This window comes from Fulvivirga ligni (assembly GCF_021389935.1).
Taxonomy (GTDB): domain Bacteria; phylum Bacteroidota; class Bacteroidia; order Cytophagales; family Cyclobacteriaceae; genus Fulvivirga; species Fulvivirga ligni.
Genome location: NZ_CP089979.1, coordinates 1,568,430 through 1,624,576 on the forward strand (window position 1 = coordinate 1,568,430; position 56,147 = coordinate 1,624,576).

66 protein-coding genes (2 of these 66 cut by a window edge) are annotated in these 56,147 nt (G+C 38.0%); 54 read left to right on the forward strand and 12 right to left on the reverse strand.

Features of this window, described 5'->3' with window-relative positions; translation table 11 throughout:
* From LVD16_RS06965 to LVD16_RS07145, 37 genes are all read left to right on the forward strand, one after another.
* Positions 1–2,340: the 3' portion of a 1-acyl-sn-glycerol-3-phosphate acyltransferase gene (locus tag LVD16_RS06965; protein WP_233773202.1), read on the forward strand. It extends 1,512 nt beyond the left edge of the window; the window shows 2,340 of its 3,852 coding nt (coding positions 1,513–3,852); the start codon falls outside the window, past its left edge; the stop codon is at positions 2,338–2,340.
* 3 nt (positions 2,341–2,343) lie between these two features.
* Positions 2,344–3,864, forward strand: a complete 1,521-nt coding sequence (locus LVD16_RS06970) for a phytoene desaturase family protein (protein ID WP_233773203.1) — start codon at positions 2,344–2,346, stop codon at positions 3,862–3,864.
* Positions 3,865–3,870: 6 nt separating this feature from the next.
* Positions 3,871–4,551 (forward strand): YdcF family protein, encoded by a 681-nt coding sequence (locus LVD16_RS06975; RefSeq protein ID WP_233773204.1) that lies wholly within the window; start codon positions 3,871–3,873, stop codon positions 4,549–4,551.
* A gap of 22 nt (positions 4,552–4,573) precedes the next feature.
* Entirely contained in the window at positions 4,574–6,250 is a 1,677-nt protein-coding gene (locus tag LVD16_RS06980; protein ID WP_233773205.1) for a C45 family autoproteolytic acyltransferase/hydrolase, read from the forward strand.
* A gap of 16 nt (positions 6,251–6,266) precedes the next feature.
* Positions 6,267–7,553, forward strand: coding sequence for a flexirubin biosynthesis putative acyl-CoA ligase FlxY (flxY, locus tag LVD16_RS06985; protein ID WP_233773206.1), 1,287 nt, complete (start codon positions 6,267–6,269; stop codon positions 7,551–7,553).
* Between the two features lie 174 nt (positions 7,554–7,727).
* Positions 7,728–8,360, forward strand: a complete 633-nt coding sequence (gene rplC / locus LVD16_RS06990; protein ID WP_233773207.1) for a 50S ribosomal protein L3 — start codon at positions 7,728–7,730, stop codon at positions 8,358–8,360.
* On the forward strand, positions 8,360–8,989 hold the full coding sequence (rplD, locus tag LVD16_RS06995) for a 50S ribosomal protein L4 (protein WP_233773208.1): 630 nt from the start codon (positions 8,360–8,362) through the stop codon (positions 8,987–8,989). The genes rplC and rplD overlap by 1 nt, the downstream gene beginning before the upstream one ends.
* A gap of 2 nt (positions 8,990–8,991) precedes the next feature.
* Positions 8,992–9,279, forward strand: a complete 288-nt coding sequence (gene rplW, locus LVD16_RS07000; RefSeq protein ID WP_233773209.1) for a 50S ribosomal protein L23 — start codon at positions 8,992–8,994, stop codon at positions 9,277–9,279.
* A gap of 13 nt (positions 9,280–9,292) precedes the next feature.
* Positions 9,293–10,126 (forward strand): 50S ribosomal protein L2, encoded by an 834-nt coding sequence (gene rplB, locus LVD16_RS07005; RefSeq protein ID WP_233773210.1) that lies wholly within the window; start codon positions 9,293–9,295, stop codon positions 10,124–10,126.
* Positions 10,126–10,404, forward strand: coding sequence for a 30S ribosomal protein S19 (gene rpsS / locus LVD16_RS07010; protein ID WP_202244617.1), 279 nt, complete (start codon positions 10,126–10,128; stop codon positions 10,402–10,404). Before rplB ends, rpsS begins: the two co-directional genes overlap by 1 nt.
* 2 nt (positions 10,405–10,406) lie before the next feature.
* A complete protein-coding gene (gene rplV / locus LVD16_RS07015) occupies positions 10,407–10,829 on the forward strand; it encodes a 50S ribosomal protein L22 (RefSeq protein ID WP_233773211.1) in 423 nt (140 codons plus the stop codon).
* Positions 10,829–11,563, forward strand: a complete 735-nt coding sequence (gene rpsC, locus LVD16_RS07020) for a 30S ribosomal protein S3 (protein ID WP_233773212.1) — start codon at positions 10,829–10,831, stop codon at positions 11,561–11,563. The genes rplV and rpsC overlap by 1 nt, the downstream gene beginning before the upstream one ends.
* A 52-nt stretch (positions 11,564–11,615) precedes the next feature.
* On the forward strand, positions 11,616–12,038 hold the full coding sequence (rplP, locus tag LVD16_RS07025; RefSeq protein WP_233773213.1) for a 50S ribosomal protein L16: 423 nt from the start codon (positions 11,616–11,618) through the stop codon (positions 12,036–12,038).
* 6 nt (positions 12,039–12,044) lie between these two features.
* On the forward strand, positions 12,045–12,239 hold the full coding sequence (gene rpmC, locus LVD16_RS07030; RefSeq protein WP_233773214.1) for a 50S ribosomal protein L29: 195 nt from the start codon (positions 12,045–12,047) through the stop codon (positions 12,237–12,239).
* Positions 12,240–12,246: 7 nt separating this feature from the next.
* On the forward strand, positions 12,247–12,504 hold the full coding sequence (rpsQ, locus tag LVD16_RS07035; protein ID WP_233773215.1) for a 30S ribosomal protein S17: 258 nt from the start codon (positions 12,247–12,249) through the stop codon (positions 12,502–12,504).
* 1 nt (position 12,505) lies between these two features.
* Complete coding sequence (rplN, locus tag LVD16_RS07040; protein ID WP_233773216.1) at positions 12,506–12,874, forward strand: 50S ribosomal protein L14; 369 nt, start codon at positions 12,506–12,508, stop codon at positions 12,872–12,874.
* 2 nt (positions 12,875–12,876) lie between these two features.
* Positions 12,877–13,218, forward strand: a complete 342-nt coding sequence (gene rplX / locus LVD16_RS07045; RefSeq protein ID WP_233773217.1) for a 50S ribosomal protein L24 — start codon at positions 12,877–12,879, stop codon at positions 13,216–13,218.
* The gene (gene rplE, locus LVD16_RS07050; RefSeq protein WP_233773218.1) at positions 13,218–13,769 is read left to right on the forward strand and encodes a 50S ribosomal protein L5; all 552 of its coding nucleotides are present in this window, start codon (positions 13,218–13,220) and stop codon (positions 13,767–13,769) included. Before rplX ends, rplE begins: the two co-directional genes overlap by 1 nt.
* A 6-nt stretch (positions 13,770–13,775) precedes the next feature.
* Positions 13,776–14,045 (forward strand): 30S ribosomal protein S14, encoded by a 270-nt coding sequence (gene rpsN / locus LVD16_RS07055; protein ID WP_233773219.1) that lies wholly within the window; start codon positions 13,776–13,778, stop codon positions 14,043–14,045.
* 94 nt (positions 14,046–14,139) lie between these two features.
* Entirely contained in the window at positions 14,140–14,538 is a 399-nt protein-coding gene (rpsH, locus tag LVD16_RS07060; protein WP_233773220.1) for a 30S ribosomal protein S8, read from the forward strand.
* A 13-nt stretch (positions 14,539–14,551) separates the two neighbouring features.
* A complete protein-coding gene (gene rplF / locus LVD16_RS07065) occupies positions 14,552–15,109 on the forward strand; it encodes a 50S ribosomal protein L6 (RefSeq protein WP_233773221.1) in 558 nt (185 codons plus the stop codon).
* A gap of 8 nt (positions 15,110–15,117) precedes the next feature.
* Positions 15,118–15,465 carry a 50S ribosomal protein L18 gene (rplR, locus tag LVD16_RS07070; RefSeq protein WP_233773222.1) on the forward strand — a complete coding sequence of 116 codons (348 nt, stop codon included), beginning with the start codon at positions 15,118–15,120 and terminating at the stop codon, positions 15,463–15,465.
* Positions 15,466–15,471: 6 nt separating this feature from the next.
* Positions 15,472–15,990: a 30S ribosomal protein S5 gene (gene rpsE, locus LVD16_RS07075; RefSeq protein WP_233773223.1), complete on the forward strand. Its 519-nt coding sequence runs from the start codon at positions 15,472–15,474 to the stop codon at positions 15,988–15,990.
* Between the two features lie 5 nt (positions 15,991–15,995).
* Positions 15,996–16,175 (forward strand): 50S ribosomal protein L30, encoded by a 180-nt coding sequence (rpmD, locus tag LVD16_RS07080; RefSeq protein ID WP_233773224.1) that lies wholly within the window; start codon positions 15,996–15,998, stop codon positions 16,173–16,175.
* 11 nt (positions 16,176–16,186) lie between these two features.
* The gene (rplO, locus tag LVD16_RS07085) at positions 16,187–16,633 is read left to right on the forward strand and encodes a 50S ribosomal protein L15 (protein WP_233773225.1); all 447 of its coding nucleotides are present in this window, start codon (positions 16,187–16,189) and stop codon (positions 16,631–16,633) included.
* Positions 16,634–16,635: 2 nt separating this feature from the next.
* Complete coding sequence (secY, locus tag LVD16_RS07090; protein WP_233773226.1) at positions 16,636–17,949, forward strand: preprotein translocase subunit SecY; 1,314 nt, start codon at positions 16,636–16,638, stop codon at positions 17,947–17,949.
* 8 nt (positions 17,950–17,957) lie between these two features.
* On the forward strand, positions 17,958–18,731 hold the full coding sequence (map, locus tag LVD16_RS07095) for a type I methionyl aminopeptidase (protein ID WP_233773227.1): 774 nt from the start codon (positions 17,958–17,960) through the stop codon (positions 18,729–18,731).
* A 1-nt stretch (position 18,732) separates the two neighbouring features.
* Positions 18,733–18,951 carry a translation initiation factor IF-1 gene (infA, locus tag LVD16_RS07100; RefSeq protein ID WP_202856030.1) on the forward strand — a complete coding sequence of 73 codons (219 nt, stop codon included), beginning with the start codon at positions 18,733–18,735 and terminating at the stop codon, positions 18,949–18,951.
* A 5-nt stretch (positions 18,952–18,956) separates the two neighbouring features.
* Positions 18,957–19,073 (forward strand): type B 50S ribosomal protein L36, encoded by a 117-nt coding sequence (ykgO, locus tag LVD16_RS07105; protein ID WP_002695078.1) that lies wholly within the window; start codon positions 18,957–18,959, stop codon positions 19,071–19,073.
* A gap of 3 nt (positions 19,074–19,076) precedes the next feature.
* Complete coding sequence (gene rpsM, locus LVD16_RS07110) at positions 19,077–19,454, forward strand: 30S ribosomal protein S13 (protein ID WP_233773228.1); 378 nt, start codon at positions 19,077–19,079, stop codon at positions 19,452–19,454.
* 44 nt (positions 19,455–19,498) lie between these two features.
* Positions 19,499–19,891 (forward strand): 30S ribosomal protein S11, encoded by a 393-nt coding sequence (rpsK, locus tag LVD16_RS07115; protein ID WP_233773229.1) that lies wholly within the window; start codon positions 19,499–19,501, stop codon positions 19,889–19,891.
* A gap of 24 nt (positions 19,892–19,915) precedes the next feature.
* Positions 19,916–20,521, forward strand: a complete 606-nt coding sequence (rpsD, locus tag LVD16_RS07120) for a 30S ribosomal protein S4 (RefSeq protein WP_233773230.1) — start codon at positions 19,916–19,918, stop codon at positions 20,519–20,521.
* Between the two features lie 71 nt (positions 20,522–20,592).
* Positions 20,593–21,582 carry a DNA-directed RNA polymerase subunit alpha gene (locus LVD16_RS07125; protein WP_233773231.1) on the forward strand — a complete coding sequence of 330 codons (990 nt, stop codon included), beginning with the start codon at positions 20,593–20,595 and terminating at the stop codon, positions 21,580–21,582.
* Positions 21,583–21,587: 5 nt separating this feature from the next.
* Entirely contained in the window at positions 21,588–22,142 is a 555-nt protein-coding gene (gene rplQ, locus LVD16_RS07130; protein WP_233773232.1) for a 50S ribosomal protein L17, read from the forward strand.
* Positions 22,143–22,239: 97 nt separating this feature from the next.
* Entirely contained in the window at positions 22,240–23,343 is a 1,104-nt protein-coding gene (gene carA, locus LVD16_RS07135) for a glutamine-hydrolyzing carbamoyl-phosphate synthase small subunit (protein WP_233773233.1), read from the forward strand.
* 27 nt (positions 23,344–23,370) lie between these two features.
* Entirely contained in the window at positions 23,371–24,654 is a 1,284-nt protein-coding gene (eno, locus tag LVD16_RS07140; RefSeq protein WP_233773234.1) for a phosphopyruvate hydratase, read from the forward strand.
* Positions 24,655–24,732: 78 nt separating this feature from the next.
* The gene (locus LVD16_RS07145) at positions 24,733–25,017 is read left to right on the forward strand and encodes an FtsB family cell division protein (RefSeq protein WP_233773235.1); all 285 of its coding nucleotides are present in this window, start codon (positions 24,733–24,735) and stop codon (positions 25,015–25,017) included.
* Positions 25,018–25,023: 6 nt separating this feature from the next.
* Here the strand turns inward: LVD16_RS07145 and LVD16_RS07150 are convergent, their stop codons facing one another.
* Both LVD16_RS07150 and LVD16_RS07155 read right to left on the reverse strand, forming a co-directional pair.
* Positions 25,024–26,103 (reverse strand): Ldh family oxidoreductase, encoded by a 1,080-nt coding sequence (locus LVD16_RS07150; RefSeq protein ID WP_233773236.1) that lies wholly within the window; start codon positions 26,101–26,103, stop codon positions 25,024–25,026.
* 57 nt (positions 26,104–26,160) lie between these two features.
* Positions 26,161–27,075 (reverse strand): Ppx/GppA phosphatase family protein, encoded by a 915-nt coding sequence (locus tag LVD16_RS07155; protein WP_233773237.1) that lies wholly within the window; start codon positions 27,073–27,075, stop codon positions 26,161–26,163.
* 126 nt (positions 27,076–27,201) lie between these two features.
* Here LVD16_RS07155 and LVD16_RS07160 point away from each other — a divergent pair, with 126 nt between their 5' ends.
* The 4 genes from LVD16_RS07160 (at position 27,202) to LVD16_RS07175 (ending at position 31,647) form a co-directional block, all read left to right on the forward strand.
* Positions 27,202–28,791, forward strand: coding sequence for an acyl-CoA carboxylase subunit beta (locus tag LVD16_RS07160; protein ID WP_233773238.1), 1,590 nt, complete (start codon positions 27,202–27,204; stop codon positions 28,789–28,791).
* A gap of 49 nt (positions 28,792–28,840) precedes the next feature.
* Positions 28,841–29,911 (forward strand): M42 family metallopeptidase, encoded by a 1,071-nt coding sequence (locus LVD16_RS07165; protein WP_233773239.1) that lies wholly within the window; start codon positions 28,841–28,843, stop codon positions 29,909–29,911.
* A gap of 152 nt (positions 29,912–30,063) precedes the next feature.
* A complete protein-coding gene (locus LVD16_RS07170; RefSeq protein WP_233773240.1) occupies positions 30,064–30,588 on the forward strand; it encodes a YfiR family protein in 525 nt (174 codons plus the stop codon).
* A 291-nt stretch (positions 30,589–30,879) separates the two neighbouring features.
* On the forward strand, positions 30,880–31,647 hold the full coding sequence (locus LVD16_RS07175; protein WP_233773241.1) for an ABC transporter substrate-binding protein: 768 nt from the start codon (positions 30,880–30,882) through the stop codon (positions 31,645–31,647).
* Here LVD16_RS07175 and LVD16_RS07180 read toward each other — a convergent pair.
* The gene (locus LVD16_RS07180) at positions 31,636–32,868 is read right to left on the reverse strand and encodes a 3-phosphoshikimate 1-carboxyvinyltransferase (protein WP_233773242.1); all 1,233 of its coding nucleotides are present in this window, start codon (positions 32,866–32,868) and stop codon (positions 31,636–31,638) included. The two genes, LVD16_RS07175 and LVD16_RS07180, sit on opposite strands and share 12 nt — an antisense overlap.
* 91 nt (positions 32,869–32,959) lie before the next feature.
* Here LVD16_RS07180 and LVD16_RS07185 point away from each other — a divergent pair, with 91 nt between their 5' ends.
* On the forward strand, positions 32,960–33,127 hold the full coding sequence (locus tag LVD16_RS07185) for a hypothetical protein (protein ID WP_233773243.1): 168 nt from the start codon (positions 32,960–32,962) through the stop codon (positions 33,125–33,127).
* Here the strand turns inward: LVD16_RS07185 and aroB are convergent.
* Together aroB and pheA are read right to left on the reverse strand one after the other, a co-directional pair.
* Positions 33,124–34,158, reverse strand: coding sequence for a 3-dehydroquinate synthase (aroB, locus tag LVD16_RS07190; RefSeq protein WP_233773244.1), 1,035 nt, complete (start codon positions 34,156–34,158; stop codon positions 33,124–33,126). The genes LVD16_RS07185 and aroB overlap by 4 nt on opposite strands.
* A 39-nt stretch (positions 34,159–34,197) precedes the next feature.
* Positions 34,198–35,280, reverse strand: coding sequence for a prephenate dehydratase (gene pheA / locus LVD16_RS07195; RefSeq protein ID WP_233773245.1), 1,083 nt, complete (start codon positions 35,278–35,280; stop codon positions 34,198–34,200).
* Positions 35,281–35,361: 81 nt separating this feature from the next.
* Between pheA and LVD16_RS07200 the strand changes: the two genes are divergently transcribed.
* Positions 35,362–36,543, forward strand: coding sequence for a proline dehydrogenase family protein (locus LVD16_RS07200; protein ID WP_233773246.1), 1,182 nt, complete (start codon positions 35,362–35,364; stop codon positions 36,541–36,543).
* Positions 36,544–36,552: 9 nt separating this feature from the next.
* Here the strand turns inward: LVD16_RS07200 and LVD16_RS07205 are convergent, their stop codons facing one another.
* From LVD16_RS07205 to LVD16_RS07215, 3 genes are read right to left on the reverse strand one after another with little or no spacing between them, the layout of a single operon-like run.
* Positions 36,553–38,586 (reverse strand): OmpA family protein, encoded by a 2,034-nt coding sequence (locus LVD16_RS07205; RefSeq protein WP_233773247.1) that lies wholly within the window; start codon positions 38,584–38,586, stop codon positions 36,553–36,555.
* Between the two features lie 2 nt (positions 38,587–38,588).
* Positions 38,589–39,677 (reverse strand): PorP/SprF family type IX secretion system membrane protein, encoded by a 1,089-nt coding sequence (locus tag LVD16_RS07210; protein ID WP_233773248.1) that lies wholly within the window; start codon positions 39,675–39,677, stop codon positions 38,589–38,591.
* Positions 39,643–41,598: an SP85-like N-terminal domain-containing protein gene (locus LVD16_RS07215; protein WP_233773249.1), complete on the reverse strand. Its 1,956-nt coding sequence runs from the start codon at positions 41,596–41,598 to the stop codon at positions 39,643–39,645. The genes LVD16_RS07210 and LVD16_RS07215 overlap by 35 nt, the downstream gene beginning before the upstream one ends.
* Positions 41,599–41,870: 272 nt before the next feature.
* Here LVD16_RS07215 and lysS point away from each other — a divergent pair, with 272 nt between their 5' ends.
* Complete coding sequence (gene lysS / locus LVD16_RS07220; protein ID WP_233773250.1) at positions 41,871–43,604, forward strand: lysine--tRNA ligase; 1,734 nt, start codon at positions 41,871–41,873, stop codon at positions 43,602–43,604.
* Positions 43,605–43,681: 77 nt separating this feature from the next.
* On the opposite strand, the gene LVD16_RS07225 is transcribed toward lysS, so the two are convergent.
* Positions 43,682–46,375 (reverse strand): putative LPS assembly protein LptD, encoded by a 2,694-nt coding sequence (locus tag LVD16_RS07225; RefSeq protein ID WP_233773251.1) that lies wholly within the window; start codon positions 46,373–46,375, stop codon positions 43,682–43,684.
* Between the two features lie 52 nt (positions 46,376–46,427).
* Here LVD16_RS07225 and LVD16_RS07230 point away from each other — a divergent pair, with 52 nt between their 5' ends.
* From LVD16_RS07230 to LVD16_RS07245, 4 genes are all read left to right on the forward strand, one after another.
* The gene (locus tag LVD16_RS07230; protein ID WP_233773252.1) at positions 46,428–47,273 is read left to right on the forward strand and encodes an N-acetylmuramoyl-L-alanine amidase family protein; all 846 of its coding nucleotides are present in this window, start codon (positions 46,428–46,430) and stop codon (positions 47,271–47,273) included.
* 3 nt (positions 47,274–47,276) lie between these two features.
* Complete coding sequence (locus LVD16_RS07235) at positions 47,277–48,230, forward strand: MlaD family protein (protein WP_233773253.1); 954 nt, start codon at positions 47,277–47,279, stop codon at positions 48,228–48,230.
* Positions 48,231–48,397: 167 nt separating this feature from the next.
* Complete coding sequence (locus LVD16_RS07240) at positions 48,398–50,020, forward strand: acyl-CoA carboxylase subunit beta (protein WP_233773254.1); 1,623 nt, start codon at positions 48,398–48,400, stop codon at positions 50,018–50,020.
* 8 nt (positions 50,021–50,028) lie between these two features.
* A complete protein-coding gene (locus LVD16_RS07245; protein WP_233773255.1) occupies positions 50,029–50,889 on the forward strand; it encodes a transglutaminase-like domain-containing protein in 861 nt (286 codons plus the stop codon).
* A gap of 1 nt (position 50,890) precedes the next feature.
* On the opposite strand, the gene LVD16_RS07250 is transcribed toward LVD16_RS07245, so the two are convergent.
* On the reverse strand, positions 50,891–51,457 hold the full coding sequence (locus LVD16_RS07250; protein ID WP_233773256.1) for a redoxin domain-containing protein: 567 nt from the start codon (positions 51,455–51,457) through the stop codon (positions 50,891–50,893).
* Between the two features lie 4 nt (positions 51,458–51,461).
* Complete coding sequence (locus LVD16_RS07255; protein WP_233773257.1) at positions 51,462–52,097, reverse strand: 4'-phosphopantetheinyl transferase family protein; 636 nt, start codon at positions 52,095–52,097, stop codon at positions 51,462–51,464.
* Positions 52,098–52,155: 58 nt separating this feature from the next.
* On the opposite strand from LVD16_RS07255, the gene LVD16_RS07260 reads away from it, so the two are divergent.
* From LVD16_RS07260 to folB, 3 genes are read left to right on the forward strand one after another with little or no spacing between them, the layout of a single operon-like run.
* Positions 52,156–53,073 (forward strand): WD40 repeat domain-containing protein, encoded by a 918-nt coding sequence (locus tag LVD16_RS07260; protein WP_233773258.1) that lies wholly within the window; start codon positions 52,156–52,158, stop codon positions 53,071–53,073.
* Positions 53,074–53,100: 27 nt separating this feature from the next.
* Positions 53,101–54,105 carry a DivIVA domain-containing protein gene (locus LVD16_RS07265; RefSeq protein WP_233773259.1) on the forward strand — a complete coding sequence of 335 codons (1,005 nt, stop codon included), beginning with the start codon at positions 53,101–53,103 and terminating at the stop codon, positions 54,103–54,105.
* On the forward strand, positions 54,105–54,464 hold the full coding sequence (folB, locus tag LVD16_RS07270; protein WP_233773260.1) for a dihydroneopterin aldolase: 360 nt from the start codon (positions 54,105–54,107) through the stop codon (positions 54,462–54,464). The genes LVD16_RS07265 and folB overlap by 1 nt, the downstream gene beginning before the upstream one ends.
* Here folB and LVD16_RS07275 read toward each other — a convergent pair.
* The gene (locus LVD16_RS07275) at positions 54,461–54,781 is read right to left on the reverse strand and encodes a HesB/IscA family protein (RefSeq protein ID WP_233773261.1); all 321 of its coding nucleotides are present in this window, start codon (positions 54,779–54,781) and stop codon (positions 54,461–54,463) included. The two genes, folB and LVD16_RS07275, sit on opposite strands and share 4 nt — an antisense overlap.
* Before the next feature lie 163 nt (positions 54,782–54,944).
* On the opposite strand from LVD16_RS07275, the gene LVD16_RS07280 reads away from it, so the two are divergent.
* The 3 genes in view from LVD16_RS07280 to LVD16_RS07290 are tightly spaced (at most 21 nt apart) and all read left to right on the forward strand, a layout consistent with a single transcriptional unit that may run on beyond the window.
* Positions 54,945–55,466 (forward strand): DUF7935 family protein, encoded by a 522-nt coding sequence (locus LVD16_RS07280; protein WP_233773262.1) that lies wholly within the window; start codon positions 54,945–54,947, stop codon positions 55,464–55,466.
* Between the two features lie 3 nt (positions 55,467–55,469).
* A complete protein-coding gene (locus LVD16_RS07285; RefSeq protein WP_233773263.1) occupies positions 55,470–55,874 on the forward strand; it encodes a YkvA family protein in 405 nt (134 codons plus the stop codon).
* Positions 55,875–55,895: 21 nt separating this feature from the next.
* On the forward strand, positions 55,896–56,147 hold the beginning of the coding sequence (locus LVD16_RS07290; RefSeq protein WP_233773264.1) for an NAD-dependent epimerase/dehydratase family protein. Its footprint extends 414 nt past the window's final position; the window shows 252 of its 666 coding nt (coding positions 1–252); its start codon is at positions 55,896–55,898; the stop codon falls past the right edge of the window.

Sequence of the window (56,147 nt, forward strand, 5' to 3'; positions counted from 1 at the left end):
AACCTTGATGAGGTACTTTCCAAAAATGAAAAGTTAAACGTATTGCTCGAAAATCTGGAGAAGGATAGTGTAATTTATACTTACTATTCTCTCAATCAGGTAGTTCCATCACCAGAGGTAAGACAGGAAAGACTGGCTGAGTGGAACCAATTCTGGTCGAATCATTCTACCGATAGCTTGATGATGAATGTAAATGAATCAGCCGTAGTATTAGGCTTTAAGGAGGGTACATTTGCTGCTTTGGACAAAATGCTGAACGGGGAGCACAAGGACATATCCTCAGAAGACATTCACACCGTGCTTTCAGCCTTTGGAGACGAGCTAATCATTAACGAAAAAGGTAATGCAGTTTCTGTGCTTACATCTATCGCTTTAGATGTAAATGATAAGCCACAGGTGCTTAGTCAATTGGAAGAAATACCGGGCATTATTATTCTTGATAAAAGCTACATTACAAACAAACTGGTAGATCTCCTTCAACAGGATTTTGGCAAGCTGGTAAATCTCTCTTTGGGGCTGGTTTTTCTGCTCATCCTGTTAAGTTACGGAAGAATAGAGCTTGCATTGATTACTTTCATCCCGATTATGCTCAGTTGGCTCTGGGTGCTTGGGCTCATGGGCTGGTTAGGACTTACTTTTAATATAGTCAACATCATTATTTGCACCTTCATTTTTGGGCTTGGGGTAGACTATAGTATATTCGTAATGAGGGGATTAACTCAGAAATATGCTTCTGGAGAAGATAATCTGATTTCATATAAAAAGTCGATTATTCTATCAGTAGTAACCACATTATTGGGTATTGGCGTGCTAGCCATAGCTGAGCATCCGGCTTTGAAATCTATTGCATTCCTGGCTATAATCGGCATTATGTCAGTGGTGCTCATCACTTTTACCGTGGAGCACTTGCTTTATAACTTATTCATTCAAAAAAGAAAGGATAGAGGCCTGATTCCTTTTACGTTCTCATCTTTCATTTTCACTGCATTTGCTTTTACCTGCTTCCTATTTGGCTGTCTTATATTGTTCTTAGGAAATATAGTATTTAGAATTCCTTTTGCTTCCCAAGAATGGAGAAAGAGGACCTTCCATAAGGTGATCATGGCGTTTTCTTACTTCGTCATTTATGTAATGGCCAATGTGAAAAAGGAAGTTAGAAATAAAGAGAATATTGATTTTAGCAAGCCTTCAGTGCTTATTGCCAATCATCACTCTTTCATAGATATACTGCTGCTACTCATGTTTAACCCTAAGGTGGTAATGGTCACTAATGATTGGGTTTATAACTCACCTCTTTTCGGGAAAGCAGTGCAGTATGCAGACTTTATTCCGGCCACTCAAGGTATGGAAGGCCAATTAGATAAGATAAAAGAGCTGGTGAAAAAAGGCTATTCCATCGCGATATTCCCTGAAGGAACCAGGAGTACCTCGGCTGATCTGGGAAGATTCCATAAAGGAGCTTTTTTCTTAGCTGAAGAGTTGGGCTTGGATATCCAGCCTGTGCTACTACACGGCACCAGCATGACCATGCAACGGAGTGACTATTACCTGAAAAATAGCCGTATTACCGTGAAGTTTTTGCCAAGAATTAAACAGGATGACTTGGCATTTGGAGAAGGTTATAGAGAGAGATCAAAAGCGATTACTAAATATTTTAAATCTGAGTACCAGAAACTTAGAGATGAAATAGAAACGGTAGATTTTTATAAAGAGACCATTCATAAGAATTATGTTTTCAAAGGCCCTATTCTGGAATGGTATATCAAAATAAAATATAGGCTGGAAGGTGCTTACAGCCTATTTGATGAACTGGTGCCGAAATCAGGACAAATTGTGGATGTTGGTTGTGGCTATGGTTTAATGACTTATTCGCTGGGTTTCACACATAAAGAGCGAAAGTTTTTAGGTGTAGATTATGATGAGCAAAAAATCATAGTGGCTAATAATTGTCCAGTTAAACCAGATAACATTAATTTTGAACCTGGAGATGTGCTAACCTATGATTTTAAGCCTGCAGATGTGTTTATCATAAGTGATGTTCTTCATTACCTGACCCCGTCAGAGCAGGAAGTGTTGCTTAATAGAATATACAGTCAACTGAATGATGGTGGGAAAATTATTATTCGGGATGGTGATAGCAATAAAACCGATAGGCATAAAGGCACCGTGCTTACAGAAATTTTTTCCACAGGCATAGGGTTTAATAAAACGAGGAATGCCTTGAGCTATATATCCTCAGATATGATAACTTCTTTTGCAGAGCAGCACAATCTCGAACTGGAAGTAATTGATAAGTCAAAAAGAACGTCTAATACAGTATTTGTATTAACACAAAAGTAATAAATGGAGAAATTCGATATCATAATCATCGGTAGTGGACTAGGTGGTCTGGAATGTGGTACTATATTAAGTGACGAGGGATATAAAGTTCTTGTAATTGAGAAGAATAAGCAGATTGGTGGTAATCTCCAGATTTTTTCCAGAAACAAAAGGATCTTCGATACAGGTATACATTACATTGGTGGGTTAGACAAGGGCCAAAACCTTTATCGCTATTTCAAATACTTAGGCATCATGGATGACCTAAAGCTGAAGAGGATGGATGAAGATGGGTTTGATATTGTAACTTTTGAAGGTGATGATGCCGAATATAAATACGCACAGGGCTATGATAATTTCATAGAAACTATGGCGGGTTATTTCCCTGAGGAGCGTGATGGCATAGTAAAATACTGTGATAAGATAAGAGAGGTTTGCAAGCACTTTCCTATGTACAGTGTGGAGCCCATGAGAACGCACCCTGGTACTGCTCCTTATCTCGATGTTAATGCAAAGGAATTTATTGATTCTTGCACCACTAATGAAAAGCTCCAAAGAGTATTAGCCGGCACTAATGTGCTCTATGCAGGTGAGGGTGACAAAACGCCGTTATATGTTCATGCTTTGGTAGTGAATTCATACATTGAAAGTTCCTGGAAATGTATTGATGGCGGGTCTCAAATAGCACGCTTATTAGCTCGAAACATCAGAAATAATGGTGGTAAAATTATCACTCGAGCAAAGGCAGTAGATTTTGGATTCAAGGACGATAATATTGAGTATGTAGAGCTAGAAGATGGAAGGAGATTTTATGGAGATAAATTTATTTCCAATATCCATCCTACCCTTACTTTAGATATGATAGAGGAAGGAAGAATTAGAAAAGCCTATAGAAAAAGATTAGAGAGCCTTGAAAATTCTGTGTCCGTATTTATTGTGTTCATCGTACCTAAAAAGGGCACAATCAAGAATTTCAACTATAACTATTACCACTATATCGATCATGATGTTTGGAGTGGTGCCGAATATAAGGATATCTGGCCAGCGGGTTATGCCTTGTTTTCAGGGGTGTCTAGCAAAGATGATGAATATGCGGACAGCCTTATCCTCATGTCATACATGAGGTTTGAAGAAACCGAGCAGTGGGCAGATACTTACAACGTAGTGTCTCAAGAGTCTTACCGTGGAGATTCTTACGAGGAGTTTAAGAAGGAGAAAGCGGAAAAACTTATCGATGAGCTTGAAAAGAAAATGCCCGGACTCAGGGAAAATATGGAAGCATATTATACCTCAACACCGCTAACCAATAGAGATTACATCGGCACAAAAGATGGAGCACTTTATGGGATCAAGAAAGATTACACTAATCCTATGAAATCTTTCATATCTCCTAAAACCAAGGTGCCTAATTTATTGTTAACAGGTCAGAATTTAAATATGCACGGCGTTTTAGGTGTAACTATCGGTGCCATCACTACCTGTTCTGAAATCTTAGGACATCAGGAGCTGATGAAAAAGATCGCTGATCGCACTGCCACAGAATAAAGATTAATGATCCGAAAATTCTTCAAAAACAAATTTGTTAGAATCATTTTATGGCTGCACGTTGTGGCTCTCGTGGTAATTGTTGGCCTTTTCTTTTATCTCAAACATACCACCAAGGTAGATTATGAGAAGGGTATGGCCAATGGTCCGTATGATGTAATTATAGTTCCGGGCTACCCTTATGAAGGACAATGGCATGATATAATGAAAACCAGAATCTACTGGGCAGCATACCTTTATGAGAAAGGGATAACCAAAAACATCATTTTCTCAGGCTCGGCAGTCTATTCTCCCTATGTGGAAAGCGTGATCATGAAGCAATATGCCATGAAGCTTGGCGTGCCTGAAGATGCAATATTCACCGAAACTCAAGCAGAACACAGCACTGAAAATCTATTCTACTCCTATCAGATAGCAGAAGAAAATGGTTTGAAAAAGGTATGTCTTGCGACTGACCCGGTGCAATCTTTCTTTCTAAAGAACTATGCCGAGGATAATGATTACGAAATAAACTATCTCCCAATAAAATATTTTACCTTGGAAAATTTAAATATGAAAGACTTTGAAATTAACGATAAAGTGGCTTTCATTGAGGATTTCGAAGCTTTACCAGATCGTGAGAGCTTCTGGAAAAGGATGCAGGGAACTTTAGGTAAAAATATTGACTATAATGATGTAGAAGAGTAATCTAATAGTCAGGTAGAGAAGAATGAGAAAAAAAATATTAATTGGCCTCCTAAGCTTTATAATTCTTGTAGTAGGTCTTTGTACAGTTTATTATTTCATGGTAAAGGCTACACCACCAGTTAATCAGGAGGACCTACCAGCCATTACCGTTACTAAATCTGGAGAAAATTCTTTTGTAGGCTCAGATGGAAGCTGGCTCAAGAAGAATGATCAGCAAGTATGGGAGATGTATGTACATGGCGGTCCCTTGGAGAGAGGTGTGGCATTTGGAGAGCTATGTATCCCTTTGCAAAAAGATAAAGAAGAGGCATTTATTGCTGAGATCCGAAACAAGGTGCCGTCAGATTCTTATCTGAATTTCCTTAAATACTTAATAGGCTGGTTCAATAGAGACCTGGATAAATATGTTCCCGAAGAATACTTGAAGGAGATATATGCTTCTTCCAGGTATATGCCAGATGAATATGACTACATCGCTCCTAAATATCAAAGAGCATTAAGCTATCATGCAGCTCATGACATTGGTCATGCATTGCAAAACATGAACTTGGTGGGCTGTACATCATTTGCCGTTCGTGGCGATAAGTCGGAAAATTCTAAATTACTCCTGGGACGAAACTTTGACTTTTATTTCGGAGAGGACTTTGCCCAGGATAGAATGGTAGCCTTCTATAATCCTGATCAAGGATATAAATTCATGTCTATCACTTGGGCCTGTTTTAGTGGCGTGGTATCTGGAATGAATGAGAAAGGCCTATCAATAACCTTAAATTCAGACAAGTCAGCTATTCCTTCCAAAGGAACTACACCTGTGTCATTAATGGCCAGACAAATGCTGCAGTATGCCAGCAATATAGAAGAGGCCTACGAGATTGCTAAATCCTATGATACCTTCGTAGCAGAATCATTTCTTATCGGTTCGAAAGAAGATGGAAGAGCTGCATTAATAGAAAAGACTCCAGAGAAGACAGCTTTATACCAGGAAGATGACATGGACCTGGTAGTGACCAATCACTACCAAAGTGATGAGCTGAAGAATGATGAGCTGAATCAGGAATATCTATCAGAAGGGGTTTCAGACTATAGATATGAAAGAGTACAGGAGCTTCTGGACTCGTTGTCTCCCATGAATGTTGAAAAAACTGCCTATCTGCTCAGAGATAAAAGAGGTTTAGGAGGTAAGGATATCGGTTTAGCAAATGAAAAAGCAATTAATCAATTATTAGCTCATCATTCGGTTATTTTTTCTCCTGAAGAATTGAAAGTTTGGGTTTCAGCTCCACCGTATCAACTGGGTAAGTATTTGGCTTACGATCTTAATGAAATTTTCAGTGAAGAAGATGGCGGACATGTCACTTTCAGTTATATCGATTCATTAAGCCTTGACAAGGACCCTTTCTATTTCACAGAGGATTATAAGAAATTTAGAGATTTCGTCGCCACAAAAGCAGAAATTCAAAAAACACTTGCTCGAGGAGAAGGTGACGCTATCTCTGAGGCAGAACAACAAAAGTTCATTGCTAGTAACCCTAATGGCTATCTCACTTATTACTACCTGGGAGATTATAATAAAAGTCTGGAGTTGTGGAGTAAAGCCAAAAAATATTATAATATTGCCCTTCAATTAGAAATTGCACGAAAAAGTGAACGTGATCACATTCTTGAAGGATTGAAGGAATGTGAGGAACATTTAAATTAATAGTTAGTCTTAGTAGATGCTTATTCCTTCTTTAGAAACTTCAGATGATAGTAATATTGAAAACTATCAATTAGAAGAGTTGAAAAAATTGTTGGCCTACGTGAATGAAAGGTCTACTTTTTATCAAAAGCATTTCAAAGATGCTGGCATCACTATCAATGACATTCAGTCATTATCAGATCTTGGCAAACTTCCCATTACGCAAAAAAGTGACCTACAGACTCATCAGAGAGAATTCTGGTGTGTAGGCGCTGATCAGATCTCAGATTACTGTAGCACATCAGGTACAGAAGGAAAGCCTGTCATAGTTCCACTTTCAGCTAATGATGTGGATCGTTTAGCTTATAATGAAGCTATATCTTTGAGTTGTGCTGGTGGTGGCGAAAATGAAATCTACCAACTTACTACTACTATTGACAGGCAGTTTATGGCTGGCTATGCCTATGCTTTGGGAGCAAAGAAAATAGGAGCTGGTATGTTAAGAGTAGGTCCTGGTTTGCCGGAGTTACAGTGGCGAATGATTCAGGAAGTCAATCCCACCGCATTGATCATCGTGCCATCTTTTTTAAATAAACTTATAGAATATGCCTCAAAGCAAGGCATTGATTATAAGAACAGTAGTGTTAAAAAGGCAATTTGCATCGGTGAGCCAGTTCGCAATGCTGATTTTCAATTAAACGCAATTGGTCAAAGGATTACTTCTAATTGGGATATTGAACTGTACTCTACCTATGCCTCTACAGAAATGGGCACGGCGTTTACAGAATGTGCAGCCGGTAAAGGAGGACATTTACATCCGGAATTGTTGATTGCTGAAATTTTAGATGAGAATAATTCACCAGTAGCCCCGGGAGAAATCGGCGAACTTACTATCACCACTTTAGGCATTGAAGCCATGCCTTTAATTAGGTTTAAAACAGGTGACCTATGCTACTTTGATTACTCTAAATGTGAATGTGGACGTAATACACCAAGATTAAGTCCCATATTAGGCCGTAAATATCAATTGATTAAATATAAGGGTACCACGTGTTACCCTCCTGCCATATTTGACCTCTTAGATTCGGAAGAAAATATTACTCATTACCAGGTAGTGGTAGATGCTGACGAGTTTTCTAATGACACCTTGAAAGTTTTATATAGCTGTAATAATGATGTTGATTCCGCGGAATTGTCCAAAAAATTCAAGTCAAAGTTAAGGGTAACACCAGAGTTGTCCAGAATTTCAGAGGATGAACTTTTCCCCCGAGTTTACCCCAAGTCAAGTAGGAAGCCAATCAAATTTTTAGATCAGAGGAAATAATTAATTTTCTTTGTACTTTTGAGGCGCACTTCAGGAAATAATCGAAAGCCTACCGATTATTGAAAAAATATAATAACTAGTATTTGCTTACTCGAATTAAGTTACTATCTTTGCAGTCCTTTTGCGGAAAAACCGTGAGAGCTATAGCTAAAGTACGCTTATAAAGATTTTAAAATGTCTGGTATTATAGGAAAGAAAATCGGGATGACTAGCATTTACAGTGCCACTGGGAAAAATATCCCATGCACGGTGATAGAGGCTGGTCCTTGTGTAGTAACACAAGTAAAAAATGATGAGACAGACGGATACACGGCTGTTCAGTTGGGCTATGGAGAGCGTAAGGAGAAAAACACACCTAAAGCTTTACTAGGTCACTTTAAAAAAGCTGGAACTACTCCTAAGAAAGAAGTAGTTGAGTTTAGAGATTTTAGAGTTGAGTTTGAAGGTGGTGTGCAGTTAGGTCAGGAAATTTTTGTTGGCGATGTATTCGTTGAAGGAGATTTCGTTGATGCTATCGGTACCTCTAAAGGTAAAGGTTTCCAAGGTGTTGTTAAAAGACACGGTTTCGGTGGTGTTGGTCAAAGAACTCACGGTCAGCATAACAGAGAAAGAGCACCTGGTTCAATAGGTGGCGCGTCTTTCCCAGCTAGAGTATTCAAAGGTATGAGAATGGCTGGTAGAGCAGGTGGTGACAGAGTAAAAGTTATCAACCTTCAGGTAGTAAGAGTTATACCTGAAAAGAATTTGATTTTAGTAAGTGGTTCTGTACCAGGAGCAAATAATTCAACTGTAATTCTCGAGAAGTAATGGACATTTCAGTAGTAAAATATAGTGGTGAGGATACCGGCAGAAAGATCAGTCTTTCTGAAGAGGTTTTCGGTATCGAGCCTAACGATCATGCGATATACCTTGATGTTAAGCAATTCTTAGCTAACCAAAGACAAGGTACGCACAAGTCGAAAGAGAGAGGTGAGATTAGTGGATCTACCAGAAAAATAAAGAGACAAAAGGGTACTGGTACAGCGAGAGCTGGTAGTATCAAGTCACCTGTTTTCAGAGGTGGAGGTAGAGTATTCGGTCCTAGGCCAAGAAACTATTCTTTCAAGCTTAACAAAAAGATGAAAGAATTGGCTCGTAAGTCTGCTTTGACTTATAAGGCTAAGGATAACAATATCGCTATCGTGGAAGATTTATCATTCGATGCTCCAAGAACTAAGGAGTATATCAAAATGTTAAATGCACTTTCACTAGGTGATAAAAAGACATTATTGGTGCTTCCAGAGGGTAACAAAAACGTTGTGTTATCAGGAAGAAACGTTCAAAACACAAAAGTAATTACAGCTGATAGCTTAAACACTTTTGATGTGTTACACGCTGATAATCTAATATTGAGTGAGAGCTCTCTTGAGAAGATTGATAACTTATTGAAGAAATAAAAATGAGTGTTTTAATAAAGCCATTAGTTACAGAAAAAGTTTCTGCTTTAAACGAAAAAGGCAAGTATGGTTTCGTAGTAGACCGCAAAGCCAATAAAGTGGACATAAAAAAGGCTGTAGAAAAATTGTATGGAGTTACTGTAGAAGAGGTAAATACAATGAACTATCTAGGTAAGAAAAAATCTAGATATACCAAATCTAAAGTAATTAGTGGAAGAACTCCTTCTTTTAAAAAGGCTATCGTAACAGTAGCGGATGGTGAAGTAATCGATTTTTACAGCGAAATTTAATCATTAGAGAAAGATGGCAATTAAGAAATTAAGACCGATTACTCCAGGACAGAGATATAGAACTGCTCCAGCTTTCACTGAGGTAACTAAATCTACTCCTGAGAAATCTTTGGTCTCTACTAAAAAGAGAAGCGGCGGTAGAAACAACACCGGTAAAATGACCATGAGATACATTGGTGGTGGTCATAAGAAGAAAAACCGTATTGTTGACTTCAAAAGAAATAAATTTGATATTCCTGCTACCGTAAAGGCAATTGAGTATGATCCAACAAGATCAGCTCGTTTGGCATTATTGTATTATGCAGATGGAGCTAAAGCTTATATCATCGCTCCTGAGGGATTAACTGTTGGTACAGTGATCACATCAGGCGAAAGTGTTGCTCCTGAAGTTGGTAATGCTCTTCCATTATCTAAAATACCTTTAGGTACTATCATTCACAACATTGAACTTAAGCCTGGTAAAGGTGGAGCAATGGCTAGAAGTGCAGGTTCTTATGCACAGTTAGCAGCTCGTGAAGGTAAATACGCCACGTTGAAATTACCTTCTGGCGAAACTAGAAGAGTGTTGGTTACTTGTTTAGCTACTATCGGTTCAGTTTCAAACTCTGATCACATGAACGTGAGATTAGGTAAAGCTGGTAGAAACAGATGGTTAGGTAAAAGACCTAGAACAAGAGGTGTAGCTATGAACCCGGTTGATCACCCAATGGGTGGTGGTGAAGGAAAATCTTCTGGAGGTCACCCTAGATCAAGAACAGGTTTATTGGCAAAAGGTAAGAAAACCAGAACGCCAAAGAAATATTCAAACAATCTTATAATTAGTAGAGGTAAGAAGAAGAAAAAATAATGGCTAGATCACTTAAAAAAGGACCATATATAGATTTCAGGCTCGACAAAAAAGTCGATGCTATGAACGATTCAGGAAAAAAATCTGTGATCAAGACCTGGTCAAGAAGGTCAATGATCTCGCCAGATTTTGTAGGACATACTTTTGCTGTACATAATGGTAATAAGTTTATTCCTGTTTATGTAACTGAAAATATGGTAGGACACAAGCTTGGTGAGTTTGCTCCGACTAGAAATTTCAGAGGTCACGTTGGTAAAAAAGACAAAGGTAAAAGATAATTATGGAGGCAGTAGCTAAATTAAAGAACGTACCTACCTCACCTCGAAAAATGAGATTAGTAGCTGATCTAATCAGAGGAGAGAGAGTTAGCAAGGCACTAAATATTTTAAAGTTTGAGCCTAAGCAAGGTGCTGCCAGGCTTGAAAAGTTATTACTTTCAGCCATTTCAAACTGGCAGCAAGGTAATGAGGATGTTGACCTAGAAGATGCTGATTTATACGTAAAAAGTATCCAGGTTGATAGCGGTAAAATTTTGAAGCGTTTAAGACCTGCTCCTCAGGGAAGAGCGCACAGAATAAGAAAGAGATCTAATCACGTAACTTTAGTCTTAGATAGTCTATCTCCTATTCAGGAAAAGGTTGAAAAACCTGCAAAGAATGAGACCAAGAAGACTAAGAAAAAAGACAATAAAGAAGATAAATAATGGGACAAAAAGTTAACCCTGTAGCTTTCAGACTTGGTATTGTTAAAGGTTGGGATTCCAGCTGGTATGGTGGCAAGGACTTTTCTGATAAATTAGTAGAAGATCACAACATCAGAAACTATATAGCAGCTCGTATACCAAAAGGCGGTATTTCTAAAGTAGTAATAGAAAGAACACTTAAAAGAATCACTTTAACAGTACACACGGCTCGTCCAGGTGTTGTTATCGGTAAAGGTGGTGCTGAGGTAGATAAGATTAAAGAAGAGTTAAAGAAATTGACAGGTAAGGATGTTCAAATTAACATCTTCGAAGTTAAGAGACCTGAACTAGATGCTAAACTAGTAGGTGAATCTATCGCTCAGCAATTACAAGCACGTATTTCTTACAGAAGAGCTATGAAGCAAGCTATTGCTTCTGCCATGAGAGTAGGTGCTCAGGGAATCAAAATCAAAGTTTCTGGTCGTTTAGGTGGCGCAGAGATGGCACGTACTGAGCAGTACAAAGATGGTCGTATTCCATTGCACACATTAAGAGCAGATATCGATTACGCTATCAGCGAAGCAAGCACTGTTTACGGTAAGATCGGTATCAAAGTATGGATCTTCAAAGGTGAGGTTTACGGTAAAAGAGATCTTTCTCCTAACGTAGGATTAGGTAATTCAGGATCTGGAAACTCTGGCAGAGGTGGCAGAAAAAGAGGTGGAGACGGTCCTAAGAGAAGAAGAAATAAATAGTTTTAATTGGAAGATGTGCGTGCGAAAGCACGGTCTAAATTCATAAAATATTATGTTACAGCCAAAGAGAGTTAAATTCAGGAAAAAACAAAAGGGTAGAATCAAAGGAATTGCCCAAAGAGGTCATAGAATAGCTTTCGGTGCTTTTGCAATAAAGGCATTAGAACCAGGATGGATTACTTCTAGACAAATAGAGGCCGCTAGGATCGCTATGACTAGAGCAATGAAACGTGAAGGTCAAGTTTGGATTCGAATTTTTCCTGACAAGCCTGTAACCAAGAAGCCTGCAGAAGTAAGGATGGGTAAAGGTAAAGGTGCTCCTGAGTATTGGGTAGCTATTGTTAAACCAGGAACTATCCTTTTCGAAGCTGGTGGTGTAAAGAAAGAACTAGCGCAAGAGGCACTAAGATTAGCGCAGCAAAAGCTTCCAATTAAAACTAAATTTTCGGTACGCAGAGATTACGTAGAATCATAAAATATCATGAAGAATTCAGAGATTAGAGCACTAAGTATAGAGGAGCTAAATCAGAAGTTGGCTGGAGAGGAAGAGGCGTACAGAAAAATGAAATTTGCTCATGCTATATCGCCTATAGAAAATCCTATGAAAATACAGGAAACACGTAGGTTGATTGCCAGATTAAAGACTGAAATTACGGCTAAAAAACTTGCTAAATAATATTTAAATGGAGTCTAGAAAATTAAGAAAAGAAAGAATAGGGCAGGTTGTAAGTAATAAGATGGAGAAGTCTATCACCGTTGCAGTACAACGTAAAGAAAAGCACCCTATTTACGGTAAGTTTGTGAATAAAACTACCAAATTCACGGCTCATGACGAAAAGAACGAATGTGGCATTGGCGACACTGTTCGTATAATGGAAACTCGTCCTTTGAGTAAAAATAAAAGGTGGAGATTAGTTGAAATCATAGAAAAGGCTAAATAAGATGATACAGCAAGAGTCTAGATTAAATGTTGCAGATAATAGCGGAGCAAAAGAAGTTCTTTGTATCCGTGTTTTAGGAGGAACTGGCAAAAAATATGCTTCAGTGGGTGACAAAATTGTTGTATCAGTGAAGGCTGCACTTTCTTCCAGTAACCTGAAAAAGGGAACAGTGTCAAAAGCGGTGATCGTTAGAACTAAGAAAGAAATAAGAAGAAAAGATGGTTCTTATATTCGTTTCGAAGAGAATGCTGCCGTATTATTGACCGCAAACGACGAACCAAGAGGAACTCGTATTTTTGGACCTGTGGCTAGAGAATTACGTGAAAAACAATTCATGAAAATAGTTTCACTAGCACCTGAAGTTTTATAATCATGGAAAGAGCGAAAAATAAACAAGGTAAACTACACATTCGTAAAGGGGATAAAGTAAAAGTTATCTCTGGTAACTCTAAGGGTAAAGACGGTGTGGTGTTAGAAGTAATTACCTCTAAGCAAAGAGCTATTGTAGAAGGATTAAACATGGTAACTAAGCATGTTAAACCTTCCGCTACTAATCCTGAAGGAGGTATTGAAAAGAAAGAAGCAGCTATACACATTAGTAATCTTATGCTAGTAGATCCTGCTACTGGTGATGCAGTAAGAACAGGTCGTAAGCAAGACGATAATGGTAAGCTACAAAGATATTCTAAGAAAACTGGAGACTTTATAAAATAATGGCTAATCCAAGATTAAAAGATAAATACCAGAAGGAAATCGTTCCTGCATTAAAGGATAAATTCCAATACAAGAGTATTATGCAGGTTCCTAAGGTTGTAAAGGTTTGTATAAACAAAGGTATAGGAGCTGCTGTAGCTGACAAAAAGCTTGTTGATGTAGGTATAGAAGAGCTAACAACTATTTCTGGACAGAAAGCAGTTGCTACGAAATCTAAGAAATCTATCTCAAACTTTAAGTTAAGAGATGGTATGCCTATCGGTGCTAGAGTTACTCTAAGAGGAGATAAGATGTACGAATTTATGGATCGTCTTATGGCTATTGCACTTCCACGTGTAAGAGACTTTAGAGGTATTAGTGATAAAGGTTTCGATGGTAGAGGTAACTATACATTAGGGGTTAAAGAACAAATCATTTTCCCTGAAATCAGTATAGAGAAAGTTAACAAAATCAGTGGTATGGATATCACTTTTGTAACTACTGCAGAAACTGATGAAGAAAGTTATGAATTGCTAAAGGCATTCGGTATGCCATTCGCAAATAAAAACTAATATATTATGGCAAGAAAAGCTGTTATAGCAAGAGAAAGAAAAAGAGAAAAATTAGTAGCTAAATTTGCTGCTAAAAGAAAAGCTCTTAAAGAAGCTGGAGATTATGATGCACTAGATAAACTACCTAGAAACGCATCTCCTGTAAGACTTCATAACCGTTGTAAATTAACGGGAAGACCTAAAGGTTACATGAGAAAATTCGGAATCTCAAGGGTAACATTTAGAGAAATGGCTTCTGAAGGGAAAATACCAGGTGTTACTAAGGCGAGTTGGTAAAAAATTCTCTTTTATTTTTATTCAAGAAAATAGTTCTGTATCTTTGCAGGCCTGTTTAGGCAGGGTTGCAATTATACCTTAGATAAAGAAGATAATGACAGATCCAATAGCAGATTATTTAACCAGGCTTAGAAATGCAATCAAAGCCCGTCACAGAATAGTTGATATTCCTGCTTCTAATATTAAGAAGGAAATGACGAAAGTGTTGCATGAGAAAGGATATATCCTGAATTATAAGTTTGAAGAGACCGAGAATCATCAAGGTAACATCAAAATTGCTTTAAAATATAATTCAGAGAATAAAAAGCCTGCTATTTACCACTTGGAAAGGGTAAGTAAACCTGGATTAAGAAAATATACTCAGGCGGATACATTGCCAAGAGTATTAAATGGTTTAGGTGTTGCAATTTTATCCACTTCTAAAGGTGTGCTTACTGATAAAGAAGCAAGAGACCTTAATATAGGTGGTGAAGTATTGTGTTACGTATATTAATTATTAAAATATAATGTCAAGAATAGGGAAAAAACCGATCAAACTTGTTGATGGTGTTACTTACAAGTACGATACTGAAGCAGGAATTATTTCTGTGAAGGGACCAAAAGGCGAGTTAAAGCAAGAAATTGATCCTTCCTTCAAATTGGTTGAAAATGAAGGCGAGTTGGTTCTGGACAGGCCTACTGAGCAGAAGAGACATAAAGCGATGCATGGCTTATACAGATCTTTGATCCATAATATGTTCGAAGGTGTAAGTCAAGGTTACACAAAGAAATTGGAGTTAGTTGGGGTTGGATATAAGGCAACCGCACAGAATAATGTCTTAGAATTGAGTCTTGGATATTCTCATAATATATTCCTTGCTATTCCTTCTGAACTGTCTGTTACAGCTGAAACGGAAAAGGGTAAAAACCCTGTAGTAACTCTAGAGGGATATGATAAACAACTCATTGGTCAGGTTGCTGCTAAAATTAAGTCACTTAGACCTGTTGAGCCTTACAAAGGCAAAGGTGTTAGGTTTGTTGGTGAAGTTGTTAGACGTAAAGCTGGTAAGCAGGCTGCTAAATAATAAGGGATATGGCATTTAATAAATATAAAAGAAGACTTAGAATTAAGAAGGGTATCAGAAGCAAAATTTCTGGTACTGCTGATAAGCCAAGATTGTCTGTGTTTAAGAGTAATAAAGGTATTTATGCTCAACTAATAGACGATACTAAAGGACATACATTACTTGCTAGTTCTTCAAAAGAATTAGAAAACGAAGGTTTGAACGTTGACGTTTCTAAGAATGTTGGTCTTAAGCTTGCAGAAAAAGCAAAAGCTGGCGGTATAGAAAAAATTGTATTTGATCGTAGTGGTTACCTTTACCATGGCAGAATTAAAGCCTTAGCTGAAGGAGCCCGAGAAGGAGGTCTAAAATTTTAAAGCGATATGTCTCAGAATAATATAAGATCAGTAAAAGCTAGTGAAATAGACCTTAAAGAAAAGGTTGTTGCCATTAAGAGGGTAGCTAAAGTTGTAAAAGGTGGTAGAAGATTCAGCTTTTCAGCAATTGTAGTTGTAGGAAATGGTAACGGAGTGGTAGGTTATGGCCTTGGTAAAGCAAACGAGGTAACGGATGCTATCACAAAAGGAATTGATGATGCTAAGAAAAACTTAGTGCAGGTTCCTATCATTAAAGGTACTGTGCCTCACGAATCTATTGGTAAATTTGGTGGTGGTTTCGTTTTATTGAAGCCAGCTGCGCCAGGTACTGGAGTAATAGCCGGTGGTGCTATGCGTGCTGTATTAGAGAGTGCTGGAGTACATAACGTTCTTGCTAAGTCTAAAGGATCATCTAACCCTCACAACGCGGTAAAAGCAACATTCGATGCGCTTACTAACATGAGAGATCCATTATCAGTGGCTAAGGACAGAGGAGTTTCTTTATCAAAAGTATTTAACGGTTAATCAAGATGGCAAAAGTTAAAATATCTCAGGTAAGGAGTGCAATCGGAAGACCTGAAAGACAAAAGAGAACTATTAAAGCTTTAGGCTTAGGAAAGATTAGCAAGACTGTTGAAGTAGAACTTACTCCTCAGATTCAAGGTATGATCAATAAGGTAAGCCATTTAGTATCTGTAACAGAAATATAACCTACGAACAGATGAAATTGAATAATTTAACGCCTGCAAAAGGGTCAGTAAAGAATAAAAAGAGAATAGGACGTGGTCAAGGATCTGGTAAAGGTGGTACTTCTACCAGAGGTCACAAAGGTGCGAAGTCACGTTCTGGTTATTCTTCTAAATTAGGTTTCGAAGGTGGTCAGATGCCATTACAAAGAAGAGTACCTAAGTTTGGTTTCAGAAACCCTAACAGAGTAGAATATAAAGCAATCAACCTGGACACAGTTCAGTCATTAATCGAATCTGCTAAATTGGAAAGGGTTAATTTAGAAGCTTTAATTGCTCATGGTTTAATGGGAAAAAATGATAAAGTAAAAATATTGGGTAGAGGCGAACTTAAGTCTAAAGTAGACGTAGAAGCTCACGCTTTCTCATCTTCTGCTGTAAAGTCTATTGAAGCAGCCGGTGGTAAAGCTACTCAACTGTAATTATGAAAAAGTTTATCACTACTATACGTAATATATTTTCAATAGAAGATCTTAGAGTAAGAATTCTGAACACTATCGGTTTCCTGATAGTATTTAGACTAGGATCTTATATTGTTCTTCCTGGTGTGGACCCAGACCAATTAGGTGCGGGTGCTCAAGGTGGTATATTTGATTTGCTTAATACCTTTTTAGGAGGTTCTTTTAAGAGAGCTTCCATTTTTGCCTTAGGTATTATGCCTTACATATCAGCTTCTATCGTTATACAGCTTTTGACTGTAGCGGTACCATACTTCCAGAAATTGCAAAAAGAGGGTGAATCAGGTAGAAAGAAGTTAACACAGATTACTAGAGTTTTAACTATAGTTATAACATTAGCACAGTCTGCTGGATACTTAGCCACTACCATACCTGCTGAAGCAATATTATACTCACCATCATTCTTCCAGGTTACTTCTATGATCATATTAGTAGCAGGAACGATGTTTTGTATGTGGTTGGGAGAGAAGATTACGGACAAGGGTATTGGTAACGGTATTTCAATGTTAATAATGATCGGTATTATCTCAAGATTGCCAGGGTCTTTATTAAATGAGATGTTAGATAGAGGAATGAGCGGTGCTTTATTCTTTGTCTTAGAGATCGTTGCTTTATTCTTCGTAGTAGTTGGTGTTGTGGCTCTTACTCAGGCCACTAGAAGAATACCTATCCAATACGCTAAACAGGTTATTGGAAATAAGCTTTATGGAGGTAAAAGAGATTACATTCCGTTGAAAATTAATGCATCGGGTGTAATGCCTATCATTTTTGCTCAGGCATTGATGTTCATCCCTCCTTTAATTGCCGGTATTTGGAAGGAGAGTGAAGTAGGAGCTTACATTGGTTCTACCTTCTCTAACCCTTATTCATGGCAGTACAATTTGCTTTTCGGTATTTTAATTCTATTATTCACCTTCTTTTATACAGCTATCACAGTTAATCCTAACGATATTGCTGACAACCTTAAAAGAAATGGTGGGTTTATACCAGGAATTAAGCCAGGAAAGCAAACCTCAGAATTTATCGATGAAGTGTTAACTAGAATTACACTTCCTGGATCAATCTTCTTAGCTATTGTAGCTATCCTTCCTGCATTCGCTGTACAAGCGGGTGTAAGTTCTAACTTCTCTCAATTTTACGGTGGTACTTCTTTATTAATTATGGTAGGGGTAATATTAGACACCCTTCAGCAAATTGAAAGTTACCTTCTTATGAGACATTACGAAGGTATGATGAAGTCAGGCAAGGTAAAGGGTAGATCACAAACTGTAGCGGCTTAGTTTATAATATGATTTATTATAAGTCTAGGGAAGAGGTAGAGATAATAAAAGAAAGTGCCCAAATCTTGGGCAAGGCACATGGGGAAGTGGCTAAGGCGGTTAAACCAGGTGTAAAGACAATAGATTTAGATACTATTGCCGAGGAATATATAAGAGACAATGGTGGCGAGCCCTCTTTCAAGGGTTATAACGGTTTTCCATCTTCCTTATGTATTTCAGTAAATGAGAATGTGGTTCACGGTTTTCCTGGAAATTATGTTCTTAAAGAAGGCGATATAATTTCTATTGACTGTGGAGTCTTTTATAAAGGCTATCATAGTGACTCAGCTTATACTTATCCAATAGGTGAAGTAGATGTTGAGGTTAAGAAGTTGCTCACGGAGACAAAAGAGTCTTTGTACAAGGGCATTGAAAAAGCTGTTTTTGGAAATCGCATAGGTGATATAGCCTTTGCTATACAGGATCATGTGGAGCAGTTTGGTTATGGAGTTGTTAGAGAGCTTGTTGGTCATGGAGTAGGTAAATCACTTCATGAAGGTCCAGAAGTACCTAACTACGGTAAGAGAGGAAAGGGACCTAAGCTAAATGATGGGCTTGTAATAGCCATTGAGCCTATGGTGAACTTAGGCACTAGAAACATTGTTCAGGAGGCCGACGGTTGGACCATAAGAACAGCAGACAGAAGACCATCGGCGCATTATGAGCATACGGTGGCGATATTTAAAGAAGGAACTGAGGTCTTAACGACCCACAAGTATATAGAGGAAAATTATAAATTTTAATATGGCAAAACAGAAATCTATAGAGCAAGATGGTACTATTACCGAAGCACTTTCTAACGCAATGTTTAGAGTTGAGTTAGAAAATGGTCATGAAGTAATTGCCCATATCTCTGGAAAGATGAGGATGAACTATATTAAAATTTTACCGGGTGACAGAGTAAAGTTAGAAATGTCACCTTATGATTTAACAAAAGGACGAATTGTTTATCGATATAAATAAGAGACATGAAAGTTAAAGCGTCAGTAAAAAAGCGTAGCGCTGATTGTAAGATAATCAGAAGAAAAGGTAAGGTCTACGTTATCAACAAAAAGAATCCTAGGTTTAAACAAAGACAAGGCTAAGCTATGGCAAGAATTGCAGGAGTAGACATCCCAGATAACAAAAGAGGTGAAATCGCCCTTACTTATATCTTTGGTATAGGTAAAAGTACAGCTCAGAGAATTTTAACTGAAGCTGGCATTGATTGGGATAAAAAAGCACAAGATTGGACAGATGAGGAATCAACTGCCATCCGAAACATTATTAGTGAAAACTTTAAGGTAGAGGGTGTACTTAAATCTGAGGTTCAGATGAGTATTAAAAGACTTATGGACATTGGATGTTACAGAGGATTAAGACATAGAAAGAGTCTACCTGTAAGAGGTCAGAGAACCAAGAATAACTCTAGAACCAGAAAAGGTAAGAGAAAGACTGTGGCCAATAAGAAGAAGGCGACTAAATAGTAAATAAAGTTATAAGGTAGAGGACCGAATAACCAAATTAAAAAATGGCACAAAAAAGAAAAGATAAAGCAAAAAAGCGTGTAGTTGCTGTAGAGGCTATAGGCCAGGCACACATTAAGGCTTCTTTCAACAATATAATTATCTCTCTGACTAACACTACAGGACAGGTAATTTCTTGGGCTTCAGCTGGTAAAATGGGATTCAAAGGTTCTAAAAAGAACACTCCTTATGCTGCTCAAATGGCCGCTCAAGACTGTGCTCAAAAGGCATATGATCTTGGTCTAAGAAAAGTAGAGGTGTACGTAAAAGGACCTGGAGCTGGTAGAGAATCAGCTATCAGAACTATCCAGAATACTGGTATAGAGATCACTACAATTAAGGATGTAACTCCATTACCACACAATGGATGTAGACCTCCTAAAAGAAGAAGAGTTTAATAATACTAAAGATAACTATATATAATGGCAAGATATAGAGGTCCAAAGGCGAAAGTAGCCAGAAGATTCAACGAGCCTATTTTTGGCCCAAGTAAGGCGTTGCAAAAGAAGAGCTATCCTCCAGGTCAGCACGGACGTGGAAGAAGAAGAAAGCAGTCGGAATATGCTGTCCAGCTTATGGAGAAGCAGAAGGCCAAATATACATATGGTGTTCTAGAAAAGCAGTTCGCTAATCTATTCGACAAAGCTTCTAGAAAGTCTGGTATTACAGGTGAGATCTTATTACAGTTACTAGAATCTAGATTAGATAACACTGTATTTAGATTAGGCATAGCTCCTACAAGAAGAGCTGCTAGACAATTAGTATTACACAAGCACATCATCGTGAATGGAGAAATCGTTAATGTTCCTTCATTCCACGTAAAGCCAGGTGATACAGTAGGTGTTCGTGAGAGATCTAAATCTCTTGAGTCGATTACTGATAGCCTTGCTACGCACGGAGTAAAGAAATTCCCTTGGTTAGAGTGGGATGGAAGTGAAATGGTTGGTAAGTTGGTTACTTTACCACAGAGGGATGAGATTCCTGAAAACATCAACGAGCAGTTGATTGTAGAACTTTACTCTAAGTAATCTATAATTTAAAAATTATATTAGCCTTACTACTCAAAGTGGTAAGGCTATAACTATAAAAGCAATAACCTATGTCAATTTTAGCATTTCAAATGCCTGACAAAGTCGTAATGGAAAAAGCAGACGATTTCCACGGCTTGTTTACTTTTAAACCATTAGAAAAGGGATATGGTGTTACTATAGGTAACGCTTTAAGAAGAATATTACTTTCTTCTTTAGAAGGTCATGCAATCACTGGAATAAAAATACCAGGTGTATTACATGAGTTTTCTACTATCGAAGGCGTTGTTGAGGATGTTTCAGAAATTATTTTGAATCTTAAAATGGTAAGGTTCAAGAAAATAGGTGAGTCTTTTGATAACAAAATAACTGTTGCCATTAAAGGACAAAAGGAGTTCACTGCTGGTGATATCGCTAAGAGCACGTCTGCATTCGAAGTTCTTAATCCTGAATTGGTGATTTGTAACTTGGATGAGTCTGTGGATATTGAGGTAGAGCTTACTATTGACAAAGGTAGAGGCTATCTTCCAGCTGAAGAGAATAAACCTTCAGAGCAGGTATTTGGATTTATTCCAATTGATGCCATCTTCACTCCTATCAAAAATGTGAAGTATAGCATTGAAAATACTAGGGTAGAGCAAAAAACTGACTACGAGCAATTAGTATTAGATATAGAAACTGATGGTTCTATCCACCCTGAGAAAGCTTTGGAAGGAGCAGCTCATATACTTATTCAACACTTCATGTTATTCTCTGATAAGTCTATCGAGTTAGAGACTGATAAAGGTGGTGAAATAGAGCAGGTAGATGAGGAAATGCTTCATATGAGAAAGTTATTGAAGACTCCTCTTAATGACTTAGACCTTTCTGTTAGAGCATATAACTGCTTAAAAGCAGCTGATGTTAAGACATTAGGTGATCTTGTGAAGTTGGAGATTTCTGATATGATGAAATTTAGAAACTTCGGTAAGAAGTCGTTAGCTGAGCTTGAGCAATTGGTTCAAGATAAGAATCTAACTTTTGGAATGGATCTATCCAAGTATAAACTTGAAGAAGAATAATTAAAATGAGACACGGGAAAAAAATTAATCACTTAGGTAGAACAGCTCCTCATAGAAAGGCGATGCTTTCTAACATGGCTGCTTCTTTAATCATAAATAAAAGGATTACTACTACAGTTGCTAAAGCTAAAGCTTTGAGAAAGTATGTAGAGCCTTTGATCACTAGAGCAAAAGAAGATACTACTCATTCTAGAAGAATGGTTTTCTCTTACCTTAATGACAAACAATCTGTAAAGATGTTATTTGATGAGGTAGCTGAGAAAATAGCAAAAAGACCTGGAGGATATACTAGAATATTAAAGACTGGTAATCGTTTAGGGGATAATGCTGATATGTGTATCATCGAGCTAGTAGATTACAACGAGTTTCTTCTACAGGATGATAGCGCAGCTAAAACTAAAACTAGAAGAAGCAGAAGAGGCGGTAGCACTAAAGCAAAAGCTGAAGAAACAGTGGCTACTAAATCTGAAGAGACTGCACCGGCAGCCGAAACTAAAGAAGAGGCACCTAAGTCTGAAGATTCAACTTCTGAAGAATCAACCGATGAAAAAAAGGATTGATATTTCAACTCAAATTGAAAAAAGTTTATAAAAAAGAGGGGATTAGATTTATATCTAATCCCTTTTTTTATTTTTGTAATTCAAATTTCTAACATCAATGAAACTACAAAAACGAGAAAAAGCCTATTTACTTTTAGAGGATGGACTACTTTTAGAAGGTACCGCAATAGGTAAAAAGGGCACTCGAGGGGGTGAGATTTGCTTTAATACTGGAATGACTGGATACCAGGAAATTTACACCGACCCTTCTTACTATGGACAAATTATTGTAAATACTAATAGCCATATTGGTAATTACGGCACAATTGATAGTGAGCAAGAGTCTGACGCACCAAAAATCAGTGGTATCGTTGTAAATGATTACTCTTACATATATAGCAGAAAAACGGCCGGGGAGAGTCTTCAGGGTTATCTTGAGAAACATGAGGTAATTGGTATTGCTGATGTGGATACAAGGATGTTAGTAAGGCACCTTAGAAGTAAAGGAGCCATGAATGCCATTATATCTTCTGAGCTATCTGGGGATGATCTGAAGGCAGAGTTAGAAAAAGTGCCATCAATGGATGGTCTTGAGCTGTCATCTATTGTTAGTACCAAGGAACCGTATTTCGTTGGTGACGAATCTGCTCAGCACAGAGTAGCTGTATTGGACTTAGGTATTAAGACAAACATTTTAAGAAATTTGGCAGCGAGAGGTGTTTATTGTAAGGTGTTCCCTGCAAAAACTTCTTTTGAAGAGATGGAGAAATGGAATGGTGATGGCTACTTCATTTCTAACGGTCCTGGTGATCCGTCTGTTATGTCTTATGCTGTGGAAACAGTGAAGCAGATTTTAGATGCAAATAAACCCTTGTTTGGAATTTGCCTCGGTCATCAGATTATTGCTTTGGCCAATGGAATTTCTACTTATAAAATGCACCATGGTCATAGAGGGTTAAATCACCCTATTAAAAACTTGGTTACTGGGTTAAGTGAGATTACTTCACAGAACCACGGCTTTGCCATAAGCGAAAAGGATGTAGAGGCTTCTGATTTAGTGGAAGCGACTCATATCCATTTAAATGATAAAACCATAGCCGGAATTAAGGTGAAAAATAAGAATGCATTCTGTGTGCAGTATCACCCGGAATCTTCACCTGGTCCGCATGATTCAAGATATCTTTTTGATGATTTTATCAAGATGATAGCTGAAAACAAATAATAAATTCAAATTGAAAATTAATATACAATGAGTGTAATTGAAAGTATTCACGCAAGACAAATCCTCGATTCTAGAGGAAATCCTACCGTAGAGGTAGATGTTGTAACAGAAAATGGCATCCTAGGTAGGGCTGCTGTACCTTCTGGAGCTTCAACCGGAAAACACGAAGCCGTTGAATTAAGGGACGGTAACAAGAAGGTTTTCATGGGCAAAGGAGTATTGAAGGCTGTTGAGAATGTGAATTCAATCATAGCTGAAGAATTAGTAGGCTTCTCTGTGTTCGATCAGAATCTTTTAGACAAAATCATGCTTGAGGCAGATGGTACTGATAACAAAGCGAAGTTAGGTGCTAATGCTATTTTAGGAGCGTCTTTGGCTATTGCTAAAGCTGCGGCTAAGGAGTCTGGTCAGTCATTGTATAGATATATTGGAGGTGTTAATGCTAACACTCTTCCTGTACCTATGATGAACATCCTTAACGGTGGTAGTCATGCCGATAATGCAATTGACTTTCAGGAATTCATGGTTATGCCTGTGAAAGCTGATACTTTCTCAGAAGCATTACGTATGGGAACTGAAGTATTCCATAACCTTAAAAAAGTATTGTCTGACAAAGGTCTTTCTACAAACGTAGGTGACGAAGGTGGATTTGCACCAAATATCGGTTCTAACGAAGAGGCTATCGAAGTTGTACTTCAGGCTATTGAGAAGGCTGGTTATAAGCCTGGTGAGGATATGTTTATCGCTATGGATGCCGCTTCTTCTGAATTCTATGATAGTAAGAAAAAAGTTTATGACTTCGCTTCTACTGGAAAGCAGCTTACTTCTGACGAGATGGTTGAATACTGGGCTAATTGGGTAGATAAATATCCAATCATTTCCCTGGAAGATGCTATGGAAGAAGATGATTGGTCTGGATGGAAAAAACTTACTGAAAAGGCTGGTCATAAAGTACAGTTAGTAGGTGATGATCTTTTTGTAACTAACGTTAAGAGACTTCAGGATGGTATCTCTCAGGGAGTTGCAAACTCTATCTTAATAAAAGTTAACCAGATTGGATCTTTAACTGAGACTATCAATACTGTAAACCTAGCTACAAGAAGTAAATATACTAGCGTAATGTCTCACAGATCTGGTGAAACAGAAGATAGCACTATCGCAGATCTTGCAGTGGCATTAAATACAGGACAAATTAAAACTGGTTCAGCTTCACGTTCTGATAGAATGGCTAAATACAATCAGCTATTAAGAATTGAAGAGGAGCTTGGTGAAACAGCTTATTTCCCTGGAATTAAAGCTTTCAATAAGTAATTATAAAAGCCCCAGATTTCTGGGGCTTCTTTTTCTTCTTATTTTTTGATAACTTAAGAAAACTGATTTTTTCAATACATGAAATTGCCAAAATTCACAAAGAACTTTTATTTCATATTCAGCTTTTTCTTTCTGATATGGATGCTTTTTATTGATGCTAACGACTTAATCACTCAGTTTCAATTAAAGCAACAGAAAGACGATCTTGAGGATGAAAAGTCTTACTATCTAGAGAAGATTGAGGATGTGAAGAAAGACAGGCAAGAGCTTTTAAGTAATGATAAATTACTTGAAAAGTTTGCCCGTGAAAAGTATTTCATGAAAAAAGAATCTGAAGATCTATTTGTTATTGTAGAAGAGTAAGTCTTCTTACAATAAATCCAAATCAAATTTTCCTGCCACTTCATTTAAGTCCTGCACTACCTTCGGATTTAATGGTATACCAGAGATAACTCTCTCTCTCTCAGCTTCTCTTTCCGGATCTCCTGGTATCAATACCTTCTTGCCTGGCACTGCTTTCGTATTTCTAAATCTTTGAATCCAATTATCCATGTGTTCTTTGAATTCATCGGCAGGCCTGAAAGCATCTATCCTCATTGCACCTAGAAAATGACCAAGCCCTTCACCCACTGGATCTTTGGCTAGTGGAAGAAAGCTTACAAATGGTGGAGCCCATGGGCCGTAGTTAGCACCTGAGAAAACGGCAGAGAAGATATCTACTATAGAGCCCAAAGCGTATCCCTTATGACTGCCATGTTCTCTATCACTACCGAGTGGAAGTAAAGCACCTCCATCTTTAAGCTCAAATGGATTGGTAGATGTTTCGCCATCTCTATTTTGGATCCAGCCTTCCGGAGCATCTTTTTCCTGTCTTTGTAATATTTCAAGCTTGCCATTGGCCGCTGTGGTTGTGGCCATATCTGCTACAAATAATGGTTGGTCTTTAGTAGGAATGGCCACAGCAATAGGATTTGTACCTAACATTCTCTCTGTAGCAAAAGTTGGAGCAACCAAAGGGCTGGCATTAGTCATAGCCATACCCACCATATCCTTTTCAGCGGCTAACATGGCATGATACCCAGCTATTCCAAAATGATTGGAATTCTTGACACTAACCCATCCTGTTCCCACATTTTTAGCTTTCTCCATGGCAATTTCCATAGCTTTTATGGCTATGACAAGCCCTAGTCCCCTATCTCCGTCAATAACTGCGGTGCTGGGGGTTTCATGTAGAATTTTTACATTTGGCGTAGCATTGATTCTTCCAGCTTCCCATAATCTAACATAACCCGTTAATCGAGCTACTCCATGAGAATCTATACCGCGAAGATCCGCCTTTATCAAAACATCAGTAGCTTGCTCTGCTTCATCATTAGGACAACCCATTTTCAAGAAAACGGATTTTGTAAATGCTCTTAGCTTATTTTCAGGGTATGTTATGTTCTCCATAGGTGGCAAATTTATATTATATATGTTCTAACATAAAATTGTGCAGGTTAAAAATGCCTATAAAGAATGAAGTACTCCTTCTTTCAATGAGTAGGTGGAGACTTTTATAGCATTGAAAAAATGCTGTTTTAATAACCAATGAATGATGCTGCTTGCTACCACAATCATATCTACGCGCATTTCGATCATGCCTGGAATAGCCATTCTGCCATCACGGTCATTAGTAATGATCTTGTTGTGAATGTGCTCATAAGCCTCGAGGGTGAGAGGTAATTCACTATCAGTATCGTTAAAACTAAGGTTGAATTGATGGCAATATATCTCACTTAATGTATCAAATGTTCCCGAAGAGCCAATCATGTCAACAGGTTGAAAATGTTTGATCTTCTCAATAAGAGGAGTTAGTTGTTGGCCTAAATATTCTTCCAGCTTCGCAAGTTCATCTTTAGTTATTGGATCATGATGATGAAACTGGTCTAAAAGCCTTTGAGCTCCTATCTCAAAACTTTGTTTCCATAAAACTTCATTTTCATTGCCAATGATAAATTCTATACTTCCACCTCCTATATCAATAATGAGTACTGGGGATGAACCAAGTGTCACAGCATTCTTTACTCCATTGTAGATGTACTGGGCTTCGGTGTCACCACTTATTATATCTACAGAAATGCCGGTATTTTCCTTTATATGGCTCACTACTTCTTTTGAATTGTTAGCATTTCTAAATGCACTTGTCGCAAAAGCATATACTTCATCTACCTTGTGTTTTTTAATAGTTTCTGCGAAAGATGATAACACTTTTGTTGCTCTATCCAGGCCTTCTTGAGTAATCATACCATGACTAATTCCTCCTTTCCCAATTCTTACAGGAGTTTTGATGGAGTATGTTATTTTAAAACCACTATCCTCCAGCTCAGCTATTAACAAATGAAATGTATTGGTACCACAGTCTATGATGGCTACTTTCCTCATAATTCTAATTTTTTCTGAATTTAGAGAATGTCTATAATCCCAGCAGCCACATGTGGAAAATATATTCGAATCGGGTGATTGCTAGTCAATTTCTTTATATTTGATTATACAGAAATAACGCTAAAAATGGACGAAAATAAATCAAAGAAACCTGTTTACACCCTACCTACAAACCAAGAGAAATATGAACTTCTAAAGCAGAAGGAAAAAGAAGCTTTAGTGGGAGGTGGAGAAGCAAGAGTACAAGCTCAGCATGATAAGGGTAAATTAACGGCAAGAGAAAGGATCGATCTATTAATGGATGAAGGTTCTTTTGAGGAAATAGGCCAATTTGTAATGCACAGATGCAAAGATTTTGGTCTTGACAAGCAATATTACCCCGGTGATGGAGTAATTACTGGCTATGGTACTGTAAATGGTCGATTGGTTTATGTGTTTTCACAGGACTTTACTGTTTTTGGAGGATCCTTGTCTGAAACTCATGCAGAGAAGATTGTGAAAATAATGGATTTAGCCATGCAAAATGGTGCTCCTTTAATAGGGCTGAACGATTCTGGTGGTGCTCGTATTCAGGAAGGGGTAGTGTCATTAGGTGGCTATGCTGATATATTTTACAGAAACACCCTGGCCTCAGGTGTGATTCCTCAAATTTCGGCGATTATGGGCCCATGTGCAGGTGGTGCAGTTTATTCGCCAGCCATAACAGATTTCATCTTCATGGTGGAAAATACCTCATATATGTTCGTTACGGGGCCAAATGTAGTGAAAACTGTAACACAGGAAACAGTTACTGCCGAAGAACTAGGTGGAGCAAGTGCCCATAGTACAAAAAGTGGTGTAACACATTTCGCTAGTGCGAATGAAGCTGTATGTATAAATGAGATTAAACAGCTGTTGAGTTATGTGCCGCAGAATTGTGAGGAAGATGCTCCTGTTTATCCTTATGATTTAAAAGATGATGAAAGTGTACCCGCCCTAGATAATATAATCCCTGATAACCCTAATCAGCCATATGATATGCGTGAGATTATTAACCAATTGGTTGATGCGGATAGTTTTATGGAGGTGCATAAGAACTTCGCTGAAAATATTGTAGTTGGTATGGCCAGAATAGGAGGAAGAAGTATTGGTATTGTTGGCAACCAACCTGCATCGTTGGCGGGGGTTCTGGATATTGATGCCAGTACCAAAGGAGCTAGATTTGTTCGTTTCTGCGACTGTTTTAATATCCCTTTGCTTGTTTTGGAAGATGTTCCGGGCTTTTTACCAGGTACGGATCAGGAATGGAATGGCATAATTACCAATGGTGCTAAGTTACTATACGCCTTTAGCGAAGCCACAGTGCCTAGAATCACTGTAATTACAAGAAAGGCTTATGGAGGAGCTTATGATGTAATGAACTCTAAACACATAGGTGCTGATATGAATTATGCCTGGCCAATGGCTGAGATTGCTGTAATGGGAGCCAAAGGTGCGGCTGAAATCATATTTAAAAGAGAGATTGCCGCAGCCGACGATAAAGAGGCTAAGTTGCAGGAGAAGATAGATGAGTATACAGAGAAATTCGCCAATCCATATAGAGCTGCACACAGGGGCTATATAGATGAGGTTATTTTACCATCTAATACTCGAACTAAGCTAATTAAGGCTTTTAAGATGCTAGAAAATAAGGTAGCTACTTTGCCAAAGAAAAAGCATGGTAATATTCCGTTGTAAGATGTTGGTTACGAAGGATGTAATTTTATTTTAAAATTGAAGTGAAAGAATGGATAAGAAAAGTAAATCTTTTTTAGAGAAATATTTAAATAATGCCTCTCCTACCGGATTTGAGTCTTCCGGACAGGAGATATGGTTAGATTATGTAAAGCCTTATATAGATGAATACTTTACAGATACCTATGGAACTGTAGTAGGAGTCATTAACCCAAGTGCTGATTATAAGGTAGTTATAGAAGCGCATGCGGATGAAATATCCTGGTTTGTGAACTACATCAATGATGATGGCTATATTTATGTTCAACGTAATGGAGGTTCTGATCATCAGATAGCACCTTCAAAAAGAGTCAATATACATACTGATAATGGTATAGTAAAAGGTGTATTTGGTTGGCCTGCCATACATGTTCGCAGTAAAGAAAATGAGGAAAAACCTACATTAAAGAATATTATCGTGGATGTAGGCTGTGAGAGTAAAGAAGAGGTAGAAAAGCTGGGAATACACGTAGGTAGTGTAATGACATTCGATGACGAACTTCTTGAGTTAAACAAAAATTATTGGGCAGGGCGGGCTCTGGATAATCGAATGGGAGGCTTTATGATTGCCGAAGTAGCAAGAAGGCTTAAGGAGAATGGTAAGCAATTACCTTTCGGATTGTACATCGTAAATGCAGTGCAGGAGGAAGTGGGCTTAAGAGGCGCTCAAATGATTGCGCAACGCATAAAGCCGGATTTGGCCATTGTTACAGATGTGTGTCATGAAACTACTTCACCACTTTATGATAGAATACAAAGTGGCCTGCAAAAGGCTGGTAAGGGTCCTGTGTTAACCTATGGTCCTGCAGTGCATAATAATGTTCTGAAATTAATTATTGAGGCTGCTGAAAAGGCCAAAATTCCTTTTCAAAGAGCGGCTGCAAGCAGGGCTACAGGCACTGATACTGATGCCTTTGCGTACTCTAATGAGGGAGTAGCTTCAGCACTTATATCACTTCCTCTAAAATATATGCATACTACGGTAGAAACTGTGCATAAAGATGATGTGGAGAATGTAATCAAACTCATATATGAATTCCTGCTAAAAGTGAAGAACGGTCAGGATTTTCGTTATATCAAATAAGAAACCTTACTTCCCAATTTAGGAGAAATTTTCCTGAATTGGGAAGGTTTTAATTTAACCCTCCTTTAAAAACCCTCTTTACAAGCAGATAGATCACTTTTGATAGTTGGCACTGGCTTTGGATGTAAGAAAACTGTCCAACTAGTATAATTATGAAAATATTAAAATCTGCAACAGTACTGACAGTTTTTCTACTGTCGGGGTTCTTTGGAACAGCACAGGCACAGGGAAGGCCAATTCATGAAATTCACTCGATGATGATTTATAACTTCATCAAGTATATTCAGTGGCCAAGCTCAGATCAGTCTCAGAATTTTGTGATTGCCGTAATTGGTGATGATGAAGTGTACAATACCTTGAACACTTGGTATGGAGGAAAATTACGCGGGAATAAGAAGTTTGTAGTGAAGAAATTCGGTAGTCCATCTGAAATTTCTGAATGCCACATCTTATATGTAGCGAAGGGAAGTAGCAAAGATTTTGACACTATCAAAGGTCAGTTAGCAAACAAATCTACATTGATCATAACAGACAAGCCAGGATTAGGTGAGAAGGGTAGTGGAATCAACTTTAGAACGGTGAATAATAAATTGGCCTTTGAATTAAATCAAAAGGTAATTGAAGAATCACGTTTGAAAGTTTCGGGTCAGCTGTCTAGTATGGCCATATTAATATAACAAGACATTATTTTTTTAGCTTTTGGTATCAATTAGTATAATGCTCAAGAATATCATTGTATTAGTGCTATGTAAACATTGCAAAAGGAACTTTGCAGGTGTGAAAAATACGATTGATATAACTAGGTGGACTATTTGAGTTCATTAGACTAAATATGGTAAAGGCCCTGCCTTTACCATATTGATACCTTCAATTTTTTATTGTCCACCAAGTGATCAAGATTTATTGATCGGATTTTTTAAACTTTTATTTTTTCAGCCGTAACTTTAAAAATGCATGATTACGGCACTATGAAATTAACAGATCAAATGGGTTATGAGGTTATCATACCTCATAACCCTAAGATCGTCTCTCTCGTCCCCTCAATTACAGAACTCCTCTTTGATTTACAGTTAGAATCCACCATACTCGGAGTTACTAAATTTTGCATACATCCTTCAAGTAAAGTTTCTGATCTGCCCAAGATAGGAGGTACTAAAAATTTCCATTTTGATAAAATAGATTCCCTAAAGCCAGATCTTATTATTGGTAATAGAGAGGAGAATTATAAAGATGGTATTCTAGAGCTGAAAAAGCATTATCCCGTATGGATGAGTGATATCAATACCCTTGATGAAGCTCTTGAAATGATTTGTCAAATAGGCCTTTTTACTGATAGAGAGGTTTTGGCTAATGAATTGATCTCCCAAATTAAATCCGAGGAAGCATTACTAGCAAAGAGGGCACCTAAAAGGGTCCTTTATCTCATTTGGAGAAAACCGTATATGTTAGCAGGTAAGAATACCTTTATTGACCATATGCTGGAGAAGATAGGCTTTATTAATGCAGTGGAAGGTGTTGACAGATACCCTGCGCTCACTTTAGAGGAAATGATAGCACTATCTCCGGAGCATATCTTTCTATCATCTGAGCCATTTCCTTTTCAGAAGAAGCACATTGAGGAGTTTGAATCAATCGTGCCCAGAGCTAACATCCATCTGGTCGATGGTGAAATGTTCTCCTGGTATGGATCACGATTGACTCAAGCTTTTCCTTATTTCCAGTCTTTAGTTTTTTGATAAAACAAAGCCCGCTTTTTCCATATCATTCCAGAAACCAGGGTATGACTTGTTCACCACTGAGGGGTCTTTAATCTCCACGCCGGTTTGGGTAGCTAAAGGAGCAAATGCCATGGCCATACGGTGATCATGATAAGTGTCAAATGATAAACCATTTTGAGAATCAATTCCGGTAGATGGAATGATCTTCCATGAGTTGCCTTCTTCCAGGAGCTTAGCATTGAATTTTGATAGCTCATTTTGTAAAGCAGCAATTCTATCCGTTTCTTTAATTCTTAAGCTCTCCAGGCCTACCATATTGCAGGTAATGCCTTTAATAGCACAAATAACTGATACAGTTTGAGCCAGGTCAGGGCAATGAGTGAAATCAAAGCTTACTTCCTTTTGATGATCACATTTCTCCAAGATGGCACCGACCTCACTAAATGTAGTTTTAACGCCTAATTCTTTCATGAAATCAGCCATTTTTCTGTCACCTTGAATAGAGTCATCTTTTAAGTTTTTCAACATGACATTAGCCTCATTGCTAAGCGCTACAAAGCTATACCAGTAGCTCGCCGCAGACCAGTCCGGCTCTACTTCATAGGCGCATGGGCTATAATTTTGTTTGGCAATCGTGATACTAGATCCTTCCCAGCTAGCAGCTACACCAAACGCCTTCATTACTGCTAAGGTCATATCTATATAAGGGCGACTACCAATATGACCAGTTAGCTTTATCTTTAAGCCATTGGGCAATGTGGGAGCTATCATAAGCAATGCAGATATATACTGACTGCTGATGTCGCCGGGAACTTCAAGTTCATCAGTAAGTTGATGAACGATCTTTTTTATCTTAATTGGAGGATATCCTTCATTGTTTAAATAGGTAATATCAGCTCCTAGTTTTTGTAATGCTTCAACTAATATTTTGATAGGCCTTTCTTGCATTCTAGCCGTACCTGTAAGGATTTTTTCATCTTCTTTTACACTGGCAAAGGCTGTTAGGAATCTCATGGTGGTGCCCGCATCTAAAACGTCCCATGTGTCATCCTTTAGGTCTAATAACCTTAGCATAGTTTGAGTGTCTCGCGCTTCCGAAATATTTCCTATTTCAGAATTTTCTGAGCATAAAGCATTGATGATCAGGGCACGGTTAGCAATACTTTTTGATGCAGGTAGAACAATGGTGGTGTTCTCAATCACATCATGCTTTTCTATATAAATTTTTTTTGAATCCACGGTAAGAACTTTTAACAACAATTTTTATAAAATAACGTTTTTAATTTGGCATTATTTGTGATAAATAACTTTAAAACATGTCTATAATCAAATGAAACAGAGAAGAAACTTGGCTTTAGCCTTAGGCGTATCAGTAGGAGCATTAATTGCTGTAGCTTCCGCAGGAAGAGGTAGAAATACAAATACCCGCACAGACAACAGAACAGCGCAACGTAAGCAAATCGATATTCCAGATGAAATAGAGGCATATTATATCTAAAGGCTATTGTAGTAATTAATAGCTTCTGATACTTCCTCAGATGTAATCTCTATGTCCCAATTGGCTTCTCCTATATTTTTAAGTAGTGAAGCCATAATTTTGTTTTTCTGATTTTTCTTATCCTGAATTAAGTAGGAAAGAATTCCATCTAAATCATTGGGTTTAATTTCTGTTTTATCAAAAACTGAAAGAATATATGCTTCCAGAGCTTTACATTCTTCATTTGATATAAACCCTTTTTTAACACTTAAGTAGCCTTCGCATATCATACCTGCCGCGATGGCCTCACCATGTAAAATAGCTCTATCTTCATTAAGTAGATAGCTTTCTATCGCATGACCAATGGTATGACCGAAGTTTAATACTTTACGCAGACCCCCTTCGTAAGGATCATTATTAACGATATCTGATTTTATCTTTACTGAATGAGGCACCACCTCTGACCAATTCAGCTTAGGAAATGTCATCTCATTTAACTTCACCCAACCAGAATGATCTGCTATTAGGTGATGTTTAATAACTTCTGCAAAGCCGGAACGTAGCTCATTTGAAGGTAAAGTCTTTAAAAATGTCTGATCTATAATTACGGCATTTGGGTCTCTGAAAAGGCCAATGTGATTTTTGTATCCATTAAAATCTATGCCCAATTTACCCCCAACGCTGGCATCTACTTGAGATAGTAATGTTGTTGGGATATTTATAAAGTCAATCCCTCGTTTATAGGTGCTGGCACAGAACCCACCCATGTCTCCAATAACTCCACCACCCAGGTTGATTAGCACTGATTTTCTGTCAAAGGCGTAATGGGTCAGCTCTTGCCAGATGAAACCGCAGGTGTCTAGTGTTTTATTTATTTCACCACTTTTGATCTCTATAACTATATGCTCAGAGAGATGATTTGTGATCAGCGGATAGCAATCTTTTCTGGTGTTTTCATCCACCAAAACAGCTATTTTATTATAACCGCCCTGGTTTAAAATCTCACTTACTTTTACGCCTGCCTCTGATGTATAAATTATGTCACTAGTCACGATTAGAAAAAAGAATAGGTTGAAAAATTGAAGGTGCTATTAGCAAAGTCTAGTGTAGCTTCCCAGCCATTTTATTTTGATGTTAGGGTCATTCATGATTTGGCTGATGTTCTCATCATCCTTATGGCCTTCAAACTCTACTAAAAACCAATATTTAAAGCCCTTTCCTTCTTTTGCAGGATAGCTTTCTATTTTGGTAAGATTAATGCCATTTTTATGAAAACCCTGAAGGAAGCCAGCCAGACTACCTGGTTCATTATCATTCGAAAGTTTTACTAAAATGGTAGTTTTATCATTGCCACTTGAAACATTATTGAAGTTTCTGCTGATGATAAGAAAGCGAGTGTAATTGTCCGGGCTATCTTCTATGTTTTGAAATAAGATAGGTAGATGATACATCTTTCCTGCTATGTGAGAGCATATGGCTGCACTGTTTTCTTCTCTGGAGGCTAGTTTAGATGCCTTAGAAGTAGAATCAACCGGTATAAGCTCAACACTTTTATCGAAGTACTCATCTATGAATTTGCCACATTGTTTAAAGGCAATATCCTTAGAGTAGATTTTTTTAATATGCTTGGTGCTATCGCAATTGGAAGCAAATGAAAAGTGTATAGGCATAGGTATTTCGGCCACTATGTTGATGTCATAATCACATAGCACCTTAATGGTGTCATTCACCATACCCTCCTGATTGTTTTCAATAGGGATTATACCAAATCTTACTCTTTCTGTAGCAACGGCGTCAAAGACAGACTTAATGGTTTTCAAAGGAGTATAGTCTCCCATGGCACCAAATCTTGCCTCAGCCGCCTGATGAGTGAAGCTGCCCTCAGGGCCTAAATACGCCACCTTTTCAGGTAATTCCAGATTACGACTAACCGCAAATATTTCTAGAAATATAGCTTCTATCGCATTTTTATCAAGTTTACCTGTGCTGGCCGCGCTGAGCCTTTCTATGATGGCTTTTTCTCTTTCAGGCCTATAAACACTAGCATTAGTACTCTGCTTAATGTTCCCGATTGTTTTGACCAGTTCCATTCGCTCGTTTAATAAACTTAAGAGCTCATGATCGATTGAATCAATCTTTTTTCGGAGGTCGTCTATGTTTAATACTTCATTCATTACGGAATAAAGATATTTAAAAAATAAAACAACCAAGAGCAAAAGGTTAATTTATATCTTTGCGGAATTATTTCATGGACTATGCAGATTGAATCTAATATATCATTTGATGATACCTCGATAGCTTTTGAAGCCAAATCAAATAAGGCGCTGAATAAGGCTAATTTTATTTTTTCAGTAGTTAATAATCCGTTTATATCTAAGTTGTCAACTAGTGCTGTGAAAGTGGCCTTGGCTCTTCATATGCCTGTAAAGGGAATTATTAAGAATACAGTATTTGAGCATTTTTGTGGGGGTGAGACTATTAAAGATAGTGAGAAAACCATCAATGAGCTTTTTGAATATAACGTTGGGACTATTCTTGACTATTCGGTAGAGGGTGAGGGTAATACTGAAAATTATGAAAAAACTAAGGATGAGGTAATCAAAACTATCCTTACGGCCCATGAGTCTGATGCTATTCCTTTCAGCGTTTTTAAGGTCACTGGTATTGGTTCTACTAAAGTTTTGCAGAAAAAGCAGGAAGGAAAGGATCTTTCGGAGCAGGAAAAGCAAGATTGGGATAGACTGCATTCCAGAGTACATCAGATCTGTGAAGTGGCTTATGAGAAGAAGGTGAGAATTCTTATAGATGCTGAAGAGTCGTGGATTCAGGATAGTATTGATGAATTGGCTTATGAAATGATGAAGAAATTCAATCAAAAGCAGCCAATCGTTTACAATACATACCAAATGTACCGATCAGATATGCTGGGCAACCTTAAAAATGCTTTTCATTATGCTGCTATGGATAACTATTTCTTAGGGGCTAAGTTGGTACGTGGTGCCTACATGGAGAAGGAGAGGGAGAGAGCTGAAGAGATGAATTATGAAAGTCCTATTCATATTAACAAGGAAGCTACAGATGCTGACTTTGATAAGGCACTTTCGTTTTGTATAGATAATAAGCAGCGCATAAGTATTGTATGCGGATCTCACAACGAATATAGTAATCACTATTTAACCTTGCTTATGGGTAAGCATAGCATGGTGAATAATGATTCGAGAGTGTTTTTTGCTCAGCTTTATGGAATGAGTGATAACATATCATTCAATCTGGCTAAGGCTGGTTATAATGTGGCTAAATACGTGCCTTACGGCCCGGTGAAGTCAGTAATGCCTTATCTGTTTAGAAGGGCCAATGAAAATACTTCAGTAGCAGGCCAGAGTAGCCGTGAATTAACGCTGATCAGAAAGGAAATTAAGAGAAGGAGTAAAAAGTAATAATGGATATTATTTATCCATTATTACAAACTCTACTCTTCTGTTTTTTACACGTCCGGATTCAGTGTCATTAGAGGCTATTGGGTTAGCTTCTCCGAAACCTAAGGAAGATATTCTTTTCTTCTTAATACCCTTGTTTACAATGTATTCCATTACGGATCTAGCTCTGTCTTCAGATAGTTTCTGATTATAGTTTGCAGAACCTAAAGAGCAGGTGTGCCCATCGAGCTGAATGACCACTGATGGATTGTCTTCCATGAATTTGAATACCTTATCTAACTGAGGAATAGATTCAGATCTTAAAGTGGCTTTATCAAAGTCAAAATAAATATTGTCCAAAGGTATTCTCTCACCCACTTCAATTGGAGTCATGTGAATAACATATTCCAATTTCTCATCTTCGAAAACAGTAGAAAGGTCTATCTGATGGGTTTCTACTGAAAGGTAATTTTCAGCTTGCCCTGAAATTTCATAGGTGTGACCTTTTGGTATAATAAAATCAAAAATACCTGTATTGTCAGTAGATGGATGCCATTCCGCCAGATCCATTTCTTTGTTATACACTACCAACTCTGATGTGGGAATAGGTTCCAATGTATTCTTATCTACAACTTTTACTTTTAGCTCTACGGTTGGTTCCGGTAACTCATAAGCAGGAAGCTCCAGGCGGTATATGTCTGCATCCACGCCGTTTCCACGAGTGTAATACGCATACTTACTATCATAGGCTAAGTGAAAGAAGATCTCATCGTCAGTGGAGTTGATGTAGGGGCCCAGGTTTTCCGGAGTACTCCAATTAGTCCAGGTATCATCTAGTCTTCTTGAGATGTAAACATCACTTCCTCCAAAACCTAAATGACCGCTAGATGAGAAATACAAGGTCTTACCATCAGCAGCAAGAAATGGTGAAGATTCTTCTTCAGGCGTATTAATGCTAGGTCCCAGATTTTTTGGAGTTGACCATCTGCCGTTCTCTTGTCTAAAGCTCACATAAAGGTCTCTCATACCTTCGCTATCTCTTCTCTGTACAGACATGATAATGATCTGCTGGTTGATTCCTAAATAGTAGTTAGCAAAACGAGAGAAGTTCTCTTCATTTTCTATAAATACCGGTTCCACCTTAGATAGTCCTTCAGGGGTTTGTGTGGCTATAGAAAGCCCTTCAGTCATTTTGTTTTTCCTGTAGCGATTGCCAAGTAACAATACATATCCATCTCCTTTTGGAGTAACACTACAGATGAAATTCGGCCCTTTATTATTTAAGCCTTCGCCAATGTTCTTGGCTTTAGTCCATTCTCCATTATCATCCTTAGTAGATATCCATATATCCTCCAGATCATCTTCACCACCAATGTTTTGTGGATCCTGAACTCTGCTGAAGAACATAGTTTTTCCATCTGGGGTAAGAAGAGGTTTTAGATCTTTATAGGGGCTGTTAATGCTGTCGCTTAACCTCTCAGCCTGAACCGATTCGTATATACCGTCTGCGATTTTGATATCTATTTTGATAGGATCTTTTGAATCTGAAATGGCTATAGCATCTATTCCGTTGTATCCAGGCACATCTTTTCCATGAAGAATAACTTTTACCGCTGTTACCTTATACGGTGTAGGGTCAGTGAAAATGTTGATTATTCTACTTTTTAAAGGAATAGGTCTTGGCGTAAACTCATTGATGAAGTGCTCACCGCCATTTTCATCATAAGCAAACACTCTCCAGATAGCAGTTGGGTTAATTGACTCAGCAATAGCTATTTGTTGAATGGAGATCGGTTCCGCAAAACCTACTTTAATAAAATCTTCCTGATCAGGTTTTTTAGGTGTCCAGGCCCTACTTGATCCCTCACTTCCGGGGTATATATCCGGTTCACCAAGAATCTGACTTGCCTTGTAGGATTCACCGGCCAGCTGTGCCAGGTGCATGGGTGTTTTCCTTTCAGAAGAAAATTCAATCACTTTTGAAGCCCATAGCACTTTTTGAGCATTTACCTGTGTGTTGAATAGAAAGAATGTAATTATTAATAATAAAAAATTTCTAAGCATGGTTAGTATCTTGATTTGGCAGGCGCCAGGTCAGCAAAATGAAGGGAAAGGTGAACTTCGTAGGTTCCGATGCCTCTGTCATTATATCTTAAAGACGAGGTGTTCAAGTCATAGCTGAAGGCCACTTTGAAAAGCTGAGATTCAAATTCTGTTAATACAATGAATGAATCATCAACTCTGTACCATCCGCCAAGTCTGGCAATTACATATTTAGACTGGCCTGCAGATACAGAGCTAAGCTTGTAGCTGAGGTAAGTGCCTAAGTTATGTTGCCACTCTTTGTCTTGCTGTGAGCTGAAAACATTTGCTGAGATTGTTGCCTTCTGTGATAAGTTGAAAACAATACCTCCATGATACTTATATAATAAAGGCAGTTGACTATCTGACCCATCATACATGGATTCATCAGGATGGTTCATATGAGCCACTGAAAAGCCAGAATTGATGCTCTTGATTAGCTTATTGCCATCTTGAATAGGGTTATAAAACCAGAAAATTCCAGAGTTTAAATCAAGGAAAGTCCTGTTTTCCAAATTTCCAACTTCGGAGGCTGGGATGGAAGAGTCAAAACCTACAAACGGGTTATATTGCTCACCCCATTGTAGACCCTCAGAATCAATCCTCTTATTGATAAAACCTGCCTGCAAGCCAAAGCTAATTTGGTGGACTAGCTTTCTATCTAATGGTAGATTGTATGCGAAGGCAGCATTAGCTCCGGTGGTTTTGAAATTTTTATTTTCCCCGGCTACATCGTTATATACAGATACACCAAAGCCACCGATATGTCCGTATGGCTTTGTGTGCTGTGATTCATAGTAAGGTACTATTAATGATACCTGACTAGTGGTGTATGGGAATAATAAACTTCTCCACTGAGATCGGTAAGATACACCCACCGTCATGTTTTCCTCCACCCCGGCAAGTGCGGGGTTAAGGTAAAGTGAAGAATTATAGAACTGCGAAAAAACTGCATCTTGTGCGAATAGGCTAGTTTGGGTAGCTGCCGCAATAATTACTAATAAGAAAACAGTTTTGATTTTTTTACCTAGCACTACTTTATTTTGCGAGTGTAATTGTACCTGTTTTTTCAAAAGTCTGTCCATTTTCAAATTCTCCCCTCACCACATAGGTAAATACGTTGTTCTCTTTGCTTTCACCGTCAGATGATCCGTTCCATCCCTGGTTTTGAGCCTCATTAAGATTTTTTGTGCTATATACTAATGAGCCCCATCTGTTATAGATCTCAAAGTTGAAATTGTCATCTAAAATATTCTGACCGTATACTTTTACTACGTTGTTTTCTGGATTCGAAGAAGTAGGACTGAATACGTTAGGCACGTAAATGTTGTTTTTAACTGAAATTGCAATCTTTACATTACTTTCAGCGCTACATACATCGTCAGTACTAAATACTTCGAGACCAATGAAAAACTCACCTTTCTCAGAGAATGTGTGGGTAGCCACTTTTTGGCTGCTCACAGATCCATCACCAAAATTCCAGGCATAACTAGCTTGAGACTGGTCAATAGGAGTGAACGTATATTCTATGCCAGGAGAGTACTCACCGTTTTCAGGTGTTGGAGTAATCTCAAAAGAGGCGATTGGATTATAAATTTTAATTGTTTTCTCAACCTTCTTAGAAGCGGTACAGCTATTAGAGGCGGCGAAAGCAATAGTTACTTCAGCATCGGATAGTGAAGGATTGTAAGTAGCACTTAGTCCATTATCCACAAGATCACCTGATCCTGAAACCAATGACCAACCTTCAGGCGAGATAGCAGCTCCCGTTGATCCAGCAGTTAGGGTAATTAAACCATCACTGAAACATGCCATATCTGGAGTGTTAATTGAAAGGTCTAATGTTTCTCCTTCATTTACAGCAACAGCTTTGTTAATGTTAGAAGAACAGTTTTTGTCTTCTATTGAAATAAAGTTATATGTGCCGGCGGCAAGAGCTAATACTTTGTCAGCGCCATCATTAGAAGTAACTGTAACATCGGTAGTTCCATCATTATATATTAAAGTAAATGGAGCCTCACCAGTAAATTCTATAGTTACAGAAGCAGTTTCACCTTCACAAACTGAAATATCACTTGGAAGAGTAGCTATGCTAGGTTTGGTGTAAATACCTACGCTTGCCGTTCCGCTTACAGATCCAGAATTATCATTAGCATCTTTTACCGCTGTAAGAACGTACTGACCTGCTTCAGTAACAGGAAGCTGATAAGGAGATGTGTTAATCACTAGTGCGGTTTGCGCTACATTATCTTTTGTATATTCAACTGTCCAAGGTGCATCACCTGTAAGTTCAATGGTTAAGTTGTCAGAAGCTCCAGGGCAAAGATCAAGATCTCCTGCGATTTCTGCAGTTGGAGCTGTAAATACGCATTGCTCATCTAAAGCAATTGAAATATGACCGTCATCACCTAAACTTCCTTGCTCCCATCTTAGCACACTATAACCACCAAATTCACTAATGTTTTTATTGTTAGCGCCAGTGCCATATTGGAAATATGGTTGAGGAGGGCTAACTAAAGTAATGATGTAGCTTGGGGTTGTTACAGAATAAAGCTCGAAAGCATTGTAATCAATTTCATAATACTTCCATAGATCTGTTAGATCCGTACCCTGCCCCAGCTGAATATTTGGAGTATTATACGATGTTGCATTCATTCTTACATCCATAAACCACTGAGAACCAACAGGAAATTGTGTATTTCCGTTAGTTAGAAGTGTTAAGGTTCCTTTAAGATGAATTTCTGTATCTGTGATGATGAAATAAGCATCCTCGTTAAATTCAAACGTAGTTGTTAGGCTAGCATTGAACAATCCTTTAAGAGAAAGGCTGTAGTTGTTTGAGCCTGAAAATGAGCTTGCATAATATAAAACATCATTTTCTCCCAGGTCATCACACTCGGGGCGCACTACTGTTTGTGCATGGCTTATCCCTAAAGAACTAAGGAAAAGCGAAAGGATTAAGAAAGAGTATATGTGGTAAAAATTCTTTTTCATAGTGGCTGAGAGGCTTTACCCTCCTTTAAAGTCCAACATTACAATTTGTAAGTGCACAATGGCACTAATTTCTTACATACAAAAATAATAGAAATTTAGGTCCCATGCGAACATAATAGCATGAATATTTACATCTAAACTTTCAATAGTTAAATTAAATATTGAATTTTTAAATAAATGAAGGCCTTTGGTATCCTCTCCTTTTTGCTACTTTAATTTCAAACTTTCATCTATCTTTGCGGTTTCAGTGTTGAAATTGAATTTAAAGAATTATGCAGTTAAGCGAACAAGAGCTCGTAAGAAGAGAAGCTAAGGAAGAATTAGAAAAGTTAGGGATCAATCCTTACCCTTCAGAATTATTTGAAGTTAATGTGTCAACTAAGGAGATTAAGGATAACTACGAGAAACAAAAGTTAGATTATAAGAATATTTCGCTTGCTGGAAGATTAATGAGTAAAAGGGTAATGGGCTCAGCTTCGTTCGCTGAGATTCAGGACTCTAAAGGAAAGCTTCAGATATATGTAAGAAGGGATGATATCTGTCCTGGAGACGATAAAACATTATATAATACGGTATTCAAAAAACTTCTGGATAGAGGTGATTTTATAGGAGTTAAAGGATACGTGTTTACAACTCAGACCGGTGAGCTTTCTGTTCACGTTACAGAACTAACGGTTCTTTCTAAATCTTTAAAACCGCTACCAGCAGTAAAGGAAACAAAGGATGAAGAAGGAAACATCGTAAAGCATGATGCTTTCTCATCTCCTGAATTAAGATACCGCCAGAGATATGTGGATTTAGTGGTTAACTCTCATGTAAAAGATGCTTTCATTAAAAGAACGCAGCTGGTAAATAGCATGAGAAATTATCTGAATGACAAAGGTTATTTAGAAGTAGAAACGCCTATTCTTCAGCCATTATACGGAGGTGCGGCTGCCAGACCATTTAAAACGCATCATAATACCTTAGATATGACATTGTATTTAAGGATTGCCAATGAGCTTTACCTAAAAAGGCTTATTGTAGGTGGTTTTGATGGCGTGTATGAGTTCTCTAAAGATTTTAGAAATGAGGGAATGTCTCGTTTCCATAATCCTGAATTTACACAAGTTGAGCTTTATGTGGCCTACAAAGATTACTATTGGATGATGGATCTGGTAGAAGAAATGATAGAAAAAGTGGCGCTTGATCTTCATGGAACTACCAAAGTGCAAGTAGGTGAAAATGTTATTGACTTCCAGAGACCATGGAAGAGATTTACCATGTTTGAAGCTATTGAACATTTTACAGGTATTGATATCTCTGAAATGAATGAGGAGGAGCTGATAAAAACAGCAAAAGAGCTTAATGTACCTATCGATGAAACAATGGGCAAAGGTAAGCTTATAGATGAAATCTTTGGTGAGAAGTGCGAAGGACAGCTTATACAGCCAACCTTCATCACTGATTACCCGGTAGAGATGTCTCCTTTGGCTAAGAAACACCGTGAAAAAGAGGGATTAGTAGAAAGATTTGAAGCCATTGCCAACGGAAAAGAAATCTGTAATGCATTCTCAGAGCTTAACGATCCTATCGATCAGAGAGAAAGATTTGAAGAGCAGCTGGAGTTAGGTAAAAGAGGCGATGACGAGGCTATGACTTTAGACGAAGATTTCCTTCGTGCTTTAGAATATGGTATGCCTCCAACAGCTGGTCTGGGAGTAGGAATTGATAGATTGTCAATGATCATGACCAATTCTAACTCTATCCAGGATGTGCTTTTCTTCCCTCAAATGAAGCCAGAGAAGAAAGTGGCTTATGCTACAGTAGAAGACTATGCGAAAATAGGAATTAGAGAAGATCTAGTGCCAATTATTCAAAAGCTTGGCTTGCTTACAGTGAAGCAGGTGAAGGAAGCAAATGCCAATAAGTTATTTAATGATGTATGTGGTACACGTAAGAAGATGAAACTTAATGACGTGAAAAACCCAACATTAGAAGAAGTTACAGCATGGATTGAAGGGTAATCCTTCTTGGCAAAACTTATAAACCAAAAGGCTATCTCAATGAGGTAGCCTTTTTTGATTTTATAGAAAACTGAACATTAGTTGTCGTAGAAACTTCTTGTTCTGTTCAGTTTAAGGTCTTGAAGTAGAGCTGATTTTACTCTTATGGTGAAGTTGTAGTTAGTGTAAACTCCAAATGGAGTCCAGTTTAAGTTCATCTCCCAGCAGTGTAGGTCTCTTGAAATTCCAAAAGTAGTGGCAGAGACTGCTTTTTTCACAAAGTCATAACCAGTATTAAAGGTTATTTTCCATTTTTCAGATAGTGAAAAGTCACCAGACATACGGAGCGTCTGAGTGATGTTGGCTTCCTTAAAACCTACTTTTGAATAGTTAAAACTATAGTTAAGCCTTAAACTCCAGGGGATAGTAAAATCTACATAAGAGTCCGGGTTGTTCAGCAAATAATCCTTGTCTGTTTGGTTGAGGTCTGAATTGTTAATTCTGTCTCGCGTTTCTTCATCGCTCTTCTGGCCTTTGGGGTTTAAATTGGTGCTCAGGGCAATGTTAGCATTACTCAGCTGCCCTAATCCCTGGCCGTTATTCCAGGCATATTGATCTATTCTGGTTTGCGTGATAACCTGCTCACCTCTAGAGTTTTCAGAGATATTATCAATTCTATATAAATACGGGTTTACCGTACCTGATAGGTTAACGTTAACTTTCTTTTTGAAAACTGAGGTGTTAGCTCTGAATGTAATATTCGAAAGTTTAAAAGAGTCTGCTACGAAGTTATATGAGGTGTTAAATCCAAAGCTATTGAGTATGGGAATCTTCTCGGCCTTGTTGGTCGAGTCTGCCTTGGCTTCGTTTTTCATTTCCAGGGAGTTGTTTAAGCCAAAACTGATGGACCCACTTTCGCCATAGGAGGGTGCTGAATAAACATATCCCTGATATCTAGATTTTAACTGTACATCTCCTTCTTCGGTAGTAAGCTGTTGCCAATAATCGTATTTAGGATCCCCAAAATCTGGCCGATAGGAAAGTGACATGGTTGGGTTCATTACGTGCCTTATCTTTATCTTACCTTGTTTCAAATTAAAGAAACCATACAGTCGGGTACTAAAGCTGGTGCTGAAGCTGTACTCATATACTCTGTTGAATCCTGGAATAGTGTCTGCGATTTGAGCTGTTGTGCCGTCATCATCCAGCTCCCATTGTAGTTTGTCGAAATACCAGTTTTCGGAATAGTTGAATGATGGTGAAGCAGTGAAGTACTTTAAAAGTTTAAAAGAAGTACTTAAAGGAATCTTATGCTGAAGCCCTTTTCTTGAATTTTCGAAGAACAAACCCAGATTATCAAAGGTAAATGGAGCAATACTATCCTGTGCAGGATTAGAGCCAATTCGGCCTAAATTGTTAGTGATGTTGTTGGTTCCGGTTAGCGAGTATCTTACGTTAAGTTTTTCCACCCAGCTGTCTGAAGCTCCATTTTTACTTTTAAATGGATAAACATTGGTCATGTTAAATGACAAAGAGGGTAAAAGTAAATCCACCTCTCTGGTAGAAACGTCTTGGTTGTGTCTCATACTCAAACCCAGAGAGAAGGGAGTGCCCTGAAAAGTTTTTGAGTAAGATACGTTGGAGCTTAGCTTTCTGGTAAAGTTGTTGATTCCGTTCTGGCCATCATCAGTGCTAAATCCTAAATAGTTATTTGAGTTGTATGACGAAGTTGCAGCGTTTACTGAAGCAGAAAAACGGCTATTGCCTTTAGACTGAGGTGTATGGCTAATGGATAGTCGGTAGTCATTTCGAGTATCTTGATCTTCTATATTGGATGAAAGTCTGAGTTTAGTGTAATCGAAGTTGATATTACCATTATAGGCATATCTCTTTTTGTATACAGTGTTTAAATGAACTCCATGTCCTCCTTTAGAATAAACATCGCCTCTAAGGGCGACTTTCACATAATCACTTATATCGAAAAAGTACCCGCCACCTCTGAGGTAGAAACCACGTACTCTTTCTTCACCATAAGAAGGGATGATAATACCTGAAGAAGCTTCATTTTTAGCCGGGAACATCCCGAATATAAAACCCAAGGGTGTTGGTACGTCATTTATTTCCAGATTAAATGGCCCGGCAACTATCTTGTCATCAGGAATGGCTTTAGTTTTTCTGGCTCTGATTCGGTAATGCGGGTGGGCCAGGTCACATGTAGTATAAGTGTTGTCAATACTAAAAAGCTCATTCTCAGAGTTTTTAAATACAGTTTTTCCGTGTAGATATCCTTCGCCCTGCTGGGTGACTACTTCAGTGATTTTCGCGTTACCAGTTTTAAAGTTATAAATAATGTCTTTGGTCTCGTAAGTTTCGGCACCATTTTGAAAGATAGGATAGCCAACTTTTCTACCTAACGAGTCAAGCTTACCGTGTGCAGTTAGCGTTTGTTTGTTGTAATCAATTTCAATTTCATCGGCCTCTAGTTTGATGTTTCCATAATCAATTTTCGCATCACCATAAAGCTTTACTATTTTTGTGCTGATGGAAAAATTGATAGAATCTCTGGCAGAATAATTGATTGTGGTCTGGATATCACCTTTTGGAGTCTCATTTTTTAAAGAATCCGCAACCAATACTGTACTATCGCTGTTAACGGTAGTGTCAGCATTTATTGATTTTTTACCCAAAGTCTCCGTAGGTGCATTTAAATTTTTTTCAGGAGTTTGAGCATGACATATAGAAATGAATAAACCAAAAAAGACTAAAAGTAGTGTGTACTTGGCAGAAGACAAGAATTCCAATTTGCGTAGCGTATTTTTCGGTTTTAGAGAAAAAATTACAATTTTGTGCAAAGTTATTGGAATAACTTTTAAGAAGCGAAAGATTGTGAAGAATATTGCCATAGTTTTTCTTCTGTTAGCAATAACCTTGCTAACTTCATCTACACCGATAAGAAGAACAGATTTTAAAGTAAGAACAGTAGTTATTGATGCCGGACATGGTGGTCATGATCCAGGTACTCATGGTAGTAGCACTAAGGAAAAAGACCTGGTTTTAGCCGTGGCTTTGAAGGTTGGTGGCTACATAGAAGAGTATTTGCCAGATGTAAAGGTGATCTACACCAGAGATGATGATACTTTTGTGCCACTAAAAGGAAGAGCAGAAATAGCTAATAAAAATAAAGCTGATGTTTTCATTTCTATTCACGCTAACTCATTGCCAGATAACGTAAGCGCTGATCGAAAAAGCAGAATCAGAGGCACTGAAACTTATGTAATGGGAGCTCAAAATACTGGTCGAAACCTGGAGGTAGCCAAAAGGGAAAACTCGGTAATTATGCTTGAGGAGGATTACGAAAAAACATACGGCTTCGATCCTAAGTCACCAGAGTCATACATTCTTTTTTCTCTTACGCAGTCTGCTTTTCAAGAAAAAAGTATTTACTTGGCAACACAAATTGAAAATCAATTTAAACAGAGAGCGGGTAGAAACAGTTTAGGAGTAAAACAGTCAAGTTTATATGTGTTGTGGAGTACGGCTATGCCGAGTGTATTGGTAGAAATCGGATACTTGTCTAACACCACTGAAGAAAAACAACTGAATGATGCTTCCGTTCAAGGAAATATAGCCTCTGGAATTTTTAGAGCTTTCAGAGATTATAAAAATGAAATTGAATCTTTAAACAAATAATAAGTGAAGATATCCAAAGAGTTAAAGGTTGGCGTATTTATGATGTTCTCTATCGCCATTCTTTATTTAGGTTTTAATTACCTTAAAGGAGTTGATTTTTTCTCGTCTAATTCTAAATACTACGCTGTTTATGATAATGTGGATGGATTAACACCCTCTAACCCCATTTTCATTAATGGTTTTGTGGTAGGTCGTGTAAGCAGTATAAAGCTGCTTCAGAATTATAATGATCAGGTACTGGTAGAGATGGATATTGATGGAGATATTACTTTAGGAGACTCTGCTATTGCTAAGCTGAATAGTGATTTTCTGGGTAATAAATCTATTTTGTTGAGCACAGGAAATGTAGACAAGCCATTAATGCCTGGAGATACATTAATTGCTATACTTGATAAAGGTATTGCTGACATTCTTGCAGAAAGTGCTCAGCCCGTAGCCAATAATCTGGAAGCTACCATAAAAAAAATAAACTCTATTTTAGATAACTTGAATGGAAACAGTCAGAAAATAAATAGAATGATGGACGGTTTTGAAAGAACTCCGGTTGTTTTAAATGCTACTATAGTAGAAGTAAAACAAAGGCTAGGCTCTATCAATGAAACATTTGATGAGGTAGGAAGTCAGCTGAACTCTACGCTGGCGCAAGCAGAGCCTATGCTATCTAATCTGACACAATTTAGTGATTCATTAAAAAGGCTCGAGCTGAATGAGACGGTAAGAAAGGCAAACGAAGCCGTAGGCAACCTCAATGAAGCTGTAAAGCAATTCACTCAGAATGATGGCACCCTAGGTAAGCTTATTAATGAAGACTCGCTTTATAATAATCTTAATAATACGGTTCGAAGTCTGGATGCGCTCATCATCCACTTGGATACACAACCAAAAGACTTCCTATCTCCTTTTGGTAGGAAAAAGTCAAAAATTGAAAAAAATAGAAGAGAGGCTGCTGAAGATTAGCAGCCTTTTCTATTCCTGTCTTTCTACACACAATCCCGATGGTTTTCTGATAGTTTTTGCGTTATTTTATACAAACGCTAACTATTATAATTAATGATGTACACTAAGTGCATTCAGCTTCCTCATAGGCTGTTTTTTAGCATTGGTGTGTCAGTTTATTTATCCTTATGAATATAGAATTTAATAAAAACGAAGATCATTTAAAGCAGCTTATCTACCAGCTCGAGAAGAAGGAAGAGAAGACTAAGCTGGGTGGAGGTGAGAAGAAGATTGCCAAGCAGCATGAGAAGGGAAAACTTACGGCCAGGGAGAGAATCAGCTACCTGGTAGATGAAGGGAGTGAGCCTTTAGAAATAGGTTTGCTGGCAGGAAATGATATGTACGCGGAGGTAGGTGGCTGCCCTTCAGGGGGTGTGGTCACGGTAATAGGTATGGTACAAGGCAGAACCTGTGTGATAGTGGCTAACGATGCCACTGTAAAAGCTGGTGCCTGGTTTCCTATTACTGCTAAGAAAAATATGCGAGCCCAGGAAGTGGCCATGGAAAACAGACTTCCTATCATTTATTTGGTAGACAGTGCAGGAGTGTTTCTTCCTATGCAAAACGAGATATTTCCAGACAAGGAACACTTCGGTCGTCAGTTTAGAAATAATGCGAAAATGTCTGCTATGGGCATAGTGCAGATAGCGGCCATAATGGGTAGCTGTGTAGCTGGTGGAGCTTATTTGCCTATCATGTCAGATGAGGCTATGATAGTAGATAAAACCGGATCAATATTCTTGGCAGGCTCATATCTGGTAAAGGCAGCTATAGGCGAAAGTATTGATAATGAAGCACTTGGAGGTGCTACCACTCATTGCGAAATCTCTGGCGTTACTGATAATAAATTTGATAATGATGAAGCTTGCCTGGATTATATCAAATCAATTTTTGATAAAATTGGAGACGATGAAAAGGCTGGTTTTAGCAGAGTAGAAGCGGTGGAGCCAGAAAAGCCTGAAGATATACTGGGTACGGTGCCGAAAGACAGAACTACTCCTTATGATGTGAAGGATGTGATAAAACATCTGGTTGACGGTGGTGAATATGATGAGTATAAGGGTTTGTATGGTAAAACCATTGTTTGTGCTTATGCCAGAATTGATGGCTGGGCAGTAGGCATTGTGGCTAACCAGAGAAAGGTGGTAAAAAGTAAGCAAGGTGAGATGCAGATGGGGGGTGTAATCTATTCTGATTCAGCCGATAAAGCGGCACGATTTATTATGAACTGTAATCAGCGAAAGATACCTTTGGTATTTCTGCAAGACGTTAGTGGTTTCATGGTAGGCAGTAAAGCAGAGCATGGTGGCATTATTAAAGACGGAGCTAAAATGGTAAATGCCATGGCTAACTCTACAGTGCCTAAGTTCACCATAGTAATGGGTAACTCATATGGAGCAGGTAACTACGCCATGTGTGGCAAAGCCTATGATCCTCGTCTTATTTATGCCTGGCCTACATCCCAGATAGCGGTGATGAGTGGCGCCTCGGCAGCGAAGACGCTATTGCAGATCAAAGTAGCTACATTGAAAGCTCAGGGTAAAGAAATTACTCCTGAAGAAGAAGAAACGTTACTGAAAGAAATTACAGATAAATATAATGAGGAGCTAAGCCCGTACTATGCGGCTTCCAGATTGTGGGTAGATGGTATCATCGATCCTAGAGAGACCAGAAGGGTTATATCTACTGGTATTGACGCAGCCAATCATGCTCCTGTAGAAAAGTTTAATGTTGGCGTAATACAAACATAAGTTACTGAATGAAACAAGAAGAGATAAAGGCCTTAGTATCACTTTTAGATGATGAAGATGCTGAAATTATAGCACATGTGGAACAAAAGATTATCTCACTGGGGGGGAGCATGATTCCTATGCTTGAAAATGAGTGGGAAAGCAATCTTAATCCTTCTGTGCAATCTCGCATTGAAGACCTTATTCACACTTTACAATATGATTTACTTCAGGAAAGGCTGCAAAAATGGTTTGCTCAGGATGATGGAGACTTGCTTGAAGGCATGTGGCTAGTAGCTACTTACCAATATCCCGATCTGGAGTTAACTAAGTTGAGGCAGGATTTTGAACAGATCTATTATGATGCCTGGTTGGAATTCAAGTCCGATGTGCATCCATATGATCAGGTGAAGTTGTTGAATAGTGTATTGTTTAATAAGCTCAAATTCGGAGCTAATACTAAGAACTTTCATTCGCCCAGTAATTCTATGATAAACATTGTGCTGGAATCAAGAAAAGGAAATCCTATATCTCTTTGTGTACTTTACATGCTGGTAGCCAGGAAATTAAAAATGCCGGTGTATGGTGTTAACCTGCCAAATCTTTTCATTTTAACTTATAAAAGTGAGATAGATGGGGTGGACCAGTTTTATATCAATGCTTTCAATAGAGGCCTGATCTTTTCCAAAGATGATATTGATAACTACATCCACGAACTAAGGATAAATCCACAAGACTCTTTTTATGAGCCTTGTGATAATCGTGAAATCGTATTGAGATCTTTAAGAAATTTGGTAGTGAGCTTTGATAAAATCGGGGATCACGCTAAATCTGAAGAGATCAAAACTCTGCTTGAGAGCTTGGGTGATCACGGTCATTTGGGAATATAAATTATCCCCTTTTTACCATACAGCCAATAGGTCTACCACCTTTGGTGGCAGCTTTACCTGAAAGTAAATTATCGATATTTGCTTTCAGGTATTGATCTTTTACATCAGTAGCTACTTGAGGATTATTGTCAATCGCTCCTTGGTAGAAAACAGAGAAATATCCACCATTATTCTTAAGTAAGAATACTTCAGGGCTCTTTGAAGCATGAAATGCATTCATCACACTTTGATCTTTATCAGCCAAATAGGGTACTTTTAGTCCCCAGGTAGAAATCTTGTTCGCCATTTCTGTGGCTGATTCTTTATCTTCTACATGAGAGTTGATCAATATAAATGATAGGCCTTTAGACTCGTATTCAGCTATAAGCTGAGTAATTCTGCCTTCATAGTAAACAGAGTAAGGGCATACATTGCTAGTGAAAATTACCACCACACCCTTGCTGCTTTTATAATCTGTTAATGAAGTATTGCTACCATCAGTAACATTCTTTAACGTAAAGTTGCTCACCTCCTGGCTGAAAGCTTGAAATGAACATAATGCCAATATTAGAACAATTAACTTTTTCATGACTTTAAATATTGAAAGCTAAGATATAGTTTTCTTCAACTCTATATTCCAGTTTATAGCTTTTGGTAATACCATTGACAATTATTTTGCCAAAAACTGTTCCGATAAGTTCAAGTGTAAAGGGTTCTACCCGAATATGGTCTTTAAAAGATAGGTTCTTTGAGCTGTAAATTTTGTACAAGGCTTCTTTGGCGCACCAATAAACCCCCAATTTTTCAATGCTATTATCAGCATCTTCTACTTCCTTTTCATCTAAGAATTTATGCTGTACCCTCATTAGTTTCTCCTTTTTCTGCTCCAGATCAATGCCCACATCTTCCTTTAAATCCAGTAATATGGAAACATAAGGATATGAATGTGAAAGAGAGATTTCAACACTGCTATTTTTAAGAAATGGCTTGCCATGTTCATTTTTAATTACACCATGATACGGCAGGTTCAGCTGCTCGCACATGGCCATTAAAGTAAGTCTTCCTGCCAGCCATTCCATCTTCTTATGCTCGTGCCTAAAGGTGTTGAGCAAGCTGTATTCATCGGTTTTGCTTTTAAGTGCTTCAAACAAATAGTTGTAAGATTCTTGTATGTGCCAAAGGCCCAGGAATCTGCTATTATTTATTTTTTCGATTTTGTAGAGTGGCATTTGATAACTGACTGGAAACTTGCTTCTTTGCTTAAAATTTAAAAATAATCATTATTTCATGGGCAAAGTTAACGTTTCCAAACTCAAAACCTTTACCGGACATAATGATTGTGTTTATACCCTGGAGAGAACCCAGTATGATCATATTTTCTTTTCTGGTGCTGGCGATGGAATGGTAGTGTATTGGAACCTGGCCGAATCAGAGAATGGTAAGCTCATAGCCCAACTTCCAAATTCTATCTACGCCTTACATTATATGCCTACCAGAAATTTGCTGGCAGTGGGTCATAATTATGATGGGATTCATTTAATAGACTGGGAAAATAAGAAGGAAACAGGATCATTAAAGCTAACAGACGAAGCCATTTTTGATATTGATTCTTATAAGGATCATTTGATTGTGGCTGATAAGAAGGGCACCGTAACTATAATCAATATCGATGAGCTGCGGATAGTTTATAAAATTCATTCCAGTGATTATAGCGCACGCTGCATTGCTGTAAGTGAAGACCTGAATGAAATGGCCGTTGGTTTTAGCGATCATAAAATCAGGGTTTACTCTCTGGAAGACTTCAGTTTGAAGTACGAGCTGTCTGGTCATGATAATTCTATTTTCACTTTGAAGTACTCGCCTGACAATCAGCTTTTAATGAGTGCGGGAAGAGATGCTCATTTGAAAATTTGGGATATCAAAGCAGGATATTTATTGTTAGAAGATATAGTGGCCCATATGTATGCCATTAACCACCTGGATTTTAGCCCGGATGGTAAACATTTTGTAACTTGTAGCATGGATAAATCCATAAAAGTTTGGGACACTCATACTTTTAAATTGTTGAAGGTAATAGATAAAGCCAGACATGCAGGGCATGGTACTTCCGTGAATAAGTTACTATGGTCTAATCATAATAATCTTTTGGTAAGTGCAGGAGACGACAGGGCAATATCAGTATGGGATATTCAGTTTAATAATTAATAGTTGGTTTAACTACAATTTTGTGCTATGAAAATTACACCGTTAGAGATAAGACAAAAAACATTTGAGAAAGCCTTTAGGGGGCTGGATAAAGATGAGGTGAATGCGTTTTTGGTCACTATGTCTCAGGAATGGGAAAAACTGGTAGATGAGAATAAAGAACTTAAGATAAAGTTAGAGTCTTCTGAAAAAGAAGTGGAGAAGCTTAGAGAAGTAGAGAACTCTTTATTCAAAACGCTTAAAACAGCGGAAGATACCGGAGCCAATATGATAGACCAGGCTACTAAAACAGCTGAGCTACACCTGAGAGAAACTCAGATGAAAGCAGAGGCTATTTTGAATGACGCCAAAACCAGAGCGAAGGACATAATGGAGGAGGCCGAGATAAAGTCCAGAACCACTATTGATGACATGGAGTCTGAGGTGAAATCATTGGCTCATATGTACCGAACACTAGAAAATGCCAAGGATGATCTTCTTTCAGATATAAAAACATTTGCTACTGAGTCATTAGAAAAAGTAGAGCGAGTAAAGGCTCAGAAAAAGAAGTTTAATATAGAAGAAGAGATGCTTCGTATTAAAAGAGAGTCTGTTGATAAAGCTGCCAAAAGTGCCCTTAAGTTTGAAAAGGAAACTTTAGATGAGATTAAGCTGGAAGTAATAGCCCCAAAAATTGAACCTAGGGTAGAAATAAAACACAAACCTCAGGAGGAGGTACAAGCGCCAAAGGAAGAAGTACCCGAAGAACCTAAAGTAGAAGAGGAAGAGATTGCTACTATGGAAATTCAGGAGGAAACTCAGGAAGAGGAGCAAGCAATAGCATCAGCAGAAGTAGAAGAGGAGTCATTTGAGGAAATTGAAGAAGCTGAGGAAGAAGAGGTAGTTGAAAAAGTGGAAATTGTGGAGAAGGAAGTGGTTTTTGAAATCAAAAAAGAGGAGCCTGAAGAAGAGCCTGCTACCATAGAGCCACCAGTAAAGAATAATAAAGTTAAAGATAATAAGAGTACATCTTTCTTTGATGACATTGAGTAATGGGGAAAATTCAACTGAAGGGGCTGAGGTTTAAAGCATACCACGGCTACTATGATGAGGAGCGTCAGAAGGGAAATCAATTCGAAGTAAATATTTCAGTAAAAACCATCTTCAAGCAGGCATCAGAACATGACGATCTTGAAGGTACGGTTGACTACGAGCACCTTTACAGGATTATTAAGGAGGAAATGGAAATCTCCTCTAAACTACTTGAACATGTGGTGAAAAGAATTTCAGATAGAGTAATGTCTGAGATTGCAGCTGTGAAGAAAGTAAAGGTTTCCTTGTCCAAATTTAACCCTCCCTTCGGAGGCGATTGCCGTGAGGCGGTAGTAACTATTAAGGCTAGCCGAGACTAGATTTTAGGGAGCTCTTCACCTGCTTTTACGAAAGTAAATCCTCTGGCATCTGCGCCTTCATAGAAGTCTACTTCAAGGCCGAGCAGATACATGGTCTCTCTTTTTTGCACAAGTACAGTTACACCATCTTGTAGATATTCCAGGTCTGTATCTTTCTTTTGGTCAAACCCAAGCATGTAGGTGAATCCAGCGCAGCCACCGGCTCCTTTAATGCCAATGCGAAGAGAATAACCTTCAGGGATATTCTTGTTATCCATAATATTCTTCACTTCTTCTACCGCTTTAGCCGTAAGGGTTACAGGCACTAATCCATCCATGATTATCTGTGTTTTGTTTATCCTACTGTAAACTTAGAAAAGAAAAAATTAATTTCTGAATAGCTTATTTTTAAATAATTCGGAGGCAATTATCTCAGTTTTAAAATAATTTCGTTGTAAACTCATTGAATTAATTAATTTAGAGACTGAACTATAAAAACTTATGGAATTAGTTATTGAATTCGCTAAACTACTGATACCGGCTGCTATAGTTTTATATGCTATGTATCTGGTGGTGAAGTCTTTTTTAGATAAAGAAATCGCAAAACAAAGCCTTGAAGTGAGAGGCAAAAGTATAGAGACAGTGCTTCCCAACAGGTTGCATGCCTACGAAAGGGTATGTCTATTTCTTGAGAGAATCACTTTAAATAACCTTATTCCACGTTTGAATAATGGTCAATACACAGCCCGTGAGTTTCAGCATATTATGATCAATGAAATTCGCGAGGAGTACAATCATAACGTGTCTCAGCAGCTTTACATGAGCAACGAGGTTTGGGAAATGGTGAAAAGTGCCAAGGAAGAACTTATTACTCTAATCAATGAGTCTGTTGCCGAAATGAAGCCCGAGGCTACTAACCTGGATCTTGCCAGACATCTGTTTGAAAAAGCAGCTCATCTGCCAGATGATAAGATTCAAGTTACTTTGCTTACTTTGAAGAATGAGATAAGACAAGCGTTTTAAAAAATGGCTGCAGAAGGAAATAAGTTTTTTAAGAAGGCACAGCGCATGGCTGCTGAAATGATTCAAAATAGAGGTAAGCTCAATGATTTATTGAGTAACTCTGTGGAGAAGATTCAAACTTATTTATCTAAAAACAATGAAAGTCAGCCTTTACAAAGAGCCCTTACTATTGTAAGGATGGTACGGGCTTATATTAATGGCAGCTACAGAGATGTTCAGAGGAAGAATATTCTTCTAGCTATAGCGGCGCTGGTCTATTTTGTGATGCCCATCGATTTAATGCCTGATTTTATTCCTATTACTGGTCTTGTAGATGATTTTGGAATTATGCTTTGGGTGTACAAACAGCTGCAGGAAGAAGTGGATGCTTTTTTAGCCTGGGAGGATACTCAGAATAACATTGCCTAGCAAAATGCTGTTTTACCAGGCATGAACAATATCCCAAAGTCAGCCCTGGTTTTTGGTAGCACTGGCCTTATTGGCCATCATTTGTTGCAAGCCTTACTTTCAGATGAATATTATGATAAGGTATATGCGGTGAGCCGTAAGCCTATTCTTAATGACTCACCCAAACTGATAACTATCCTGGCCGATTTTGAAAATGTAGAAGAAAGGGTTCAAGGTCTGGAGTTTGATGATGTTTATTGCTGCCTGGGCACCACCATTAAAAAAGCGGGAAGC

Bases quoted from the DNA above. Each gene is read 5' to 3' on its own strand.
- LVD16_RS06970 (WP_233773203.1), top strand. From the start codon at position 2,344: ATGGAGAAATTCGATATCATAATCATCGGTAGTGGACTAGGTGGTCTG.
- LVD16_RS06975 (WP_233773204.1), top strand. From the start codon at position 3,871: ATGATCCGAAAATTCTTCAAAAACAAATTTGTTAGAATCATTTTATGG.
- LVD16_RS06980 (WP_233773205.1), top strand. From the start codon at position 4,574: ATGAGAAAAAAAATATTAATTGGCCTCCTAAGCTTTATAATTCTTGTA.
- flxY (WP_233773206.1), top strand. From the start codon at position 6,267: ATGCTTATTCCTTCTTTAGAAACTTCAGATGATAGTAATATTGAAAAC.
- rplC (WP_233773207.1), top strand. From the start codon at position 7,728: ATGTCTGGTATTATAGGAAAGAAAATCGGGATGACTAGCATTTACAGT.
- rplD (WP_233773208.1), top strand. From the start codon at position 8,360: ATGGACATTTCAGTAGTAAAATATAGTGGTGAGGATACCGGCAGAAAG.
- rplW (WP_233773209.1), top strand. From the start codon at position 8,992: ATGAGTGTTTTAATAAAGCCATTAGTTACAGAAAAAGTTTCTGCTTTA.
- rplB (WP_233773210.1), top strand. From the start codon at position 9,293: ATGGCAATTAAGAAATTAAGACCGATTACTCCAGGACAGAGATATAGA.
- rpsS (WP_202244617.1), top strand. From the start codon at position 10,126: ATGGCTAGATCACTTAAAAAAGGACCATATATAGATTTCAGGCTCGAC.
- rplV (WP_233773211.1), top strand. From the start codon at position 10,407: ATGGAGGCAGTAGCTAAATTAAAGAACGTACCTACCTCACCTCGAAAA.
- rpsC (WP_233773212.1), top strand. From the start codon at position 10,829: ATGGGACAAAAAGTTAACCCTGTAGCTTTCAGACTTGGTATTGTTAAA.
- rplP (WP_233773213.1), top strand. From the start codon at position 11,616: ATGTTACAGCCAAAGAGAGTTAAATTCAGGAAAAAACAAAAGGGTAGA.
- rpmC (WP_233773214.1), top strand. From the start codon at position 12,045: ATGAAGAATTCAGAGATTAGAGCACTAAGTATAGAGGAGCTAAATCAG.
- rpsQ (WP_233773215.1), top strand. From the start codon at position 12,247: ATGGAGTCTAGAAAATTAAGAAAAGAAAGAATAGGGCAGGTTGTAAGT.
- rplN (WP_233773216.1), top strand. From the start codon at position 12,506: ATGATACAGCAAGAGTCTAGATTAAATGTTGCAGATAATAGCGGAGCA.
- rplX (WP_233773217.1), top strand. From the start codon at position 12,877: ATGGAAAGAGCGAAAAATAAACAAGGTAAACTACACATTCGTAAAGGG.
- rplE (WP_233773218.1), top strand. From the start codon at position 13,218: ATGGCTAATCCAAGATTAAAAGATAAATACCAGAAGGAAATCGTTCCT.
- rpsN (WP_233773219.1), top strand. From the start codon at position 13,776: ATGGCAAGAAAAGCTGTTATAGCAAGAGAAAGAAAAAGAGAAAAATTA.
- rpsH (WP_233773220.1), top strand. From the start codon at position 14,140: ATGACAGATCCAATAGCAGATTATTTAACCAGGCTTAGAAATGCAATC.
- rplF (WP_233773221.1), top strand. From the start codon at position 14,552: ATGTCAAGAATAGGGAAAAAACCGATCAAACTTGTTGATGGTGTTACT.
- rplR (WP_233773222.1), top strand. From the start codon at position 15,118: ATGGCATTTAATAAATATAAAAGAAGACTTAGAATTAAGAAGGGTATC.
- rpsE (WP_233773223.1), top strand. From the start codon at position 15,472: ATGTCTCAGAATAATATAAGATCAGTAAAAGCTAGTGAAATAGACCTT.
- rpmD (WP_233773224.1), top strand. From the start codon at position 15,996: ATGGCAAAAGTTAAAATATCTCAGGTAAGGAGTGCAATCGGAAGACCT.
- rplO (WP_233773225.1), top strand. From the start codon at position 16,187: ATGAAATTGAATAATTTAACGCCTGCAAAAGGGTCAGTAAAGAATAAA.
- secY (WP_233773226.1), top strand. From the start codon at position 16,636: ATGAAAAAGTTTATCACTACTATACGTAATATATTTTCAATAGAAGAT.
- map (WP_233773227.1), top strand. From the start codon at position 17,958: ATGATTTATTATAAGTCTAGGGAAGAGGTAGAGATAATAAAAGAAAGT.
- infA (WP_202856030.1), top strand. From the start codon at position 18,733: ATGGCAAAACAGAAATCTATAGAGCAAGATGGTACTATTACCGAAGCA.
- ykgO (WP_002695078.1), top strand. From the start codon at position 18,957: ATGAAAGTTAAAGCGTCAGTAAAAAAGCGTAGCGCTGATTGTAAGATA.
- rpsM (WP_233773228.1), top strand. From the start codon at position 19,077: ATGGCAAGAATTGCAGGAGTAGACATCCCAGATAACAAAAGAGGTGAA.
- rpsK (WP_233773229.1), top strand. From the start codon at position 19,499: ATGGCACAAAAAAGAAAAGATAAAGCAAAAAAGCGTGTAGTTGCTGTA.
- rpsD (WP_233773230.1), top strand. From the start codon at position 19,916: ATGGCAAGATATAGAGGTCCAAAGGCGAAAGTAGCCAGAAGATTCAAC.
- LVD16_RS07125 (WP_233773231.1), top strand. From the start codon at position 20,593: ATGTCAATTTTAGCATTTCAAATGCCTGACAAAGTCGTAATGGAAAAA.
- rplQ (WP_233773232.1), top strand. From the start codon at position 21,588: ATGAGACACGGGAAAAAAATTAATCACTTAGGTAGAACAGCTCCTCAT.
- carA (WP_233773233.1), top strand. From the start codon at position 22,240: ATGAAACTACAAAAACGAGAAAAAGCCTATTTACTTTTAGAGGATGGA.
- eno (WP_233773234.1), top strand. From the start codon at position 23,371: ATGAGTGTAATTGAAAGTATTCACGCAAGACAAATCCTCGATTCTAGA.
- LVD16_RS07145 (WP_233773235.1), top strand. From the start codon at position 24,733: ATGAAATTGCCAAAATTCACAAAGAACTTTTATTTCATATTCAGCTTT.
- LVD16_RS07150 (WP_233773236.1), bottom strand. From the start codon at position 26,103: ATGGAGAACATAACATACCCTGAAAATAAGCTAAGAGCATTTACAAAA.
- LVD16_RS07155 (WP_233773237.1), bottom strand. From the start codon at position 27,075: ATGAGGAAAGTAGCCATCATAGACTGTGGTACCAATACATTTCATTTG.
- LVD16_RS07160 (WP_233773238.1), top strand. From the start codon at position 27,202: ATGGACGAAAATAAATCAAAGAAACCTGTTTACACCCTACCTACAAAC.
- LVD16_RS07165 (WP_233773239.1), top strand. From the start codon at position 28,841: ATGGATAAGAAAAGTAAATCTTTTTTAGAGAAATATTTAAATAATGCC.
- LVD16_RS07170 (WP_233773240.1), top strand. From the start codon at position 30,064: ATGAAAATATTAAAATCTGCAACAGTACTGACAGTTTTTCTACTGTCG.
- LVD16_RS07175 (WP_233773241.1), top strand. From the start codon at position 30,880: ATGAAATTAACAGATCAAATGGGTTATGAGGTTATCATACCTCATAAC.
- LVD16_RS07185 (WP_233773243.1), top strand. From the start codon at position 32,960: ATGAAACAGAGAAGAAACTTGGCTTTAGCCTTAGGCGTATCAGTAGGA.
- pheA (WP_233773245.1), bottom strand. From the start codon at position 35,280: ATGAATGAAGTATTAAACATAGACGACCTCCGAAAAAAGATTGATTCA.
- LVD16_RS07200 (WP_233773246.1), top strand. From the start codon at position 35,362: ATGCAGATTGAATCTAATATATCATTTGATGATACCTCGATAGCTTTT.
- LVD16_RS07205 (WP_233773247.1), bottom strand. From the start codon at position 38,586: ATGCTTAGAAATTTTTTATTATTAATAATTACATTCTTTCTATTCAAC.
- LVD16_RS07215 (WP_233773249.1), bottom strand. From the start codon at position 41,598: ATGAAAAAGAATTTTTACCACATATACTCTTTCTTAATCCTTTCGCTT.
- lysS (WP_233773250.1), top strand. From the start codon at position 41,871: ATGCAGTTAAGCGAACAAGAGCTCGTAAGAAGAGAAGCTAAGGAAGAA.
- LVD16_RS07240 (WP_233773254.1), top strand. From the start codon at position 48,398: ATGAATATAGAATTTAATAAAAACGAAGATCATTTAAAGCAGCTTATC.
- LVD16_RS07245 (WP_233773255.1), top strand. From the start codon at position 50,029: ATGAAACAAGAAGAGATAAAGGCCTTAGTATCACTTTTAGATGATGAA.
- LVD16_RS07250 (WP_233773256.1), bottom strand. From the start codon at position 51,457: ATGAAAAAGTTAATTGTTCTAATATTGGCATTATGTTCATTTCAAGCT.
- LVD16_RS07255 (WP_233773257.1), bottom strand. From the start codon at position 52,097: ATGCCACTCTACAAAATCGAAAAAATAAATAATAGCAGATTCCTGGGC.
- LVD16_RS07260 (WP_233773258.1), top strand. From the start codon at position 52,156: ATGGGCAAAGTTAACGTTTCCAAACTCAAAACCTTTACCGGACATAAT.
- LVD16_RS07265 (WP_233773259.1), top strand. From the start codon at position 53,101: ATGAAAATTACACCGTTAGAGATAAGACAAAAAACATTTGAGAAAGCC.
- folB (WP_233773260.1), top strand. From the start codon at position 54,105: ATGGGGAAAATTCAACTGAAGGGGCTGAGGTTTAAAGCATACCACGGC.
- LVD16_RS07275 (WP_233773261.1), bottom strand. From the start codon at position 54,781: ATGGATGGATTAGTGCCTGTAACCCTTACGGCTAAAGCGGTAGAAGAA.
- LVD16_RS07280 (WP_233773262.1), top strand. From the start codon at position 54,945: ATGGAATTAGTTATTGAATTCGCTAAACTACTGATACCGGCTGCTATA.
- LVD16_RS07285 (WP_233773263.1), top strand. From the start codon at position 55,470: ATGGCTGCAGAAGGAAATAAGTTTTTTAAGAAGGCACAGCGCATGGCT.